Below are 57,671 nucleotides of genomic sequence, written 5' to 3' on the forward strand. Positions count from 1 at the left end.
AATTTTACCAGTGATATCACTGGTAAAATGTGTCCCAATAAATTGTCCCACTTTATAAAATTAAAGTTAACATCTTATTAATGAATATTTAAATAAATAGTTCATTACACTTAATTATCTAAATTTAGATAATGAAAAACCCCATTGACGCACAATGAGGTTTTTTTATTATTTTTGATTATTTTCTCTTTATTTAATGAAAAAATATAATAGATAAAATGGATATTGAAAAAACTATTCAAATAATTAAAGCATTTTTAAAATAAATTGTTTTTGTTTTTTTGTAGTTTTTAGATAAATTGGAATCAATACTAATAAGTGATTCAATATTTTTATATTTATCTACTCTTTTTTCTCCTAAATAAAGTGTTAATAACATTAATCCAGATAAAATATTAGGCACTAATCAGTAGAAAATTTTAAGTGAAAAACTAAATATTTTTAGATTGTTTTCTAAATCAATAACATTTTTGTCAACAAAAATATTTTTAAAAATTACTAATAATAATCAATCAGATGTACCTATTCCGCCAGGTGTTGGAGAAAGGTTATTGGCTGTATTTACAAGAGCACTTCCTGCTAAAAAATTTAAGAATCAATACATAAATTGACCTGGTGTATTATATACTTCAAGTATTTTAGGTTGAATTATTAAAGCAATAAAAATAGCACCATTTAATACGAAATTTAAAATTTTATATAAAAATATACACTCTAAAAATAATTTAATATCTTTAAAGACATTTTTAATATTGTTTTTAAATTCGGAGAATTTATTTTCTAAAACTATTTTTTTTCTATCTAAATTACTAAAATAATATAAAGGATGAAGTTTATGAAAGAAAATGATAACTCTTATAATAAAGTGTTGAACTGGTTTAACAACTGAAATTAGTAAAATAATAAAAAATAAAACAATATTTAATAATATTCCTAAAATTAAAGAAATAAAAGTTATTATTTTTTTAGCATCTATATCAACTAAAAGAGTATCTCTATATAAATAAAAACCTAATGGGATAAAAATAAAAGAAGTTATTAAAATGGATATTTGTTGAAATAGCGATGATAAAGCAAAAGCAGAAGCTAAATGTGATTTATTATACCCTTTTTTCTGTAAATATCAATATGAAGATAAATCACCACCAAAAGCAAATGGAGTAATATTTTGAACAATAGTTCCTATAAAAATTGCTAAATATAAATGTTTAAACTTAACTTTTGTTCCTTGTTTTTTAAGTATTCTATAGATCATAAACGTACTAAATAGATAATAAAATAAAAAGGATAAACCAATTGCAATACTAAAAAATCTATTTAAATAATTATTTAAAAATATGTTGTAAAAAATAACAAATATTCCTAAAACCCCTTCAGCATCGCTTTCTTTAGTTCTATAAATGGTTGAAAATAAAATTACAAAGATTACAAAGATTATTACTAAAAACGAAGCAAACTTAAAAATATTTTTAATCTTACTATTTATGTTTGTTTCTTTTAATGAAATAGAAAAATCTATGATTTCTTTTTTGATTTCATCTTCTTTTTTAATTATAGAATTAATTTCTTGTTTGTGCATAAAGGATGAAAAAGTAGAAAATTGTAGTAAATTTTGCACTTTATCAAAATAGAAATTAATAATGAATCCATTTTCGAAAGTTAATTTTATAGAAATTGTTCTTTTTGAAGAAAGATTTTCCTGCTTTTTAAGATCAAATTCTAAAATTTTATATTTAGAAATCATTTTTTCTCTTTTTATTTTTTTAACAAATTTTAAAAAGGAGTTAAAACTCATGACTATAGTTTGATTAAATCTTGAAACATTAATATCAATTTCTTTTTTTATATTTATAAGTGAATTGCAAATATCTTTTTTATTGTTTTTAAAATAATCAAAAACTTCTATATTAAATAAAATATCTGCTACATTTTCAAATCCAACTAAATCATTTTTATTGCTAAAATCTATTTTATAAATTTTAGTTCCATCATAAACAAAAACTAAGTTTTTAATCTTATTTTTGTTTTTAAACACAAAATCAGTTAAAGAAATTTCTTTTGGATTTTGTATAATATTAGTAATTCCTTTGTCTCTTAAAAGTCTTTGAAAAATAGATAATTTATCATCTAAAATATGAAATTCAACATTATTTAAACCGTTATTTTTATCACTGATATACTCAACAGTCAGTAAGTTAATATCATCTTGCGTTAATTCTATATATTTATTATTTAAATTTTTAACAAAGATATTTTTTGTTTGCTTTTGAATATTATTAAAAAACAGAATATCTCTTTTTTCTGTTTTTTCTTTTAATAATGTTTGTTTAATTTCTCTTTTTAAAGGAATTTCTTTACCGTTTAAAAAACCATTAAAATGTTTGATAGAAATATTTTTATATGGTAAAAATACAGATAAATCATCTTTTTTGTCAATAGAAATTAAATACTTATTATCAGAAAAAACGGTTTTGTTGCTTTTAATAATTCTTTTATCTAAAAAAACAATGCCTTCTTCTCTGTTTTGAACTTTATTAAAGGCTAAAGTATTAAATAGTTCTAGTTTATTTAAAAATTGTTCTTCTTTTTTTGTTAAGTTATCTCAAGTTCTTTTTTTGAAAACAATTTTATAAAAATCATTTTCTTTTAAAAATAAAATGGAGTAATCATAACTTTGCTTAAAGATTTCGTTTAATGCAAAATCTTTAGTTAAATTATTTTCTGCATTTAAAACTGTTATTTTATTGTTTTGATCGCTTGATAAGATTTTAATAAAAATTTCTGCAAAAGCATAATTGATATCATCGTGATCAAAATATATAAAAATTTTATGATTCTTATTTGGTAATTTTTGAAGCATATTTTTAAATAAAGTAGCTTTTAGAAAGACACTATTTTCATTAATTTCTTCTTCAGAATTACCTAATTTAGCTACGATTTCAGATGAAATTATATTTGCAGTTTTTAATTCATTTTCGGAAACAAAAAATTCTCCATCAGTTGCTAATGAATCCATTTTTTCTGTATTTTCTTCGTTTATATGATTAATTAAATGCTCGTTATTATTATCTATCGTCATTGTATCCTAAAATTATTTTTCTCTTTGTGAACCGAATAAATCAAAAGCTTCTTCTTCAACTTCTTCTATTTCATCGAATTCTCCAGATGATTCTACAAATTGATCAAATTCGTGAAATTTTGGTAAATCTTGAAGAGATTTTAATTTAAAATAATCGTAAAATCTATTTGTAATTCCATATAAAGTTGGTTGCCCAACAGTTGGTGAAACACCCACTTCTTCTATTATTCCTTTCATTAATAAGGAAGCAACAATTGCATCTGAAGCAACTCCACGAATGTCGCTAATCATTGATCTAGTTACTGGTTGTTTGTAAGCAACAATTGCTGCAGTTTCAATAGCTGCATTTGATAATTTGTGTCTTCTTGTAATTGTTACTAAATCAGAAATATATTCTTTAAATTCTTCTCTTGTAGCAAATTTAAAAACATCATTAAATTCAACTACAAAGATTCCACGTTCAAGTCTGTTAAAGTTATCTGCAAATCTTTTGAGCAAACTTCTTGCTTCATTAACTGTGTTTAACTTTAAAACTTGTTGTAATTGTTCAGAAGAAATCCCTTCTTCTCCTTGCATATAAATTAAAGCTTCAATTATTTTATTTTTCATAGTTTGGTCCTTTTTCTATTATTATTGTAGCAAATTGTTCTTCTTGTGTTAAGATAATTTCTTCTTTTCTACTCATATCTAATAATGCTATTAAAGTAATTACAAAGTGTTTTATGGAAGGTACTGAAAAGATCATTTCAAAAGTAACTTTTCCGTGTTTTGCAAATAACTCTCTTATCATTTTCATTTGATCGCCAGGAGTAACACTAACACTATCAATTTTAATTTGTCTTAATTTTTCAGCATGTAATCTTTCAAACATTAAAGTTAAAATTTGCGTTAATTTAGTTTTTGAAGAATTTCCATCCACTTGTGTTCTATCAATAGGTCTAACAAATTCTTCTAAATCATTTGCTTTTTTAATAAAAATATGAGATCTTTTTTCTTCTTGCTCTCTTAAAAGTTGGAAAATTGGTTTAAATTGTTGGTATTCAGCAAGTAATCTTAATAATTTTTCTTTATCTTCTTCTATTTCTTGTTTTATAACTTCATCTTTTTCTGCTAAAAGCATTTTCGCTTTTATTTGAATCAAAGTTGCTGCCATAACAAGATAATCAGTTGCTATTTCGAAGTGAGTATCCTTAATTCTATCAATAACTCTTAGATAGTCAGTAGCAAGTTCTGCTAAGTTTATTTCAAAAATATCTAAATTTTTCTCTTTTACTAAAGATAATAATAAATCTAATGGTCCACTAAAATTTTCAATATTTATATCAGCATCATTACTTTTTTCTGCTTCAATTTCTTTTTCAGGATTTTCTTCTATTTTCTCTATATTTTCTTTAGTTTTGTCTTTTAATTCATTCTCTAATTTTTCCATTATTTATCCTTTTTACTTCTTTTTTCTGGATCACTAACAATATATTTACTTTCTATTATATTTTTTACTCTTGCAGCTATTGCTTCATTTGATTGAGAACTAAAACTTAGTGGTTTTATTAAATTGTGGAATATAACTTCTACTTTTAATTTTCCTTTTCTTTTTGAATCAAACATTAGTCCACTATAATTAATAGTAATAGGTAAAATTGGTAAAAACATTTTTTTAGCTATTTTAAAAGCACCTGCTTTAAAATCTTGCATTTTACCATCCTTACTTCTGGTTCCTTCTGGAAAAATTATTCCTATAGTTTTATTGGTTTTAACAAAATTACCAAAATCATCTAAGGTTTTAAATGATTCTTTGATTTTAGAACGGTCAATAAAAAATGTATCAATTAAATTTAATATACTTCTAGAAACTCAATTTTTAGTAAGTTCTTTTTTAGCAAGAAAAGTTAATATTCTTCTTGGATCAGTTTTCAATTCAATATCTGATTGCAAAGCACTGAATAAAATAAAAGAATCCCCATTAGACAAGTGGTTAGCAACAGCAATAAAATTTTTATTAGTTAAATTTTCTTTGCCCTTTACCTCAATTTCAACATTGTATAATTTTAAAATTTTTTCTGCGTATTTTAAAATTAAATCGTTTCTAAATTGTGGTTTTAATTCAATTTTTCCTTTTTTATATTTTTTTGCCATTTTCCTAATTTTATTAAATCTATATAATCAAATAGGAGAAAACAGAATTTTTTTAAATTTTATATTCATAATAATATTCCTTTATTCTTTTTTAATTGCTACTGCAATAACTGTATCTTCATCATTTGAGGTTGATATTTCAAAATTTTGAAATTTATACTTTTTGTTTTCTTTATAAATATCAATTTGCTTAAAATTAAAATATTTATTATCTGCTTTAAAAATTGCTTCTTTAATTGCTCACCTTGTAGCTAAAAACTTTTCTTTATTTTCTGTTTTTACAAAAGAATTTCACTCATTTTCTGACAAAATTCTTTTTATAAAATTTTCTTTTTTTCCTTTAAATCTGGAAATTGAAATTATATCTACCCCAATCATATTTATAATTATACTTTTTTTTCGAAAAATAGGAAAAATATTGTATTTTTCTCATTTTTGTATTTTTTCTTACAAAAGTAGTAAAAAAAGGAAATAATAAGTATGCAAAACACTAAAAACAGAGGAATGATCTTAGAAAAAATAATTAATAATACTATTAAATTTTATTTAGAAAATAATATTGCTATTTTTCACAAAAAGAACTTGGATATTTCTTTTAAAAAAGTATCAAATAATAATGAGCTGGAAAATGCAATTATTTCTAAAAAAAGTACTGTTGATTATTATGGTATTTATAAAGGTTTTTTTATTTGTTTTGAAGCTAAAAGCACAAATGAAAATTACTTACCTAAACAAAACATAAAAGATCATCAATTAAAATATTTAAAAAACATTAATGCACATGGTGGTATTAGTTTCTTTATAATATTATTTAAACACTTAGAAAGATTTTTCCTTATTTCAGCAAATAAAATTGATTTAAATAGTGAACAATCAATAAATATTGATTTTTTATCAAAAGAAGGGATTGAAATAGAATTAATGTATCCAGGAATTATTGATTTTGCACCATTTATTGAATCTATTTAATATTATTTAATATAGATTCTTTAAAATGTTTTGCTGGTTTAAATTTTGGAATTTTTTTCGGTTCAACCATATATTTTTCTTTGGTTTTTCAATAAATTGTTTCTCTCGCCTTTTGAGTTGTTATACAAAAAGTTCCAAATTTTGGAATCAAAATTTCTTCTTCTTCATTTAATTTTTCCATAACTAAATTAATAAAGGAGTCTAAAAACAAATCACAATATCTTATATTTAATTTAGTTCTTTGTGAAAGTTCTACTAAAATTTCTTTTCTTTTCATTATTTATTCTCACCTTTGTTTTTTAAAATTAATTTAATTGGTGTTCCTTTAAAATTAAAATATTGTCTAAGTTGATTCTCGATATATCTTAAATAAGTAAAATGAGCATAATCTTTATTATTAACAAAAAGTAAAAAAGTTGGAATAGGTCCTTCTACTTGTTTTATAAAGGAAATTTCCAGTCTTTTTCCTTTTAACGATGGAGCAGGTTGACTTATTTGAATTTCCATTAACACTTCATTTAAAAGGTTTGCTGGAATTTTTCTTTGTAAATTTTCTTTTACATGAAGAATTTCTTCTTTTAATTTTTCTAATCTATTTTTGTATAAAGCAGAAATAAATACAACAGAAGCTCAATCTAAAAATTTATAATTTTTTCTAAGTTTTTTCTCAAAATTTACCATAGTATTTGTTTCTTTTACAACCAAATCTCATTTATTTACAACAATAATTATTGGTTTATTTTCTTCAAATGCATAACCAGCAAGTCTTGAATCAAAGTGACTTAATTCTTGCGTTGCATCAATTATAATTAAAGATAAATTACTTTCTGATAAGGAATTCATAGCTCTCATCAAGGCATAATGATCAACCGATTCAACTAATTTAGATTTTCTTGTTATTCCAGCTGTATCAATAATTTCAAATTCTTGATTATCAATAGTCAAAAAAGAAGATATAGAATCCCTTGTAGTACCAGCAATTGGAGAAACAATAGATCTGTTTTCATTAAGAAGGGAATTTAGCAATGATGATTTACCAGCATTTGGTTTACCTATTATTGAAAGTTTAAATTTATCCGATTTTTCTGTATTTTCGAAATTTAAATGAGCAATTACTTCATCTAATAAATCTCCTATACCTTCACTATGCATAGCTGAAAGTGGAAAATATTTTTCAAAACCGAGTTTGTAAATTGAATAATCAAATTCTTTGTTTCCTTCTAATTTATTACATGCAACAAGAATTTTTTTTCCACTTTTTCTAAGCAAATTTACTACAAAAAAATCATCTTTATCTACTTCATTTCTTCCATCGAGCATCAAAATAATTAAATCAGCTTCTTCTATAGCTATTTGTGCTTGAATTCTGATTTGCTCTTGAAAAATTCTTTCTTCAACTTCTATTCCACCTGTATCAATTATTTTAAATTTCTTTCCTGTTCATTCAGCTTCTTCATAAAGTCTATCTCTAGTTACACCGGGTTGATCATGAACTATTGATACACGTTTTCCTATTAATTTGTTAAAAAAAGTTGATTTACCAACATTAGGTTTTCCTACAATTGCAACTATGTTCTTACTCATTTTTCATCCTTTGCTCAACTAATTTTGAAATTTCTTCAACAACTTCTTCAAGAGTTAGTTCAGAAGAATCGATTAAAACAGCATCTTCAGTTTTGTGTAAAGGGTCATTTTCTCTATTCATATCTTGAAAATCACGATCTTCAATCTCTTTTTTAAGTTTTTCAAAATCTATTTCAAATCCCATTTCTTTATTTTGTTTCATTCTTCTTAATGCTCGAACTTCTGCAGAAGCTCATAAAAATATTTTTAACTCAGCATTAGGTAAAATAACAAATGTTGTATCTCTACCATCCATTATTACACCTTTTTCTTTACTTGAATAATCTTGTAAAAATTTTACAATTTGCTTTCTTATTTCTTTATATCTAGCAATATTACTTGCTCCTCATGAAATAATATCTTGTCTTAAATCATTAGAATTAATTAGTTTATTTTCTAAATATAAATTACCTTTCTGATCTAAATGTAATTTTTCTATATTTCAATTTTCTAATACAAATTTTTCATCTGATATTTGAGAAAAATTATTTTCTCCCAATTTATGTAAAAAATACAAAGAAATTGCTCTATAAAATGATCCAGAATTAATAAATTTTAAGTTATATTTTTTAGCAAGTAGTTCGGAAACACTGGATTTACCAACCCCCGAAGGTCCATCGATAGCTATATTTATTTTTTTCATTTCTATCCTTTCATTTTCAATATTAATTGACTCAACGTGTTGAATCTCTTCATCGAAAATATGTGAATCTATATTTATGTTTTCTAAAAATGTAATTCTTTCTTTTTTTTCATTTAAAAAAGCATTTAATTCATTTACCTTATTATTTAAAAAATTAAAATTTAAACTTATTTTTTTGTCATCTTCTAAATTATTATTTGCTTCTTTTTCTCTATCTAAATTTTCTAAAATTAAAAAATCATCTATTTTTAATGTGCTTTTTTTATTAAAATTTTCTACTATTTTTTTAATTTTATAATAATTTTTCTTAAGTTTTACATCTTTTTCTAAAAGAGCAAAATAAAAAAAAGAGTATCCATTAATAGAATCTCTATATTTTTTTCATTTTTGTCTTCTATTTTCTTTATTTTCATTCATAATTTTAATTAAATTATAAATGAAAATAAGAATATTTTTTTATTTATTTCTTAAATTTTTTCCAAAAATTTTATACTCTTCAGTAAGCCCTTTTATTCTTTCTATGAATCTTGTAACTTTAAATTCTTCGTCTTCTTTTTTGTTGTTATCTACAAAAGAGTCTAAATAAATTTTTTTAAGTTCCAATAAAGAATAATTAGAACTAAAAAAGGTTATTTTTAAATTTTCTAAACGATAATTTAAAATTTCATATAAAACTGAATCTCTAAACCACATTGATTTTTTTTCTAAACCAAAATCATCTAAAAATAATTTATCTACCTTTTTTAATTTTTCTAAAATTTCATTTAAATTTAATGTTTTAGAAGTTATTTTGTTATTTAAATAAGTTTGGAAAATAGGGATATTTAAAAAAATTATAGAATTGTTTTTTTTAGCAAAATGCACTGATGTAGCTTGTAAAAATTTTGTTTTTCCTACTCCCATATCCCCATAAAAATAAAATCCGTGCTCTAAATTTTTATATTTTTCTATCACTTTTAAAAATCTTGAATTAATTTTTGCATCTTTTTGTTGATTTTGTTTTAAAAGAGTTTTTAAGTCTAAATCAACATCAAAACTAAAAATTTCTGTTAATCAAAAATTTTGTTTATATTTTTCTTTTTTTCTTTTTTCAGATAAAATAAATACTTTTTTCAAAGTTCCTGTTTCAGTTCTTACAATTGAAACTTCAAAATTTTCATTTTTTTCTAAAACTTGAATAAATAAATCTAAATTTTTTTCAATTTCTTGATCTAAAATTGAATATTGTTCAATTATTTCAGATGTTTTACTATTTCTTTTTATTTCTTGAATTATTAGTTGTTTCTTTTTATCAATTATTTCTTTTTCTTGTTCACTAGAAAAGATGTCTAAATTTAATTTCATTTTATATCATTCTCTTTTCTATAAAAAATCTAATATTTTTTCTAATTCATTGTCTGAAACTTCTTTTTCTTTGTTTTTGAATGAATTACTAGAACCATTGATTTCTTCTTCATCTAAATCTAAAATATTAGTTTGGGAACTCTTTTTAAAAGAAAGAGCATCTTCTAATTCATTTTTAATATCCTTTGCTTCTGTTATTTCTTTTTTTAGTAAATCAGATATTATAGTAATAAAATACTTTCTATTTATTTTGCTATTAACTTCATAACAAAAACTTAATACTTCGTTAATAGATTCTTGACTCATATGAACTAAAAATTTATCAATTTCTTTCACCAAAGAAGGTTTTACAGATTTTTTAGTTAAAAAATTTAAATATCTTTCAGTATTAAAAGTTTCTTTAGCAGTTGAATTGTCATTAACCTTAGTTAATTCAATTTCTACAGTATTTGATATTTTTTGTTCGTCTATTTTGAAAACTTCTAAAAAACTTGTACTAATGTCTTCATAATCATCAGTATTAGTTAATTTAACTTCAAATTTATTTATTAATTTTTCTAATTTTTTTTGTCCTATTTTTTTCTCTATTTCATTTAAAAATAATTTATTCTTTAAAATAGTCTCAACTTCTAAAGGTTTTTTTAATAAAAAAATGTATTCATCTAAATTTTCTGAATAGTAGGTTCTAATTAAACCAACAGCTTCTAAAAATTGTTTACTTTTTTTGAACTTATCTTCTTTCATATTTAATTCAATAATAAATTCTTCAATTTCAAAAAATAGAGAACTTAAAGATAAGTTTGCTTTAACTTTATTATGTAAAAAACTAAACAAAAATACAGCTTTTGCCCCAATAATAGGTAAGTAAAAATTCTCTATGATTTCCATATCATAATCTGTTATTCTTTTTTCTAATTCTAATTTATATTTGCTTTTCATTTTACTCCCTAAAATTTTGTTTTTTTATTTAAGTGAAATTATTTTATTATAGTATTTTTAAAGTTGTAAAAAAATCTTCAAAAAAGTTTTCTTTTTCTATATCTTCTCACAAAATGTTAACAACTTTTTTACCTATTTTTCCATTATTTAGGAAATTATTTAATTCAGAATTTTTTTTATTCACACCTTTTTTTTCAATATTTTTTTGTCTTTTTTCTTCGGTTGTTTCAATATTTAAAATTTGTGAAAAAAAACGAAGAAAATTTGCATTTTTAGTAAATAAATTTGGTATTTCAACAAAATCATATTTATACTTACTTAAATGTTCTTCAAGCACTGGATAAACTAGTTGTTCTAATTTATTTATATTGTTTTTATTGGCAAGAATAAAATTTCTAATTTTCTCTTTATTTACTTCATCATTTTTAATAAAATCTTTTCCTAATTTTTCTTTAATTATAGAAACACAAATTCCGTTTTTTGCATAACATTCTTTATAAAAATCATCAGTGTATAAAACTTTATAACCATATTTTTCTATTTTTTTTAAAAAGGTTGTTTTTCCAGAACCATATTTTCCAATTACCGCTATCATTTTAAAAATTGTCTATTTTCTTTTCTAAATTTTTTAATTCTAAATATTCTAAAATGTTTACTAATTCTTTTGTTCTTTTAAATTTAAAAGTTGTACTTTCTATTGTGTGTTTAGTTGTTGCTTGGTCGTTTAATTTTACAATTTCTCTATATAAATAAACATTTTCTTTAGCTACAAGCAATTTTTCTTTTAAAGAATCTGAAACCTCTTCAATTCTTCTATAAATATTGTCAATATTACTAAATTTATTTAATAGTTTTTTAGCAGTTTTTTCTCCTATACCTTCAACACCTTTAATATTGTCAGATTGATCACCAGCAAGTGCTTTAAAATCAATAACTTGTCTTGGATCCATTTCTTCATAAATATAAAAGTTTTTTCTTGTTTTTAGTGTATATTCTTCTCTTCTTTTGTTCAATACTGATACATGATCATCTACCAATTGTAATAAATCTTTATCTTCTGAAAATACTATAATTTCATTTTCATTTTCTGAAAATCTTTTTGCTAATGTAGCGATTAAATCATCTGCTTCAAAAGTTGGAATGTTTTCAAAAACTATATTCATTTCAGTTAATATTTTTTTAATTCAATCAAATTGAATTCAAAGTTCTTCAGGTGCCTGTTTTCTTCCATCTTTATAATCAGCAAGCATGTGGTGTCTTTTTGTTTTTTGAGCAGAATCAAAAGCTAGATATAAACAATCTGGATCGATGTAGTCAATAACATTTAATAATGTGTAAAAGAAAGCGTTGATTGCCGATGTAGGAACACCATCTTTATTATTTAAATTGTTGTAAATTGTTCCGTAAAATGACTTAAAAAGTAGTAAATTAGCATCCACTAATAATATTTTTTTATTCATATAACTCCTTTATAATAGATGAAATTTTAAAATCATCATTTTCTTTTTTTAATATTTCAAATTCATAATAATGATTGATTTTTAGTTCTTTAATTTTTTCTCATTCTTTTCAAAAAATTAATATTTCAATTATTTTTGAACTATCTTTAAGAGTAATTTTTCCCATTTCATTCTTGTTTTTATCATAGAAAGTAGATTTAGAAACTACTTTTAAAGCTAAAATGTGTTTAGTTCCTTTGTGAATATCTGCAAGTTTGATTTTTCCTTCAAACTTACTAGCTTTTTCTTTTGTAAAAGTCATTCCAAGATAAGACAACTCTCTATTTTGAATTAATTCTATTTTAGCATTATCCAATTCTATTTTTATATCATTTTGTAAAAATTCATTTTTGGTTTTTTCATAAATTTCTTGGTTTAAAGAAAAATCATCACCTTTTTTTTCTACGATTATATCTATATATAAAGAAATTTGGTTATATTTTTCTTCAAGTTCAAAGATATTTCCAAATTCTCTCAAAGTATTTGAAAAAATTAAAGTTTTAATAATTGAATCGGTAATTTTGTTTATTTTCATTTTTAAACAAAAATCAAAAAATGAAGTAAATTGACCTTTTGATCTTATTTCGATAATTTTTTGTGTTGCGATAATGCCTAGACCTTTAATCATAATAAAAGGCAAAATTAATTTATTTTCCAATATAACACAACTATTTAAAGAACTGTTTATTTGGGGAGATTCAATTTCAAATTTTAAATTTTGAGCTTCTAAAACATATTTTTTAATTGTTTCATGGGAACCGCTTGCATTATTAATTAAAGCAGCATAAAAATATTGAGTATATTTACTTTTTAAATAAGCCATTTTATATGCTAAAACAGCATAAGCTACTGCGTGAGCTTTGTTAAATCCGTATTCTGCGAATTTTTCTATTTGAGAAAAAACTTTTTCAATAATTTCTAAAGAATAATTATTTGAAAGTGCTCCAGAATAAAATTTTTCTTTTAATTCTTCCATATAATGAATATCTTTTTTAGAAATTGCTCGTCTTAAAATGTCTGCATCAGCAAAATCCATTTTAGCAACAGTTTGAGCTATTTGCATAATTTGCTCTTGGTATATGATAATTCCATATGTGCTTTTTAAAATTTGGTCAAAATCATTAGAGATAATTGGAATTTCTTCTAAACCTTTTTTTCTTTTAGCATAAGTATCAATATTTTTTATTGGTCCTGGTCTAAAAAGAGAGATTATAGCAGCAACATCATCAATGGAAGTAACGGAAATTTTTTTCAAAGTTTCTTTCATTCCTGGCGATTCAAGTTGAAAAACACCGTTTGTTTGTGCTTTTGAAAGTAATAAATTAGTATTTAAGTCATATGTTGGAATATTTTCAATTTTGATTTGCAATCCTGTTTTTGCCTTTACAAGTTCAATCACATCTTGAATAACGCTTAAGTTTTTTAAACCTAATAAATCAATTTTTAATAATCCAAATTTTTCAAGATACTCCATAGGAAATTGAGTTTCTAAAAAATTATTATCTGTATATAAAGTTGGAACTACTGTTTCAATTTCTTTGTCACTAATAACAACTCCAGCAGCATGTGTTCCATGTTGTCGTGGAAGTCCTTCTATTTCTTTAGCTATTTCAAAAACTTCTAAATATAAAGGATTTGAGTTAATTTTTGCTTTGAATTTAGGTATTTTTTCATATGCTTGTTTTAATGAAAAATCATTTGGAATTAATTTGGAAATTTCATTAACTTCTGAAACAGAAATTTTTTTAACTCTCGCAACATCTCTAAATGCCATTTTAGCTCCAAGAGTTTGGAAAGTTGTAATTAGTGCTACATTTTTTTTGCCATATTTATTAATTAAATAATGAATTAATTCTTCTCTTCTTGTATCTTGAATATCTATATCTATATCTGGCATTGTTACTCTTTTTGGATTTAAAAATCTTTCAAAATATAAGTCATATTTCAGCGGATTTATTTCTGTTATGTCTAAAATATATGAAATAAGGGATCCTGATACTGAACCTCTTCCTGGTCCAATAAAAATATTCTCTTCTTTTGCTCACTTAATTAAATCTCAAATGATTAAAAAATAATCTGAAAAACCGAGTTCATTAATAATTTCTAACTCTTTTTTTATTCTTGGTAAACTATCAGCAAATTTTTTTAATTCATCACTTTTAGCATTAGCTTTTTCTTTAATAATATCCATTAAATATTCTTTAGAATCTAAATTTTTATCATTTTTAAATTTAGGTAAAGGATTTAGTTGTGTTGGAAAAATTATATTAATATCATCTATAATTTTTTCTATATTTTTATTGTTTTTTTCATTTATTTCATCCTGCTCACACAAAGCAAAGAAATCATTTTTTATTTCTTTATTATTAATTGAAAAAAGTGTAGATAAAACATCTCTATCTTTTTCTAAAAATAGGCGATTTTCCTTTATAAAAACAGTTTTTTCATCATTTATTTCCTTACTATTTTTGTAGAAGTTAACGATATTTGGAACTTCTTTATTTGTTGCATAAAAACCATAATCAAAATGGTCAATAACTATCAAATTTTCATCATCTAAATCAGAAATAAAAATCTCTTTTTTTGCAAAAAATTCAGAACTTAATTTACTTAATTTTAAGTAACCTTTATAATTTTTAGCAAAAATTAAAAATCTATATTTTTCTACATCTAAATCTATTCCAATTATGGGTTTTAAATTATTTTTTTGACACTCATCAATTAATTTTGCTACTCCAAACATATTATTTCTATCACAAATAGATGCATAAGAAAAATTATTTTCTTTAGCAAAATAAATAAGTTTATCTATTGTAATTGTTGATTCCAAAAAAGAATATTCAGTAATATTATGTAATTTATAATTATATTTTATTTTCATTTCCATAATTTAATTATATAGAAAAACAAATAAGAAAAAAGGAAACTTTTTTAAAAATTTCCTTTATGGTCAATAAGATGATTTGGCGCGCCCGAGAGGAGTCGAACCCCTAACCTTTTGGGCCGTAACCAAACACTCTGTCCAGTTGAGCTACGGGCGCAATTTGGAGGCACCAACCGGATTCGAACCGGTAATCAGGGTGTTGCAGACCCATGCCTTGGCCGTTTGGCTATGGTGCCTTGTATAATTACATATTTAATTATACAATAAATTTGTTTATTTAAATGATTTTAGTATTTTTGATACTCCGCCGTTCTGTTTTCTCGGTCCTACGACATCCGCAATTTCTTGCAACCTTTTAGAACCACTTTTCATTGCTACTAAAGTACCTACAATATTTTTTGTTGTAGAATCGTTCATAGAATCGCCAATGTGCATTGATTCTTTTAAATCAATATTTAAAAATTCTGCTATGGTTTTTGCTGCTTCTCCTTTTGAACAATCATGTCTTGTAATTTCAATTGCGTAATTTTTACCCACAATTCTTGCGTCTATTTGGTTATGAAATTTAGTTGTTAAATCATTAAATAAATTTTTAATTTTCTTTTTTGAATGTCCTATTACAAGAATTTTATTTGATTCTTTGATTTCAAACTCTTCATAGTCTTTATGACTAAAGTGAGAAAATAAAGAATATATTTTGTTTCAAAAACCACGTCCATAAACTATTGATCCAGGATTTGCAACAAAAGTAAGTTTTTGATTAATTACTTCATCCAAAATTTGTTTAATTACTTCTTGAGAAATTTTATAGTTTTGAATTTCCTTAAAATTTTTGTCAAGTATAATGGAACCGTTTTGACATACTATAAATTTAGCATTAACTGATTTAGCTATTTTTTCTACTTCATGATTAAAGGTTCTACCTGTTGAAATAACAACAGGATATTGTTTTGAATATTCTAAAACAGCATCTTTATTTTTTTCACTCATTTTAGCTCAAACACCTATACCTTTATCTAAAAGTGTTCCATCTAAATCTAAAAATAATAATTTTGGAAATTTCATAGGTTAATTATACTTGTTTAATTAAAAAATATGCTAAAATTTATAATTAATTTTAATGTAGAAAGGAAAATATGTTCCCATATAAAGCTGAGTCTTTTAATGGAAATATTGATTTAGCAATTTTTGTTAATCTATTAATATATATATCAATATTATTAATAGTACCAATTACAATGGTTTTACTAATTGCTAAATTAAAACCAACTATTAAAAGAAGTTCAAATATTTACTTATATGCCCTAAGTGCAGGAATGCTAATTATTATAGGAACAGTAGGATTTTTAAGAGAAGGTTTTGATACCATCGAACACAAAATTCATCATCAAGATGAATTGAAAGATTTTCTAAGTAAAAGTGTTTATAATGAACAATTATTGACTTTAGCAATAATTGGTTCAGGAGCAATTATTGGAATTGGTACTATTTTTATTGTTAGATATATTTTTGTGCGTTTTTTTGGTGTTTCTGATGTTCACAAAGACCATAATGAACATGGTCATAGCGACCACATTATAAACTTTAGTGATATCGATAATCCTAAATCTGCTTGATTAGCTATATTATTGCTTTTATCACATAGAACAATTGATGGATTTATTTTAGGAGCTACAGTTTCAAGAATAAGTGTAGGTGAAGATATTAATGTAGGTTTAATTGTTACATTTAACATTCACATTGTAATTGAGATTTTAATTGTTTATTATAGACAAGTACAATATGGTCAAACAATTAAAAAAGCAGTTATTTATAACTTATTAACTACTCTTTTATTAATTCCTATTATGACTATAGGAGCATTTATAAATAGACATTTACAAACAATTTGATGATTATTACCAATAATAAATGCTTCTGGTGGTTCTATTCTAACTTTTGTTGTTGTAATAGAACTTGTTCCGGAATTCATTCACTTGAGAAATGGTTCAAAAAAAGAATGATATTGATCATTAATATTCTTTGCTATTGGAATTATAGGAACTTTGATGATGCTTTCTTTCCACTCTCACGAAGCAACACATGTAGAAGAAGTGGTAGAAAATCATTCATTCATTAAGTTACTTTTAAAATAAGAAATATTTCAATCTATTAAGATTGATTTTTTTATTTTTATTAGTTTCTCAGTTTAGATAATTAAAAAACCGTTTATGCCTGTTTTATGGGGAAAAACGGTTTTTATTTATCTGATTTAATTACATTTTTATTTAATGATTCTTTTTAAAAAGAATAAAAAAAATCACCTTCAAAAGGTGAGGTCATTTTTTGAAATGGTGGCTCCGACAGGAATCGAACCAGTGACACACGGAGCTTCAATCCGTTGCTCTACCTACTGAGCTACAGAGCCATGGCGGTCCAGACGGGGATCGAACCCGCGATCTTCTCCGTGACAGGGAGACGTATTAAACCACTTTACCACTGAACCGTTGGTTGCGGAGATAGGACTCGAACCTATGGCCTTCGGGTTATGAGCCCGACGAGCTACCAACTGCTCCACTCCGCTATATAAATGTTGTAAATTGACAACATTGGAATTATTTTTAAGTTATTACCTTATTTAATAATAAATGGCGGGCAATGAGGGATTTGAACCCCCGCGGGCGGTGAAGCCCCTGCTAGTTTTCAAGACTAGTCCCTTCAGCCTCTTGGGTAATTGCCCATGGTGGACCCAACTGGACTCGAACCAGTGACCGACCGGTTATGAGCCGGTTGCTCTAACCAACTGAGCTATAGGTCCAAAATAAACCCGCTGGATTTCCATATGGTGGCTCCGAAGAGAGTCGAACTCTTGACCTTTCGGGTATGAACCGAACGCTCTAACCAACTGAGCTACAGAGCCATGGTGGAGAGGAAGGGAGTCGAACCCTCTACCTCCTGCGTGCAAGGCAGGCGCTCTAGCCAAGTGAGCTACCCCCCCATGGTGAAGAAGACAGGATTTGAACCTGCGACCACTACGACCCAAACGTAGCGCTCTGCCAAGCTGAGCTACTTCTCCGTTGAAAATTATAACATAAAATAAAAAAATCAAAATATTTTTTAATAATTTTTTTTAAATTTATTTTTAGAGATATATTTATTAAAAAAATAATAAGAAAAGAACACTTATTTTAGTGTTCTTGATTTTATTATATTTCATTTAAATTTATTATTTTATTAAATTTATTTAATTGTTTTGAATCTAAATGATGTGATACATAAATTAAAGTTTTATTGCTATCTAAAAATTTATTTAAAATTTGCTGTGCTAATTCTTTATTTAAATTAGATAATGATTCATCTAAAATAATAAAATCTTTATTAAAGTAAATTAATCTAGAAAGTGCAAGTCTTTGTTTTTGTCCTAAAGATAAAGATGTAAAACTATCAAAATCACTAGAAAATGCATTTGGCTCTAATTCTTTATTTAAACCCACAAATTCTAATGCTTCTTTTATTTTTTGCTCATCATTTTCAAGCAAGGAAACATTTTCAGAAACATTTTTGTCAAAAACAAAATTTTGATTATCCAAGTAAGAAATGGCATTTTTTATACTTTTGTCATTGAAATTTTTTATATCTTGGTTGTTAATAAGAACTTGTCCTTGGTAATTGTCTAAATCATTTAATAAAATGCTAAGAAGTGTTGATTTACCAGAACCAGAAGCACCAATTAATGCATATTTTTGCCCTTTAGAAAAGGTTTGATTGAAATCTTTAAAAATTACTTTATTATCAAAACTTAAATTTAAATTTTTAATTTCTATTTGCTCTATTGAATCGAGTTTTAATTGATTTTCTTCTTTTTCAAGATTTGTTTCTAAAAGTTTATAAATTTCTTTTGAAGCAACAAATTTTTTAAATTCAGAAATAAAATCTAAAAATTCAGTTTTAGAATTTTCAATAACTTTTTTAAAAATATAAATCATTCCTATACTTACAGAAGAATCATTTTTAAAATACATAAATACCAAAATAATTATTCCTATTATTTCACCTGCTTCAACAACAAATTGTGAAAGACTATTGTTAAAAATATTAAATCTTTCTCTTTTATAAGTTTTTAAATAATAATCTAAAATTTCTTTTTCTATAAAGGAATAAAGCATATTTTCTTTATTAGCATAATATAAAACAGTATATCTATCTATTCAATAAGTAAGTTTAGAAGATAGTTGATTAAAAGAAATTTGTTTTTGTTCTGTATACATTTTTGCTTTTTTAACTGAAATTAGATTTGGAATGGTGCTTAAAGTAAAAATTGCTAAAACTATTAATAAAATTACTCAATTAGTTATTCCAAAAAATAAGAAAATAAATAGTAAATTTACTAATATTGCAGTTAACTGTGCAAAAGGAATGATGGATTGATATGTAATTGCACTACCATTATTTATAATTGAATTAAAAGCTAAATCTGGACTATATTTTTTCATTCCTTTTGCATTAGTATTTAAAAAATCACTATAAAAGTTTTTAGAAATACTTTTTGCAACATAAAGCAATAGTTTATTGTGAAAAGTAAAGTAAAAATAATTACTTACTAATAAAACCACATTTGCTAAAATTAATATTATTATTAAGGTACCAAACGTTAAAAAAGGATCATTTTTAATAAATGATAAGGTTTTTAAAACACTATCAATTGCATAACCTTCAATAATTGAGAGAACCATTTCTATAACACTTATTAAAATAGAACAAATTAGAAAAACAAAAAAAGTAAATTTCATATTTTTTAATGTTTTATTCATTTTGATCTCCTTTTAGTTCAATAACGTGATCATAAAAGTCTGGATTTTTAAGATGATGTGTGCAATTTATAAATAGTAAATTAGGATTGTTTTTAAAAATATTTTCTAAAATTATTTTTGCATTTTTATCATCAATATTAGACATTGCTTCATCCAAAATTAATAAATCTGGGTTTTTAAAGAAATATCTTGCAATGTTAATTCTTTGTTTTTCTCCAACAGATAATTCGTCATCTTCTTTAAGTTCTCTATTTAAATCTAAATTTTCTAAATTTACTTTTAATAATGCTTGTTGAACTTTTTGCTCTTGATTCTCTTCTCAAAGAGAAATATTATTATAAACAGAATCAAAAAATAATTCTTCTCTATTAGATAAAAACATTAAATTTTCTTTTAAATTATTTATATTAATTTCTCTTAAATCTTTTCCATTTATACGGATATTTCCTTTATAATCATCAATTTGTTTTAATAAAATATTTAACAAGGTAGATTTTCCTGATCCGGATTTTCCTATAAGAGCATATTTTTTACCTTTTTTAAAAGTAAAATTAAAATTTTTGAAAATTTCTTTTTCTTCATAGTTAAAATCAAGAGATTCTACTTCGATTTTATCTATATTTTGTTTTACAATATTTTCTTTAGTAATTTCTTTTGCACCTGTAAATTCTTTAATATATTTTTTATAAGTTCCAAAATATTGAAGCAGCATAATTATTTCTCTAAAATTATGAGCAAATCCCATAAAGAAAGAAGGTATAACAAAAATGGTTCCCACAGGTTCATTTAAATAAAAAATAAAATAGCCTGTTATAAAAAGCAATAATATTGATGAAATAATTTGAAAAAAACTATTAATTAGTTCAAGTAAAATTACTTTAGATTTTTTAGTATTTATTTCTTTTATTCAATTATTCAAAATCGAATTAACCAATTTAATAATTTTTTCTTCTTTATTTAAATAATATAAAATTTTAAAACCATTGAAAACTGTCTGTAAAGAAGAAATAAGATTTTCTTGATTTACAACATATTTTTCATTAATTTTACCTGCTAAAATACTTAAAAATAAAGGAATTATAAACGCTAAAATTAAAACTGCAATTCCTATTAAAGCAAGTTTTCAACTTATAAAAAACATAATTATTAAAACTACAATATTAGTTAAAGTTTTTAAAAAACCTTCTAAGGAATGTTCAAAAACTAAACTAGTAATTTCAGGAATTCTTTCTTTAATTCAAATTAAATATTTTCCTTCTTTATTTTTCTCTATTTCATAATTAGAAATGGAAGAAATTTTTGTAATAGCATCTTTTGTTAATGTTTGATTTATTTTCATATTTAATTTATTTTTAAAAAATAAATAACAAAACGTTGAAATTACAAATAAAGATGATAAAATTGCATTTGCAATAATAAATTTATTATATTCTTCTCAATTTTTTTGTTCTATTGAATTTATTAAGTTTACCAAATATAAAACTAATAGAGATGAACTTAATATAGTAAATAAATAAAAAATTGTAAAAAATACGATTATTCATTTATTACTAAAATATTTTTTCATACAATAGTTTCCTTTCTTTTTTGACAAAAAATTACTTTTTCAAGTAATCATTTATTTTTAAATATAACATTATTAAAAAATTAATTTACTTGAAAAATGAAAAAATAATTACTAATATTTATAGTAATAATATTTTTAATTTTCTTAATAAAAATATTTCTTTTCATTTTTCCCTCTTTTTGTCTAATTTAATTTTAACACAAAAAGAAAAATTTTTGCCAGCTTAACCAATATGTGGTTTTTTTACATAAATTGGTTGAATTTCAAGTAAATTTTCTTCTAGTTTAAATAATTTTTGATAATCAAAAAAATTATTTATTACATCTAAATAATCAATTGCTCAGTTTTGATTTCTTTCAACCACTTCAATATCTGAAAGGATTTTCCCTTTTTGAACAAGTGCTTTATAAGAAGATTTACCACGAGCATCAATATATGCAATTTCTTTATTTTTTGTATGTAAAGACACTAAATTAAAACTAGAAGTTGTGTAAATATTAATGTTGCTTAATTGTGAAATGGTACGACAAAAAACTAAAGCTATCCTACTTCCTGTGAACGTTCCTGGACCTAAATTAATGTAAAAACTATTAATATTTTGTAAGCTAATATAATTTCTTTTTAAAAGGTTTTTAAAAACTAATGGCAATTTTTCTGATTTTTCTTTTAATTCAGTTTCTAATACATAATCAATAAGTTTGTATTGAGAATTAAAAAGAGCAACAACTAAATCATTTAATGTTGTATCTATAAAAATTTTCATTTTAATCCCCCGTATTTATAGTAATTTCATAAATTCTTTCATTGTTTGAAAATTTTATATCAATAGCAATAAAATTTTCATAATCTAAATTTAAATTTTTAGATCATTCAATTATAACTTTTTTATCTTCAAAATAATCTTCAAATTCTTCTAAATCACCTAACAGATTATAAGCATCGATATGTATTAAATTAGAATATACTTTCATTTTGTTAAAAGTAGGAGAAACCACGTTTTCTTTAATACCTAACTTTTTAGCAATTAATTTTGTCAATGTTGTTTTTCCTGCTCCTAAATCTCCATTTAAATATAAATATTTTCAATTAAATTGGAAAATATAATTTACTATATCTTCTAAATTTTCTTCTTTTTTTATAAAAATTATTTTATCTTTCATATTTATATAATTTTATTACATTTTAGTATAATACAATTATGAAAAACAAATTATTTTTTTTAAAAAGTGACTATTTTCTAACTATTTTAGATAATATAGTTGCTACTAGAGAAAATATGAAAGGTATTAAAGACGAACATCAACAAAAAGTTAAAATAACTAAAATAATATATTTTTCAGTAATTTTCTTCTTTTCTATTCTTTCTATTTTCAGTACCACAATTTTAGCACTTTACTTAAATAATAACGATTCTTCAGGAATTAAACATTTAGTAGGGTTTATGGAAGTGTTCACATTCTTTTTAATGATATTTGACTATCTTTTATGAGTGTGAAGCGCTCCTGTTAGAAATGTAAAAAAACATAAATATCCAAGAATTTTCTTTGTGTTTTCTGTCTTATCTTTTAATTTAATATTATCAATATTACCTTCATTATATTCTATTGATTTATTAACACCAACAGAACTAAATATTTCTTGAATAACATTATTAAAAAGTTTTAAATTTTTAAGAATGATTAGAATAATTTTATTATTAAATTTATTTTCATCATTTTCTTCATTATTTTCTGTTTTTAAAACACAAAAAACAATTTTAACCAATATTTTTGTTTTTATAATAATTGTTATTTTACTCTTCTCTTTAATTATTTTAGATGCAGAGTTAGATTATATTAAAAACAATAAAATACCAGAAGAAGATTTAGGCAGTTATGTAAATACGTTTCCTAAAGCTATTTATTTTACTACCATTACTTTAACCACTATTGGATATGGAGATATAACCCCTCATTCTGATATTGCTAGAAGTTTAGTAGTAATTATGTCAATTATAGGTATAGCTATCTTTGCAATCCCTTCCGGGGTTATTGCAGGAGCATTTTTATCAAAAGTGCAAACTAAAATTGAAAAAAAAGAAAAACATAAAAATACCAAAAATACAGAAAAACAAAACAAAAACGAATCAAATAACCAAAATAGTGATAAATAATTATTTGAACATAAACAAAGAAAAACACAAGTTTAGATAACTTGTGTTTTTAGTAAGCTTTTGCAAAAAGAACATATCTTTTTGAAGGTTTTTGTGAAAACATACATAATCCTTCATCAACTGGTTTTAAATATTTAAATGGAATACATCTAGAAGTAGCACCAGTTTCTTTTTGAATCATTTCTTCTTCTTTTTCATCGCCATTAAATGCAGTAATGACAAATTTATTTTTAGCAATTTCTTTTTTGAAATCTTCATAGTTATTTACAACTACTGTATTGTCTTCAAGTCTTTTTTTAGCTCTTTGATACATACTATCTTGAATTTCAATTAATTTGTCTTCAAGGTAATCTCTTAAAATAGAAATTTTTACTTTTTCTTTTTGTAATGTATCTCTTCTAACTACTGTAACTACACCTTCTTCAACATCTTTAGGTCCTACTTCCACTCTGATAGGAACTCCTTGAATTTCTGAATTAGCTGCTTTATACCCCGGTTGATTGTCACTTCTATCTACTCTAACTTTTAGTTTTTTAGCTAGTCATTTTTCTAATTGATTTATTGTTTTTGATACTTGTGGATTTTTATTTGCAAAAAGTTCAAGAATATCAACTTGAATTGGAGCTATTCTTGGTGGGATTACAATTCCAGAATCATCTCCATGAGTCATAATTAGAGCACCTAATAATCTCGTAGATAAACCCCAAGATGTTTGATAAGCAAATTCATCTTTATTATCTTTATTAGTAAAAATAATTTTGAAAGCACGTGAGAAATTTTGAGCTAAATAATGGGAAGTTCCTGATTGAAGTGCTTTTCCATCCTTCATCATAGCTTCAATTGTATAAGTAGAACAAGCTCCTGCAAATTTTTCTCTTGGTGTTTTTTTACCAACAACTGTAGGAATAGCTAAATATTTTTTTAAAAATCTTTCATAAAGTTTAATCATATCTCTTGTGAATTTTCTGGCTTCCATCGCATCAGAGTGAACTGTATGTCCTTCTTGTCATAAAAATTCACTAGTTCTTAAAAAAGGATTTGTTGTTTTTTCTCATCTCATAACTGAAGTTCATTGGTTATAAATTAAAGGCAAATCCTTATAAGATTCAATATTTTTTTTAAACAAATCAGCAAATAAAACTTCACTGGTAGGTCTAATATACAGATTATTGTGTAATTTTTTATCACCAATATGTGTTACGGTAACTAACTCAGGAGCAAAACCCGCAACATGTTCTTTTTCTGTATTAATAAAGAAATCAGGAATTAACATTGGTAAATAAACATTTTGAATTCCTTTTTCTTTAAATAATTTATTCATTTCTGTTTGAATATTTTCTCAAATAGCATAAGAATTAGGTTTAAAAATTATAGTTCCTTTTACAGGACCATATTCAATTAATTCTCCATTTTTTATAACATCTACATATCACTGTGCAAAGTTTTCTTTTCAAGGTGTAATTTTATCAAGCTTTTTCATATGTATAATTTTATATTTTTTTAGTAAAAAACAAAATAAAAAATTGTTTTTTTAATATTATTTTAACTTTTTGAAAAAAGGTACTTATTAAATAAAAAAATCAACCATTATGGTTTTGGTTGAATTTTTGTTTTTAAATTATTTATTTTTTGTTTGAGATTTAAAAATATAATTGTAAATTTCTTGATAATTAGAAACTGGATGGAAAGTAATGTTTTCTTTAATTTCTTCAGCTAAATCAACAATATTTTTTTCATTATCTTTAGGAATGAAAATAGTTTTAATACCAAATTTATATGCTGCAAGAGTTTTCTCTTTTAAACCACCAATTGCTAGTACTTTTCCTCTTAAAGTTATCTCTCCTGTCATTCCTATTGTTGGAGAAACAGGTTTTTTAGCTAAAGCAGAAATAATTGCAGTAGTAAAAGTTACACCAGCAGAAGGCCCATCTTTTGGGACTGCACCTTCAGGAACGTGGATATGAATTTGATTATTTTCAAAATCAAAATCAATACCAAATTCTTTAGCGTTTGCACGAACATAACTAATAGCTATTTCTGCTGATTCTCTCATAACATCTTTTAACTGACCAGTTAATTTTATTTCAGCTTTTGTAGAAGGAACGGTGTTAACTTCTATTGACAATGTGGAACCACCATAAGCAGTATAAGCTAGTCCATTAACTATCCCTATTTGTGGTTTAGTTTCGTTTATATCATCTGAGAATTTTTCAATTCCAAGCATATCTGTTACTACTTTTTTATCAACTATAAAATCTTTATCTTTGCTAATTTCATTTTTTAATAGTTTAACGATAATTTTTCTAGCAATTTTATCTAAATTTCTTTTTAAATCTCTTACTCCTGCTTCTCTTGTATAAGATTTAATAATATATTCAATTGTTTCTTGATCGATATTAAAGTATTTTTTGTCTAATTGAGTTTCACTTAAAACTTTATCTAATAAATGATTTTTAACAATTTCTTTTTTTTCTAATAAAGTATAGGAAGATAATTCAATAATTTCCATTCTATCTGCAAGAGCTTCAGGAATACCATCAAAGTAATTTGCAGTTGCAATAAAAATAACTTTAGATAAATCGTATTCTGTTTCTAAATAATGATCTTGGAAAAATTTGTTTTGTTCTGGATCTAAAACCTCTAACATTGCTGATGCAGGATCTCCTCTAAAATCTGAAGACATTTTATCAATTTCATCTAACAAGATAACCGGGTTAGAAACACCTGCTTTTTTAATTGCATTAATTATTTTTCCTGGCATAGCTCCAACATAAGTTCTTCTATGTCCTCTAATTTCTGATTCATCTCTAACTCCACCAAGAGAGATTTTTATCATTTTTCTTCCAATAGCATCAGAAATAGATTGAGCAATGGAAGTCTTTCCTGTTCCTGGAGGACCAACTAAAGTTAAAATAGGCATATTATTATTTAATTTATTTGAATGTTTATCAAATAAACTTAAATCTAAAGCAGCATTTTCTGTAGGCAATGGTTTAATAATGTTTAATTTTTTCTCATCATTTTTGTTTTTTATGTTAGTTAAAACAGCAAGAAATTCTAAAATTCTTTCTTTAACATCTTTTAAACCAAAGTGTTTTTTTGCTAATTCTTTGGATGCCTGTTCTATGTCTAAATGATCAATTTTTACTTTTCTTCAAGGTAAATTATAAATTAAATCTAAATAATTTTTAGTTACATTCGCTTCAGGAGAGCTAGACATCATTCCTTTTAATTTTCTTGTTTCATTTTTAATTATTTCTCTTACTCCTATAGGAAATTTATTTTCATCATCTTTTTTAAACAATTCTTTTTCATTTTTTTCTTCTTGAGAATCTTCATCGCCTAATGTTTGACGAATTGCTCTCATTTTTTCTCTTAAAATAAATTCTTTTTGTTGTTTATCAAGAGTTTTTTTCATTTTATTTTCTATTTCATTAACAATTGCTCTTTCTTGAATCAAACTATTAATAAAATCTGCCATTGCTGCTAATCTTTGTAAATTATCTGTTGCAAAAATTAAACGTTTTTTATATTCTTTTGGTAAATCTACTTCTTCAGCAATTGCTAAAAGTGGAAAAATGATTTCATTTTCATCCATTAAATTTTTTAATGAAAAAAGTGGTTCAAAAAATTCTTTAATTGGTTTTAAAAAGGAATGATTTGAAAATTCTTCTTCCATTTTTCTAATACCTGCTTTTACAGCACCAAGACTAGAAGAATTAAATTTTATAAATTCTGCATCAACATCTTGACCAATAATTCTACTAAAACTTTTATCTACTGGAGAAAAAGAATTAATTTTAACTTTTTGAGCTGTTGGTAACATATTTAATTCAACAAAAGTTTTCATTTCTCTTTTGATATCAATTATTCTCCAAACTATACCAACTTTTTCTTCATCAGGAATTACTTCCATATTCATTGTAGAGTCGATTCATAAATCAAAATGAGAAATAACTACAGGAAAACCTTCACTTAAATCATTATTTTTCCCGTATTTTTCCCTTTCTTTTCATAAAAATTTAAATTCTTGTTCATCAAGTCTAATTACTTTTTTAGTAAAAAGAAAGACTTCATCGAAATTTAATAATAACATTTTGTTTTTTGTTTTATTTTGCATATCTCCCCTTTGCTTAATTTAATTATTTAATTATACAATAAATAAAATTATATAATAAAAATTAGCACTCTATAATAAAAAGTGCTAATTTTTTTAAAATCTATTTTAATCTTTTCATTTTAATGAATTAAGTGCTGCTTTTAATGCTGCAACTTTTTTATCATCAGAAAGTCCGTAATATCCTTCTGCAAGTCCTTCTTCAAATCCGCCATATGAAGCATTACCACCAATTAGGACATATCCTTCTGCTCAAGTTTCATTTTCGTGAGTTACTTGACCATCGGTGCCTTTTGTGTATTTAATTCCTTTTGTATTAACATCAAAGTTACCAAATAATTTTTTTGTTGTTTCTAATACTGTTTTTCTATCTGTATTAGATTTTTTAGCTGATGCTAAATCATTGAAATCATCAAAGTTATCTCCAACTCTCATAACAACTTTAAAGGAAACAGCATTTGCTCCTGTTTGTTCTGTGCTTAAATCTAATTTTTTAGAACTTACTAAATTCATTCTTTCTTCTTTTGCAGATTTTACTCTTTTTCCATCAGAATCTTTTTTAATATGATTTCATGGTTTGTCTTGACTTAAATCAACCCCTTGCATTCATCAAATTCATTTTGGCATATATTTTGCTTCTAATCCTTCAGTTACTAAATTTGCTTTTGTGGGTTCTAGTTGATTTTCTTGTTCTCTATTTGAGTTGAACATAACAACTCCACCTTTTGATCATACATGTTTAATGAATTCAATAGCTCCTGCTATTTTTTTAGCTTTTTTATCTTGAACAAATTCATTTCATGAATCTGCATTAAATGTTTGTTTATGTAATACTAAGTAATTTTGGTAAGCATAGTTATTTAAAACTGTTTCATCTAAATCCATAAATACAACTGGAATAGATTTTCCTTCTGTTGTATTTGTAACAGTTACGTGGTCTCCGTTTGTTTGTACTTTATCAAGTTCAAAAACACTTTTTTGTCCTTCTACTAAAGTATCGAATTGTTTCATTGCTGATTGGTATAAAGTGTATGCCATAGCATCTTTTTCTGCTGAAACTGAATTTCAAACATTAGTTAATCATCTTTGATTATCTAAAATGTTTTTATCTTCAGAATTTTGGTTAGTTGAATTTTGATTTGTTGTTTTTTCACCACAAGAAACAACGGTTGCAAAAGCGATTGCTGGTGTTAACACTAGACTTGATTTAATTAAAATATTCTTTAATTTCATTTTTCTCCTTAAAAATTTTAATTTTTGATTACATATAAAATTATAGAAAAATATGAATATTTTTTATCAAATAAAATCAAAAAGTTGCATTTTTTATGAATTTTTATAGAAAAATTCATTTTATGCCCTTTTAGTTAATTAAATTTTGGATCCGCTTTAATAAAAAACATCATATTTTGTTTTTTAAATATGATGTTTTTGTCTTCTGTGATTTTTATAATAAGTTTCTAAAAATACAATAATTCCAAAGGTTAATATTGAAGAAAGAAGGTAATTAGCTAAATTAAATGGAATAAAGGTAATTAAAGAAACTGTAAAATATTTAGTTAAATATTCTTCATAACTCATTTTTATACCATATAAATAAAAATATGGTCAATTAAAAACAAAAATATTTAATGTGGTAATTACAATAGTTGTAACTATAATAGATAAAACTAAAGATAAAATAATAAACCAGTTTTTATTTTTAATTATTTTTTCAAAAAGTTTTTTAAACAAGAAAAAACTAAATATAAAGATTAAGTTTGCTACCAATAAAATAAAATGTCCCAAATAACCCGTTGCATCTATATTTAATTGAATTACTGGTCCTAAAAGAAATCTTATTAATAAAGCAATTAAAGTGTATCTATAATGCAAAAAGAATGCAATTGGAAATATAAAGATAATTGATAAGTCAATTTTTAAACCAAAATCCCCAAGTGGTCACGCTATATATTTACTTACAAAAAGAGCTATTAAAGATAAACAAAGAAAAATAGCTGTAAATACAATTGAAAACACAACTCTTTCTTTGGAGTAAGAAAAGTTTTTATGCATTTAATAAATAACTTAATCCAATAAGTGCTGAATTGTCCTTTAATTTATCAAATTTAAACTTAACTTGTTTAAATTGTTGTTTATCACAAAGTGTTTTTGCCATTTTAATAGCTTCTTTTACAAAGAAACTGTTTTTGTGAGTTACTGAACCTCCAAAAACAATTAAATTCGGAGCTAAAATCCCTATAAATGTAGCAATAGTTTTAGCTAAAGTTATAACAGATTCATTATAAACTCTTTCAAAAGTTTCATCTTTGTTGTAATTTTCTAAAACTTCTTTTGCATCTACTTTTTTATCTTTTAATTGACTAGCTCTTAGTGCAAAACCTGTTCCAGAAACAAATAGTTCTGCAGCATATTTAGATAAATGAAATGTGCTAAAAAGTGGTTCTCCAAGAGGAATTCTAGCAATTTCTTGTCCTAAATGATTTACTCCAGTGTAAATTTGGTTGTTAATAACTAATCCTGCACCAAATCCTGTAGAAATGGTAAAAAATTGAGTTATATTTTCTTTATTTTGATTATAAAAATGATGGTTAGCTAAAGCCATAGCATTAGCGTCATTTTCAAAAACAATTTTTTCTAATTTAGTGTTATTTAAAAGGTATTCTTTAACATTTAAATTTTTTCAACCTTTTAAATTAGGAGTGTTAAAGATGATACCATCTTTGTAGTTAGCAGGTCCTGGAATGCAAACTGCTAATTTATTAATTTCATATGTATTGATAAGTTTAACTATTTTATCAAGTGTTTCTTGTCAGTTAGTTGTGTTTGTTTGAAATTTAATTTTTTTTGTAATTTTGTGTTCTTTTATTAAAGCGAAACGAACATTAGTTCCGCCAATATCAACTGTTGCAAATTTATTCATTATTTTGTACCGAAAATCCTATCTCCTGCATCTCCAAGACCAGGTAATATATATTTTTTATCATTTAATTTTTCGTCTTTTGCTGCTAAAAAGATTTTAACATCTGGATGTTTAGAAGAAACATGATTAATTCCTTCTTGCACACCAACAAGACAAACTAAATTTATATTTTTAAATCCATCAGCTTTTAATCTACTAATAGAATCTACTGCTGATGTTCCAGTGGCAAGCATTGGATCTACCACTAAAATTAAAGAATCTTTAGAAACATTAGGTATTTTATAAAAGTATTCATGAACTTCAAAAGTTTTTTCATCTCTATAAACTCCAATATGTCCAACTCTTGATGTTGGAACAAGTGATAAAATTCCTTCTACCATCCCAAGACCAGCTCTTAAAATTGGTACTATGACAATTTCTTGTTCCATTTTTTGTCCAATAGTTTCCACTCCCACTGCTGTTTTAACTTTACAATCGACAGTTTTATAATCTCTTAAAATTTCATACACCATTAATGTTGAAATTTCTTTTAGTAATTCCCTAAATAAATGGTGTGTTGTGTTTTCGTCTCTCATTATTGTTAATTTTGTAGTAATTAGGGGGTGATTTAAAACTTTTACCATTTATATTTCTCCTTTATTTTTCTGTATATTTGGTTTTTTAATAGTTATTATTTTTATCTAAAGCTATTCCTTGCATAATTTGAACACCTGATGATGTTCCAAATCTTGTAGCACCAAGATCATACATTTTTTTCAAGTCTTCTAGACTTTTTACTCCACCGGCTGCTTTGATTTCAATTTTGTCTCCTACAACTTCTTTCATAATTTTAATATCTTCTTCTGAAGCACCTCTATATGAAAAACCTGTTGAAGTTTTAACAAATTCTGCTCCGGAAGCTAAAACTATTTCTGTTGCTTTTTTGATTTCGTCCTTAGTTAATAAAGCGGTTTCTACAATAACTTTTAAAATTTTAGAACCGATTTCTTTTTTAACTGCTTTAATATCGTTTAAAATAAATTCATATTGTTCGTCTTTTAATTTCCCGATATTAATAACCATATCAATTTCATCAGCTCCGTGGTTAACAGCGAGTTTTGCTTCTTGTGCTTTTGCTTGTGTAATCATTGCACCTAAAGGGAAACCAACCACTGCTGTGATTCCTACTTCAGAATTTTCTAATTTTTCTTTTACATATTTTACTCATGATGAGTTTACACAAACTGTTTTAAAACCGTATTCTTTTGCTTCAGCAACAAGTTTATTAATTTCTTTTGTTGTTCCTTCTGGTTTTAAATAAGTGTGATCAATTAATTTTGCTCAATTCATTTTTACTCCATTTTTTCTAAAATTATTTTATTTTCTACTGTTTGAGAATTTATTTTATATGAATCTTTTAATTCTTGAACTAATTCTTCATTTATTGGATTTGAAGAATATAGTGTGAATAAAAGATCGTTTTTATTAACTTTGTCATTTGTTTTTTTGTTAATTTGTATTCCTGCTTCAAAATCGATTGAATCTTCTTTTGTTTCCCTTCCTGCACCAAGTTTTGAAGCAACGATACCAAAATCTAATGCGGAAGTGATTTCCATATATCCATCTTTTTGGGCAAATACTTCTAATTTGTATTTTGGATTTCAAAAATCAGCAGCTTTCAATTTATCAACATCTCCGCCTTGGAATTTTACAAATTCATAAAATTTATCAAGTGCTTTACCGTTGTGAACTACTTCTTCAATCATTTTTAAAGCTTCTTGTTCATCATTTGTAACTTTTGCTTGTTTTAGAATTGTAGAACAAGCAGAATAACATAGCTCAACAAAATCTTTTGGTCCATTACCTTTTAAAGTTTCAATAGCTTCTAAAACTTCATTTTTATTTCCAATAGCTTTTCCCATTGGTCTAGACATATTGGTTATTTCTACTCTAACATCTCTATTAAGTTGTTTTCCTATAGTAATCATTTGTTCGGATAATTTTTTTGCTTCTTCTAAATTACTCATAAAAGCACCATTTCCACATTTTACATCTAAAAGAATTGCATCTGAACCAGTTGCTAGTTTTTTAGACATAATTGAAGATGCAATAAGTGGAATTGATGATACATTTCCCGTAACATCTCTTAAAGCATAAAGTTTTTTATCAGCAGGAACTAAGTCATTGCTCTGTCCTATAACTGCAATTTTGATTTTATTTACTTGATTGATAAATTGTTCTTCAGTTAACTCAACTCCAAAACCTGGAATTGATTCTAACTTATCAATAGTTCCGCCTGTATGTCCAAGTCCACGACCTGACATTTTAGCAACCGGAACACCTAAAGCTGCTATAATTGGACCTACTACTAAAGTTGTTTTATCACCAACACCACCAGTTGAATGCTTATCAACTTTTATTCCGTGAATTGAAGATAAATCAATTATTTTTCCTGATTTCATCATTTCTAAAGTAAATTTACCAATTTCTTTAGGTGTCATTCCTTTAAATAAAATTGTTGTTAGAAAGGAAGACATTTGATAATCTTTAATTTCTCCACTTACATAATTATGAATAATAAATTCAATTTCTTTATCTGTAAGTTCAAAACCTTCTCTTTTTTTTATTATTAAATCAACTATTCTCATTTTTTTCTCACTTTTCTTTTTTTAAAATAGACCAACCTAAAAGTTAGTCTATTTTTGTTTTATGCAAGTTCTAAAGCAATTTCCATCATTTGTAAAAATTTAGTTTCACGTTCTTCTGATGAAGTTTCTTCTTTTGTAATTAAATTATCTGAAATGGTTAATAAACAAGCAGCTTCTTTATTTAATTTTTTAGCATTTGCAAATAAAGCAAATGATTCCATTTCAACAGCAACTGCTTTTGTTAATTCAATTGTCTTATTTAATGGTCTAGAAGAGTAGAAAACATCAGATGAGTGAACTCTTCCTACATGTAAATTAATTCCTAATTTTAAAGCATTTTCTAATAATTGTGCATTTAATTTTTTAGATGGTTCTAATAAATGTGTATTTTCTCCAAGCACAAGTTGTGAAAATGCGTGTGAATCTGAATAAGCACTATCAGCTAATAAAACATCGTATAATTTTAAATCTGCTGTATAAGCTCCTGCAGAACCTATTCTTACAATTCTATCTACATCATAAAATTTAAATAATTCATATGAGTAAATTCCAATTGATGGGACTCCCATTCCTGATGCAGCGATTGTAATTGGTTTTCCTTTGTATAATCCAGTGTACATAAACATATTTCTAACTGTATTTACAAGTTCAACATTTGTTAAAAATTTTTCAGCAATAAATTTTGCTCTTAATGGATCTCCAGGCATTAAAACTGTTTTAGCAATTTTCCCTGGTTTTGCATTAATATGTGGGGTCATTTTTTCTCCTTAATTTAACTAATTTATTATTACTATTATACAATAAAGTTATCTAAAAGTTTTTAAATTTATCTAAAAAGAAATATAAAATAAATAAAAAACTTCTTGGGAAAAAGAAGTTTAATTTATATTATTTTTTTAGAATTTTTGTCATTTCTTTCACATATAAAAATCCAGAAAATAAAGAGAAAATAAGTGCTATAAAAAGCGGGATATTTACAACTCAGTAGATTCAAACTCAGTTTGTATTATTAATAAAAAATGGTGTTATTCAGAAAAGGAAAGGAATAGCAAAGCTTTGAATAAAGGTTTTTCATTTTCCTCAAATAGAAGCACTAATATTTAAATTATTTTTTGCTGCTAAATTTCTACATCCATCCACAACAATATCTCTAACAATGAAAACAATTACTACTCAAATTTCTGTAAAATTAAATAGTCCTAAAAATATTAATGCAGTTGTTGTGATAACTTTATCTGCAATTGGATCAAATAGTTTTCCAAAATTGCTAACTACATTTCATTTTCTTGCTAAATATCCGTCTAAAAAGTCTGTAAACATTGCAAGCAAGAAGATGATAACAGAAACTGCTAAAAGATGAAAATTAATAAAACTATCTTTAAAGGCATATTTATAATGTGCATTATTGTAATAAATGACTAAAAGAATAACAAAAGGAATTCATAAAATCATTCTAAAAATAGTTAAATAATTGGGAATATTTTTCTTTTTAGACATTTGATAAAACCTCTTGCTTAAATTGTTCTTTTTTAGATAAATATTCTTCTGAATTTTTTTCTAAAAAGATTTTTTCCATATCTTTAAAATATTTTATTTCTTCTTGATTTTTTTTAGATCATAAATTTGATTTATTTTCAATTAAATTTAAAATATTTTGATGAATTGTAGTATCTCTTTCCAATTTATTATGAATAAAAATTTTTTTATATTTTTTTTCATGAGTGATTTCTTTTAATTGTTTTTCTGCAAAACTACGAATGTCCTTCATTTTTTTATCACCAACAGAAACTACAAATTTTTTTAAAAAGTCATCGTTAATTTCCATTATTGCATTCACTTTATATACAGATGCTTCAATTACTTCTTGCTCTATTTTATTTAATTCTGCTTTTTCTTTTTTGATTTTTTTTCTTTTGATTCTTTCTGAAATTATTTGAAATAAAAGAACTCCGATAATTAAAGCTAGTAAAACCCCAGCAATAACTCATATTGTTACTTGATCCATATTATTTTCTCCTTATATAAATTATATTAAATTAAGACTAAATTAATAAGAATATTAAAATAGTTATACCAAAAAAGATAAAAGTTGAAGTTGCATCTGTTAAAGTTGCTAAAATAGGTGCAGACATAACAGCTGGATCTTTACCCATTCTTGCTGCTAATAAAGGTATTACAGAACCTAAAATTTTTGAAAAGATAATTACCAAAAACATTGATACAGAAGCTGCTGCTGAAATTATTAAAATATAGGCATATTTAGGTAATTTAGTAACAATTCCTTCACTGGATGTAATAAATTCTGTATTAAAAATATCTTTTGTTATCATAAAATAAATTACTAATCTTGAAAAATTGACTAGCATTAATATTAATCCAATAATTGCTCCAACATTAACTTCTTTGAAAAATACCTTTTTTAAATATCCTCTTTTTTCTATTTCCCCTAAAGAAAGGGCTCTTGTTATGGTAGTTGCTGATTGCGAACCAGCATTTCCAGCTGAACCCGAAATTACAGGAATTATCGAAACAATTGTTGAAATAAATATCCCTAGTCCTAAAGCTTTTAAACTTGAACTATTTTCAAGTGAATCGGTAAAAAGTTGAATAACAACTTGTGATAAAGTAGAACCTAACATCAAAATTATTAATCAAAATATTCTTGATTTTACAATGGTTAATACTTTAGTTTTTAAGTATTCTTCTTCAACTACCTTCGAACTAATTCCTGCCATTTTATAAATATCTTCTGTAGCTTCTTCTTGAAAAATATCAATAATATCATCTGAAGTCACCATTCCAACAAGCTTATTAGATGAATTCATTACCGGAATTACTGACATATCGTGTTCAGCAAAGATATTAGCAACTTCTTCTTTTGAGTCTGTTGTATAAACATTAGGAACTGCAAACATAATATCTTTAAGTTGGTAAGATACTTTTGAAAAAACGATATCTTCTAAAGTTAAAGCACCAACTAATTTTTTATTTTTATTAACAATGTAGTAATAATGAGTTAACTCTACTTCATCTTTTTTATTTCTAATATATTCTAAAGCTTGTCCTGCGGTTCAATTTTCTTTTAAAGTTATAATGTCTACAGACATCACCGAACCAATTTGATCTTCATTATATCTTAAGATTCTGTTTAATGCTTTTCTTGTTTCTGGATCGATGTTTTTTAATATTTTTTGTGCTAAATTTTGTGGAATTTCTTCAATTAAATCTGCAATTTCATCTGTATAAAGTTCATCAACAATTTGATTAAGCATATCTTGAGAAAAATTATGAATCAAATTTTCTTGTATTTCAATTGGCAAATAAGAAAAAACATCTCCTGCTACTTCTGTATTTAACATTCTAAAGAAAATTATTCTATGAATATCATTTAATTTTTCTACCTCATCGGCGATTGTTACAATAGGAGTATTTTTCGAATATTCCCTAATCCAAGAAATATCTTTTTTTTCAATAGCATTTTCAATAGGTGTCATATTCTGCCCTCCTTTGTTTCTTAATTTTTAAGTTTTGTTTCTAAAATTTTTCTAAAATCATCTATTAAAACGTATTCAAATTTACCATTTTTTGCAATGGTAATTCCTCCTGTTTCTTCTGAAACAACAATAGTTGTTGAATCTGATTGTTCACTAATTCCCATTGCCGCTCTATGTCTAGAACCAAATTTATTATTAATTGATTTAGATGTTATTTTGTAATAGGTGGAAGCATAAATCATTTTATTTCCACGAATTATCACTGCTCCATCATGAAGTGGAGAGTTTTTATTAAATATAGAAAGTAAAAGTGAAGAAGAAATATTGGAATCAATTTTTATTCCATCTGTTCTTAAATTTTCAATATTATCGTGATTTTCTATAGTTATTATTGCTCCTGTTTTAGTTCTTGAAAGTTCATCAACTGCGTTTTTTAATTCTATTATTACTCTATTTTTATTAGAATCAGCTAATTCTCTGAATTTTGATTTTTTACTTTTTATATCTTTAATTAAAATTAATATTTCTTTTATTCCTATTGATAGAAATATTATAAAGACAAGTATAAAAGTAAGTATAACTAATGCTAACATTATTATTCTTTTTAAAAAAACGTATCTTAATAAATTTGATACGTTTTAATTTTTATTATTAAACTGCCAAGAAGAAAATTAATAATGATACTAATAAAAGTAATAGTAATATTCAGAAAATAAATCATAGAACATAGTTTGTTCTAGTTCAGATACTTTCTTTAGTTTGTTGTACGTTTTGAGTACCTGTATTAATATCTAAACTAGAAATTTCAACAACTTCAACATCAATTGCTTCTTTTGTAGATTTTTTAACTAAAACATATTCTTCATCTACATTTATTTTTTCATTAGTGTGGTAAACTAAAACCTTACCTGAAACAACTAAAGATTCAGAATTTTCATTTATTATTAGTTGTGGATTTTCTTTATTAGATACAACAGATGAAGTTTTTGGAGAAGAAATAATTGTTTGTTCTTCTTTTTCAATAGTTGAATATTTATTTAATTCAGCATTTCATTTAGCGATTTCTTGTTCTATATTATAACATTCTTGACATCCTTCTTTTGATTCCAAGTTTGTTACATGGTGAATATCTGATTTTTTGAATAAGATTTCGCATCCTGAACATTTTTCTTCTAATTCTACTTGATTTGCTTTTGCACAAGCTTCACAATCTGAAGAAATTTCTACTTTATTTTTTTCTTCTAAAGTTACAAAATCTTTTGATTTTTCTTCATTTTCAGCTAAAACTTGAGTTGAAGGTGATACGTTTGATTTAACAAATGAATCACAAATATTACATCCATTTATTAAATTTTGATTTTCAATTTCAAGTAATCTTAAACATTCATCACAATCTATATGTGACAATTCAACTTCTTTGTTTGTAGATGAAATAATTTCTTTATTATCATTTGCACTATAGTCACATTCTGAACAAGTTTGTTCATTTTCTTGTAGTTGACAACCTTTGCATTCTTCTTTTTCAATTTCTACATTATTTTCACATACTTCACATGAATTAGAGTTTGGTAAATCAGATGATATTTCTACAGCAGAAACAACTTTAGATGTATTTTCCTCTAAATCACATTCTTTACATTCATAACAGTCAGAACCAACTTCTGCTTCTAATTTGCATTCTAAACATTCTTCTTCAACAACAATATTTTCTTTTGTTTCTAAAATTGGAGTTTTTTCTTCTTCCAATTCGCAATTACATTTATTGTCATCTTCTTCTTCAAATTCAGAGCATTCTTTACATTCTGAACAATCTAAAGTTTCATCTTTTAATTCAACCACTTTGTTTGAATCTTCGATAGAAGAGGCAATTGCACACATTTCGCAATTACAATTTCCTTCTGCAACATTTGAAGAAGAATGAGAAACAACTTTCACTTCTTCTTTTTTAACTTCTTCAACTTTATTTCAAGTCTCTACACTTGCATCTAGTTTTTTGCACTCTTCACAATCATCAGAAACGTTTCATTCAACTTCTACTTCTTTTTTCTTAGGTTCAAAATGAACAATTTCAACTTCAACTTCTGAATCTTCTTCTTCACCAATTCTTGTTTTTATTGAACTAACAAAAATTCCGTTTTCTCTTAGTCACATTGTTGCATTTAATTTTAATGATTTGAAATAATTAATAGTTTCTTCTAAACTGTTAAAAACTAAATGATCTGGTTGTTTAGCTGCTTTAAATTGAAATTCAACTGTTTTTGTATTATGGTTTTCTACTTTAGAACAATAAAATTTTCTAATCATATTTCCTCTTTTTTAAAATTTTGTTTTCTATATTACTTTTAAAATTTTTATTTTGAATAAAAACTTTTAAATTTATTTTTATTTTTTAATATATAAAAATTTTACATTATTTTTTGAAAAAAGAAAGAAAATAAACACATTTTATAAAGAAAAAAACACAAAAAATGGTCTTTCTTAGTAATTGAGAACAAATTTACTGTTCTCTTTTATTTTTTCTTTTGGTTTTTTAACTCTTATTCTATATTTTCCAGAATAAGGAATTTTCAGTGAAATTTTCTCAACATTAGCTTTTTTGCTTGTTGAACTACCTATTTCTATTCAACCACCATCGTAAAAATCTAAAAATAAATCTAAGTCATTTTTAGAATAAAAAGTTTTTTTGTACTCTTTTCTTAAATATTCACTAGTTATATCACCAAATACAGGATTAGGTTGTCAGCTTGCTGCCACTTGACTCATTTTAAGTTCTAAATATTTTTGATATTTTTCTTTATCTCGCACTCCTTCTTGATCATATCAAAAAATAGTTAAATTTAAGTCTTGTTCCTTTAAAAAAGAGAATTCCTGTAAATATGCTATTTCATTTTCTTTTGATGTGTTCTCAATTTTAATAAGTTTAGACCTTTGATAGTTTTTAATGGACTTTTCAAAATCAAAAACTCCACTACCTATTTTAAGTCAAAAATTATTAAAATATTTTTCATTAAAATTTAAATTATTTTTAGCAGAAGAAAGCAAAGAATTAATTGCTAAAAGAGTTTTTTCTTTTAAATTTTTTCTTGTATCTTCAATAATCATTCTTGAAAATGTAGCTATTATTATTGCTGTTGCTAAATAAGCATCTTCCATACTACCTTCTTCAGTATTTGAAATTCAAGCAGTTGTTGCTACAATGCTTGCAGAAATTTTGCCATTTTTTGTTTTTTTATTTTCATACTGATTTTCTTTTTTTAAAGAATTAAAATCAACAATATTTCCTTTTAAACGAGTTCCTATATTTCCTACCAAAATAGAATTAAAACTATCTAAAAAAATATTATTTTCTTTATAAATTGCAGGAAAAAAATTACCTATATAATTAATATCTGAAAATTTTTCAAGAAATTTTAAAGCTTCTTCATTTTTTTCATCATTTTTATCAACCTGATCATAAAAATGAAAAATTCCTTTATTTTTTTCTGTATTAATCTTATTAAGAATGGTTTTATAATCATCTTCATTATTAAAATAATAAATATTGACTTTTGTTTTAGGGCTAATTTCACTTATAACTTGAATTAAAAATTTGTTTTTTTGACTAAATTTTTCTTTTTCTTGATTCTTTATTAAAAATGCTATATTTTGTGAATCTAAGTCAAAGTCTTTTTTAAAAGTTTCAATATAATTAATGTTACTGAATAACTTTTCTTTGTTTAATATAGAAATTTTATCTTTATTTTCATATTTTTGCACACCTGCTGAAAAACTGAAAAAAGGTAATAAAAAACAAATAAGTAAAAACATAATAATTCTAACAATTCTTTTTTTCATTCTATTTAATATTTCTTTTTTTGTGAAAAAATTTTAAAAAAATAAAAAAATAGGAAATTTTCTTTATTTTTCCTATTAATTTAAATTATTTTTTTATAATCAGTGATTCTTCAGTCATATATTTGGATTTTTGTATACCCATATAATCTAAAACTGTTGGTGCGATATTTGCTAATTTTCCATCTTTTAATTTTAAAGTTTTATCTGTTGTAATTAACATTACAGGTTGAGAAGTATGTTTTGTTGCTGGTTTACCATTTTCATCTTCTGTAATTTCGGCATTTCCATGATCTGCTGTTATAAATTGAATTGCATTGTTTTCTTCAACTCATTTTTTAATTCTTCCAAGATGCTCATCTAAAATTTCGACTGCTTTTATTGCTGATTTTAAATTCCCTGTATGTCCAACCATATCTGGGTTAGCAAAATTCATAATCACAAGGTTAAATTCTTTTGCTCTTTCTAATAATTTATCAGTAATTTCTTTTGCAGACATTTGTGGAGCATCAGCATAAGATTCAACTTTTAAAGAAGGAACCATTATTCTTTCACTGTTTTTGTATTCTACATCATTACCACCATCCATAAAGAATGTTACATGAGCATATTTTTGAGTTTCTGCAAGTCTTAATTGTTTTAAACCTGCTTGTTCTATAACTTTTCCAATTGGTTCTTTTACTTCAGTTTCTTCAAATGCAATATTTGTTTCAATTCCTTCGTATTTCATCATTGAAACAAAATTATGTACATGAACTTGTTTTTCTGGCATAAAATCATAAAGATTAGTTCTTAAAATCAAATGACTTAATTGTCTTGCTCTATCTGGTCTAAAGTTAAAGAATATTACAGAGTTTTTATTTCTTAAAAAGTCATTTTTTTCAACTTCATAATTTACTGCTGGAACTAAAAATTCATCATAAATTCCTTTTTCATATTGTTGTTTTACATAATCAGTTACATCAGTAAATTTTTCATTAGAAAACCCTAAAATTGCATCATAAGCTTTCTCAACTCTTTCAAAAACTTTATCTCTATCCATTGCATAAAATCTTCCGGAAATAGAAGCTATTTTATAATCTGGATATTTAGAAAGTATTGCATTTAATTTTTCAAGTGATGTTAATATGGATTGTGGAGCAACGTCTCTTCCATCTCCAAATAAGTGAATAGAAACTTTTTTAACTCCATTTTCATGAGCTGCTTCCACTAATTCAAATAAATGATTTTCTAATGAATGCACTCCCCCTGGAGATAAAAGACCCATAATTTGTAAGGCTGTATTTGTTTTTTTTGAATTTTCAAAAGCACTTAAAAATTTTGGATTTTTCTTAAATTCTCCATCTTCTAAAGCTTTATTTATAAGGGATAATCCTGTATAAACAACAAAACCAGCCCCTATATTTAAATGTCCTACTTCACTATTACCCATTTGTCCTTTTGGCAATCCTACAAAATCTTCAGATGCTTGAATTATAGAATGAGGATAATTTTTAAAATATTCATCAAATGTAGGTGTTTTTGCTAATGCAAACGCATTTCCTTGTTTTTCTTCTCTTAAACCTAATCCATCAATAACTGTTAAAATAACTGGTTTTTTCATTTTTTCTCCTTATTTTTTAATTAAATTTTACCATTTTTATATTTTTTTAAATTCTTTTAAGTTTTATTTTATTTTACCACTGTTTGCAAGAGTAATTTGAGTTTAAAATTTAATACATTTTTTCGTTTCACTCATTATTAAACTTTTTAACCAAATATATTCATTTGTCTAAATTATTTTTTTTGATTTTAAAATATTTAATAATTAATTTTTTACTTATATTAACGTATAAATATAAAGAAGCTAAATCAAACATTAAATAATTTAGTCTAGTTCATTCAAAATCAATAAAATAAATATCGTTTTTTTTGTCTATTATAATATTTTTCTTCCTTAAATCTCCGTGAGAAAGTGTCATTTTTTCATTTTTGTATCCATTTAATAATTTAGTAATTTTCTTATCATTATGATTTCAAGTTTCCCAATTAAAAACTTCTATATCTTTTGCTTTTAAAGACGAAAAATAATACAAATGTTCTAGAATTTTTCTTTGTTTTTTCTTTGTTAAAAAAATTTTTTCTAAATTTTCTCCTGAAATTCAAAATTTTATATAGTTACCTTCTTTGTAATAAACAAAATTATTTTTTTGTGTTTGTAAAAAGAAATTTTCTTCATTTTTTGAATTAACAATATTGTTTTTTTTAACTCTTATTTGTACTTTTTTATTTTCAAAATATCCAATATAAGTTTTATTATGATTTCCTTCATAAAAAAAAGAAATTTTTTTTAATTTTTTATTAATTTCTAATGGAAACTCTTTTAATTTCATATAAAAATTATATAATTAAAAAATGAAAATAAAGATAAATAATGGGTATACAAATATTTCATATAAAGAAAATGACACTTTTCTTCAAGAAAAAAAATATAACGAATTTAATCACAAAATAAATTATGAAAACTTAAGTGTTTTTGATTTTGTTCCTAAACTTTTAGAAAATTCAGATTCTTTATTAAAATATGAGTGAATTGATGGAAAAAATATAGAAATTACAAATGAAAATTTAATAAACATTGCTAATTTAATGAAAAAAATACATACTTCCAAAGTAGAAATGCCTAATTCAAATCATGCAGCAAGAATTAAAAAATATAGAGAAATATTGAAAAATAAAAACATTAATATTCCAATAATTAATGAATATTATAAAAAAATCAATTTAATTTTGAGAAATATGAAAAAAGATACACCTCTTCATAATGATTTATGAGCAAATAATATTATTATTGATCAAAATAATAAAATTTGAATCATAGATTGAGAATATGCTTCAAAAGGTGATAAACATTTTGATTTAGCTTATTTCATTGAATCATCAAGATTAAGCGATGAACAGGAAACTATTTTTTTAAACGCTTATGATTCTTATGACTACGAATTTGTTTTACAACACAGAATTTTGGTTCTTTATTTAATCATTTTATGAGTAAATGCTCAAGAAACAAAACCTTTTGATGACAAAGAATTTATAGACAAAATTAAAGTTGTATCCAAAACTTTAGAAGAAAGACAAAGAGAATGAAAAAGAACAAAATAACAACTTGTTCTTTTTATTTTTCTTTTAAAATTTTATCTCACTTTCTTGGAAAACCAATTGGAGTAGAGTGTAATTTGTAAAAATTAATAATAAAATTTTGTTTTTCTTCAAAAATTTTTAATTCATTTACATTAATTTCTTCATTGAATTTTTGAGTTAAATTCACAGAACTTTGAACTTCTTCTTGTGCTTTAGGACCTTTTAAAAAACTAAAAAATGCACCTTTTTTACCTAAATGATGAGTTATTTCAAATAATCTTTTAAAGTCCATAACTGCTCTTGCACAAACAAAATCAAAAACTTCTTTTTCTTTAGATTCTTCTGCTCTTAATGGAAAAATTTCCATATTTAAATCTAATTCTTCTTTTACTATATTTAAAAAATTTACTCTCTTTTTTAAAGGTTCATAAATAGTTAATTTAATATTAGGTTTAGTTATTAAAAAGGGAACTGAAGGAAATCCTGCACCTGCACCAACATCCAGAAAATGATTTTTTTCTGTAGTTATTTTATTAGCAAAACTTTCTTCCATGAAAAGGAGCGATTCATAAATCCCTTCTTTTCAAAGAACGTCTCCGCTAAATCCTGTTAAATTCATAACCTTATTTTTTTCTTCTATTAAATTTACATATTTTTCTAGTGTTTTAAAATTGTCTTCATTATTTACAAAAATACGGGTTTTTTCTTTATAGAAGTTCATTTTTGAAACCTTTATAAATATCTGAAACAGATGATTTATTAATTGTTGCTATAATAACTTCTGATATAAAATCACAAAGTGAAACTATTTCTATTTTTGAAAATTTACTTAATTCTGGTTTTTCAATAGAATCAGTTATTATAACTTTATCTACAAACGGACTTTCTTCAAACATTTCAAATCCACGGGAAAAAATTCCATGAGTAGCTACTATTGTAACACTTTTTGCTCCGTGTTCTTTTACTGTTTGAGCTGCTTTTAAAATGGTTCCACCTGTATCAATAATATCATCAACTATAATTGCATGCTCTTCATCGACAGTTCCAATTATACCAAGAACTTCTGTTTGATTTGTTCCTACTCTTCTTTTATCGATAATAGCGATTTTAACTGAATTTGATAGCAATTCAGATAAAATTCTTGCTCTAACAGCTCCACCATGATCTGGTGAAACAACTGTAAAAGAGTGTTTTTTCTGTTTAATTCTTTTTGCAAGAACATATTGCCCTCTTAAATCATCTAAAGGTATATTGAAAAAACCTTGAATTGATGGATTATGTAAGTCGACAGTGATTATTTTTGTAGCACCAGCAGTTTCTAATAAATTTGCAACTAATTTTGCAGCAATTGGTTGTCTTCCTTTTGCTTTTCTATCTTGTCTTGCATAACCATAATATGATAAAATTACAGTTATTTCTTTTGCACTTGCTCTTTTTAATGAATCAATAAAAATTAAAAGTTCCATAATATTGTCATTTACTGGTGTATGGGTACTTGCAACTATGAAAACATTTGAATTTCTTACAGTTTCAGCTGAATTAAGCATAACTTCTCCATCAGCAAAAACCTCTTTTTTAATTGGTGTTAATGGTAAATTTACCTTTTGTGAAATTTTTTTAGCTAGATTTAAGGAATTTTCCATTCCAAATAGAACATTTCGTTCGTTTATTAGCATTTTTTCTCCTTTGTTGTAAAATTGAATTATTATTTAAATTATAAACTTAAAAGAAAGAAAAAAAAGAATTAAGGAATAAAAATGGCTAATTTTAGATTTAGTGAATTAAAAACCAAGCATAAAGACGTTTTTTTAAATACAAATTTTGAAAATAATCCAATAAGTTTTTCAAAAATTGAAATTTCTGAAGAAAATTTTCCTAAAATTATAAACTTCTTAAAAGAACTAACTAAAAAAGAAGCAGATGATGAGTTTTTAAAAGGTAAAATTTTATTTTTAATAGATGAAGATGGTGAATTTGATGAAATAGCAGCTTGATTTAATATAAGAAAAAGTAACGATTCAAATAATGAAATTATTAATAATTTTGGTAACATTGGTTATTGAGTTAATCCAAAATTAAGACAAAGAGGAATTGGAACCTTATGTTTAGAAAAAGCACTTGAATTGATAAAAAATGAATATAATCTAGATACTTGTTTTATAACAGCAGATAAAACTAACTTATTTTCACAAAAAATAATTGAAAAATTTAATCCTTTTTTTAAAAAAGAAATTAAAAGAGAAAAAGAATCTACTTTCTTTTATAAATTAAGTACCAATATTATGGAAAATAATCTAATTGACTTACATGCTCATCCATTTAAAGAATATTATCAAAATCCTTCACAAGAAATTCAAGAAAATTTTAAAAATGGCATTTATAAAATGTTTTTCGTTTCAACTAATTGAAACGAAAATACAGAAATTATGCAGGAATTTGGAAAACATAAAAATGTTTTTCCAGTTCTTGGGATACATCCTAATACTGTTTCTATTAATGATGATTATGAAAATTTAGATAAATTAATAACAAAAGACATTGTAGCAATAGGTGAAGTTGGTTTGGATTTTTATTATGAAGATAATCCATCTAAAGATATTCAAATTAATTCTTTAATTAAACAAATTGAGATTGCAAAAAAACATGATTTACCTGTAATTTTACATATTAGGGATGCTTTTGAAGATATATATGAAATTATTAAAAAATATAAAAATGTTCCCTTCGTTTTTCACACTTATTCAGGCAACAGATTATGAACTGAAAAATTTCTTGAATTTAAAAATGTTTACTTTTCTTTTTCAGGTGTTATAACTTTTAAAAAAAATGTTGAGTCAAGAAAAGTGATAGAAATGATTCCTTTAGAAAGAATTTTTACAGAAACAGATGCTCCTTATTTAACTCCAGAACCTTTTCGTTCTGAAACTAATCATTCTTACTATGTAAAATATACACTCGAAACAATAAGTTTAATAAAAGGAATTTCAAAAGAAAAAATGAAACAAATTATTTTAAATAATGTTAAAAGAGTCTTTGGGGTATAAAATAATGAATAAAGAAATTAGAGCTAAAAAACAATTGGGACAAAATTTTTTAATTGACAAAAATATTATCAATAAAATTATAGAAATAGCAAATGTAGAAAATAAAGAAATCATAGAAATAGGACCAGGACAAGGTGCTTTAACTGAAATCCTTGTTTCAAAAGCAAAACATTTAACTGCTTTTGAAATTGATAATGATATGATAGAAATTTTAAAAAACAAAATAACAAACAAAAATTTTAATTTAATTCATAATGATTTTTTAAAAGAAGAAATTTCTTTTGATTCAAAAAAAGAAGTTGTTGCAAATTTACCTTACTATATTACAAGCAAAATTTTATTTAAAATATTTGAAAATATAAATAGTTTTTCAAAATTAACAATAATGGTTCAAGATGAAGTTGCACAAAGAATTGTTTCAATAAATAATAAAAGTGAATATGGAAAATTGTCAGTTAGTTGTCAGTTTATAGCAGATGTTACAAAAGAATTTATTGTGCCTCCTACTTGTTTTTTTCCAAAACCAAAAGTAAATTCCGCTATTATAACATTAAAAATTAAAGAAAATTTAGATCAAAATTATGTTAATGAATTTTTAGAATTTGTAAAACTTTGTTTTTCTATGAAAAGAAAAACTCTTTACAATAATTTAAAAAATAAATTCCCAAGTCAAGACATTTTAAATATTTTTAAAGAAAATAATATTATTGAAAACACAAGACCACAAGAATTAAATTGACAAACTTTTGAAAACCTTTTCAAAAGTTTTTACAGAAAGGGATAAATGCTTTATTTAGATTTAGGAAATTCGCTTTTAAAAATTGGATTTTTAAACACAAACAAAGAGTTAGAAATAGAAAAAATTCCAGTTGATAAAATGGATGAAAATATTTTAAATTCCAAATTGAAAGAAATAAAAAATAAAGGTTTTTTCTTTATAAATGCTTATTTTTCTTCAGTTAAACCTGAAAAAAATATAATAATAGAAAATGTTTTAAAAGAAAATAATATTAAAATTCACCAAATAAAAAACCACGTATTTAAGTTAACAGATTTAATTATTAGTAATCAAATTAATCTTTCTGAGATTGGAACAGATATTTTACTAAATGCTTTTTATACAGCAAAACAATTTAAATCAGCAATAATTGTGTCTCTTGGAACAGCAACTGTTATTTCAAAAATATATAAAAAAGAAATCGAAGGGGTTGTAATTTTTCCAGGAATAGAAAAGGGACTAAATTCTCTTTTTAATTCAACTTCACAAATAAATAAAATCAATTTAAATAATAAAATTGATAAAGCGATTGGAACCAACACAGTTGATGCTTTATCGATAGGTATAATAAACGGAAATTATTTTGCAATAAAAGGATTGATTGAACAAATGAATAAAGAAAATCTTCCAGTATTTTTTACAGGAGGAAATATAAAATATCTAAAAAATAAAATAAAAGAAAAACAAAATATAATTGAAGAAATGGTTATTAAATCCTTAAAACTACTAGCAGAAAGTTGTATAATTGAATAATGTTTAAATATTTGAATAAAGAAAAAATGCTTACTTTTTTTATTGCAATTATTGAAATGCTCATAGCTACAAAAATAACTTTTTCTTTATACATTCCTGGATTGATTAATCAATACATTCAAGAAAACAACAGTAAAGAATTTTATTTTTGAATTACAATAGAAGGGTGTTTATTGTTTTTTGCAACAATTCTAGCATTTATACGATTATTTTTAAAAAATAAAATTTTTAATAAAATTCAGTTTCATCTTAGAGAAGATATTTTAAGATCAACTGTTAATGAAAATCCAATGAATTTTGAAATAAAAACAAAAGGTAAATTTATTTCACAAATTCAGGATCAAATTCCAATAATTATTGAAAGGTTGTATTCTGCTTTTTTTAACTTATTTTTCAATATCGGAAGTATTATTTGTGCCATTATTTTAGCATTAATTTCAAGTTGAAAACTAAGTATATTTATTCTTCTTTTTTCTTTTATTACAACAGTTATTCCTTTAATTATTTCTTCGTTTAATTCAAAAAAATGAAAATTATTAATGAAAACTTTTGAAGAAGGAAATGTAAAATTATCCGCTTTTTTATCTACATATAAAATGTTTTATTTTCTAGATGTTAGACATATTTTTCAAGAACAATTAAATAATTTAAACACAAAATTTAGAATGAAATTATTGAAAATATTTTCTATATTATTTTTAGTTGATGTTGTAACTTGATATGTAATAACAATAACCGATATTGCTCTATTAATAGTAACTGCTTATTTTATTCTTTTTGAAAACGAAATGGTTGCAAACATTATAATAATTCCTGCACTTAGTTTTAAAATTAGTTTATCCTTTAGAATTTCTTCTTGATTCTTTGTACATTATAAAAGTTTAAAAGAAAAATTAGAAGAATTCAAAAGTACACCAAAAAATGAAAAATTATTTTTCAAAGGAGAAAATCCTAAATTTGAAGAATTAGTAATAGAAAATTTAAGCTATTCTTATAATGAAAAAAATGTAATTTTTAAAAATTTTAACTTAAAAATCGAAAAAGGGAAAAAGTATTTAATCAAAGGACCTTCTGGTTCGGGGAAATCTACTTTTTTAAATATAATTACTAAACAAATTAACGAATATAAAGGAAAAATCCTTTTAAATGGTTATGATTTAAAAGAAATTTCTCAATCTGAAGTTAATAACTTCTTTAGTTATTTAGACTCAAAAGAATTTGTTTTCTTTGATACTGTTTATAATAATTTAACACTTTGAGAAAAAGAAATGAATATTGAAGCACAAGAAGCACTAGAAAAAGTTAACTTAACAGAAGTTTCTTTAGATTATGAAATCAATTTAAATAATAGTTTATCAACAGGACAAAAGCAAAGGATTAATTTTGCAAGAACTTTTTTAAGAAACAAAAATCTTCTAATTTTAGATGAAGCACTTGCTAATATAGATAAAGAAAATATTGAATTAATTGAAAATTTCTTATTTCAAAATAAAGAATTAACAATTTTAAATATCAGTCACCATGCTGAAAATTATGAAATGTATGATTATATTATAGATATGGAGAAAATTAAAAATGAAATGATCGCTAAGAGCATCTAAAAAATATACAATTTTGTATATTATTGCTGAAATTATTAATGTTATTTCAACACTTCTTTTTGGAATTTTAATGTCTTATGCTTCTTCTTTAATTTATGATGCAATTGTTCCTACAAATGATAAGTATGCTTTTTTTAAAAGTTTTTTAATTGTTATTATATTTATTTTAGCGACTGATTTTTTTACTAAATTTTCCATTTGATGAAGAGTTAGACTTGAAATTTATTTCAGAATGAAATTAATTAATAAATTAATAGAAAACGTATTTAATAAATTTATAAATTCAACTGCTAAAAACAGTTATGAATTTGATAGTGCTAAAATTTTTAGTATTATTTTCAATGATAGTAATCTTGTTTTTGATCAAGTTATTTTAACAATGGTTAGAACAATCGGTTCCACAATTGGACTAATAGCTAGTTTAATTTCAGCAGGATTGATTGGTTTTTATTTAATTCCCATTATTTTAATTATTGTGTTTTTTTCAGTTCTGCTTTCTTTATTTTTCAATAAAAAACAAACAAAAAAACAAAAAGATTATTCCAATGCAAGAACTGAATTTTTACAAGTTATTGATAATTATTTAAATGGATTTAAAATTCTATTTTATAACAACAAAACTCATTTAATTTATCAAAACTCAAGAGAAAAAAATTGACAACTTTATAAAGCATCTTTAAAAGTTAACAACGCTCAAGCTTTAAATGAAATGATTCCTGAAAGAATTTTAAGAATACTACAATTTGTTTCAATAATCACTATGGCTATTTTATTATTTTTAAAAGTTCCACATATTACTATTTTTACTCTTACTTTTATTAATTTTCTATTTCCTAAACTAATTACCACTGTTCCTTCATATATTTCAGGAATCAAAAAAATAAAAACATCTAAAAAAATAATAGAAAAAATTGAATTTAATATTGAAAAAGATTTAGGAAATACTTTAGAAAAAGAAATAGAGAAAATTGAACTAAAAAATATTAATTTTAGTTACAAAAATGGAAAAAATTTAATTTTCAATAACTTTAATTTTAGTTTTGAACAAGGAAAAAAATACTTCATCAAAGGCGCTTCAGGAACAGGAAAATCTACATTATTAAAACTAATTCTTGGTATTGAGCAAGATTATGAAGGGCAAATCTTAGTTAACAAAGCAGATTTAAAAACTATTTCAGATAGTTCCTATAAAAATAAAATAACTTATTTAAATAGTGAAAATATCATTTTTGATGAAGAGATTTACAAAAATGTTTCTTTATGAGAACAAAACAATGATGAAAAAGTAATAGAAGCACTTAAAAAAGCTAATTTATGAAATGAAGTTCAGCAAAAAATTGAACACAAAGAGTCTGCCATTGCTTTATCTGAAGGACAAAAACAAAGATTATCACTTGCTAGAGTATTTTATTTAAATAGAAAATTCCTAGTTTTTGATGAAGTTTTTTCAAATTTAGATAAAAAAAATATTGAAATAATTTTAGATAGATTAATTGAAGATAAAGAAATAACCCTTATTTTAGTTAATCACAATTTAGATCTTAAGCATTATGATAAATTTGAAAAAATAATAGATTTAAACAATTTATAAGGTTACAATGAAAAGAATAGAAAAAATAATTTCGGATAATTGCAATCTCTCTAGAACAGAAATTAAAAAGTTAATTTTAAAAGGTCAAATTCTTGTAAATAATTCTAAAATTAAAGTAGGTCAATTATTTCAAGAAAGCGATTTACAAATCACAATTAATGGGAATTATCTTTATTTAAGAGAAAAATTTATTTATATTTTATTAAATAAACCTGCCGGATATGTTTGTGCAAATAAAGATAATTTACATAAAACAGTTTTCAATTTACTTCCTGAATCTATTACTAATATAAAAAATCTACATACAATCGGAAGATTAGATTTAGATACAGAAGGACTACTGATAATTACAAATGACGGCGAAAGCACTCATAATCTTTTAGCACCTAAAAAACACATAATTAAAAAATATTATGTAGAGTTAGATAAAGAAATCAATTTTGATTTTTTAAAAGAAAAATTTACACAAGGTTTTTACATTTCCCAAACCGAAAAAGTTAAACCTTCCTTTTTAGAATTAATAGAAAAAAATAAATGTTTTTTAAGCATTAGTGAGGGGAAATTTCATCAAGTAAAAAGAATGTTTCTTTCTTTTGATTATAAAGTTGCATATTTAAAAAGAGTTAAATTTAACAATTTAAATCTTCCTGATGATTTGGAGTTAGGTCAATATAAAATTATTAAAAAAGAAGATTTATTTTAATTATGATATATATATATATATATATATATACTCTTTGTTATTCTAAAACAATAACAAATTTTAAATATTATTATTTCTTTTATAAAAAATTCTATATTTTAAAAAATATTAAAAAAAGATATTTTAATCAAAATTTACGCATAATTTCTTTTGAAATCCCTATTTGTAAGACAATTTATAAGTATTTTTATATAATTAAAATATAAGGATTAATTATGCAAAAAAAGAAATTTAAAAAATATATAATTCCTACTTTTTTAGGTATATCTCCTATTTTAGCAGTTGCTTGTAATGAAAAAGTAGAAGTAGAAAAATTTGATAATAATGATAAAGAAATAGAAATTAAAAAAATAGATAATAAAACTACAGAAAATTCAGCTAATATTAAAGTTTTTTTAGAAAAACCCGTTTTTCAAAATGGTAATTTTTCTTTAACTTATGATAATCAAAATATTAATGGATACTTATCAAGCGATAAAAAAACTATAACATTTTTCATAAATAATTTATCATCAAATAAAATATATACTTTTGACATTAAATATAATGGAAAATCACTAAAAACTAAACAACAAGAAAAACAATTCTTCTTTAAAACTAAACAACAAGAAAAACAAGAAAATCCTAACTCCGGTATAAATAAACCACCTACAAAACCTAAGCCAGTAGAAAAACCAAAACTTCCAGAAACCCCAATTACGCCAACAAATCCAAAAAATAAAGATAATGAACCGAGTCAAGAGAAAAAAGATAATTTTACAATATCAAGCGTTTTTTGAAAAGATATCAATACAAACAACGTTACTTTAACTTTAAACTTTTCTAACTACACACTTTCTGTTGCAAACAAAAATAATCTTTTAGTAACTATTTCAGATGGACAAAATCATAATCAAAATCTTTCAATAACTGAATCACCTACATTTTCTATAACTTTTAATTCTCTTCAAGCAAATACAACTTATACTTTAACTTCCGTGTTGTTAAATGGAAATTCTTTATCTTTACCAAATGATAATTTAAGCGTTACAACAGCAATGAAACAAAAAGAAATAGAACCTGAAACACCACCAAAAAAAGAGAAAAAAACTTATAATTTACAAAATACCACTATTTCTAATATTCAAACTAATAAAGCACAACTTACTATTTCTTTAGATACACCATTAGATTCATCTGATGCTGCTACTTTATCTCTTCAAGACACAAATGGACAAACTTTTGATTTTAGTAGTCCAAAATCAAACAATACAAATTTAACTTTTGATTTATATAATCTTAAAGCTAATACAACATATTATCTTACTAATCTAGAAATAGGAACTCAAAATATTTCTTTAAATAATAAGTCTTTTACAACAACTAATAACAATGTAGAATTTAATGAAATAGACTATTCTCTTTTAGATTCATTTATAAAATATGATGAACAAGTAAGTAAATTTAATGAAAAAGATAATTTACACATTAAAGATATTTCTTTAATTGATAATAAAACTTTATGATTTGCTTTTGATCATTTACCTACTTTAAAAAATAACGATTTTACCTTTACATTTAACGGACACACTTATACAACCAAATATAATGGAACTTCCCAAAATATTTTAGTTAATGTAAATAATGCTAATTCAAATAATAGCATTTCTAATATAACTTATGGCGGAAATTCCATAGAATTTAGTAAAAATATCGTAAATATAAGCAAAACCGGAACAAGTGCTACATACTCTGTTGATTCTTTTAACATCAGCAATAATAAAGTTAATATCAATTTAAATTATTTACCTAATGTTACAAATAATAAATATCTCATTACAATAAAACCTGATGTAAATGCCTATGATGGAGACATAACAGTTGTAGGAACTTATAAAAATGGTCACATCGAATCTGAAAATATTATTAAATTTAATCAAGGATACAATAAATATATTCTAAGTGATGTGGTATCTCTAAATAATAATTATTCATTTAATGTTCCTGAAGAACTTTCATGACAATCTAATCAAACATTTAATCCAACCATTTCCAAAATACAGTTTGCTGTTGCAAATACTACAAGCAATACCTTTGTAGGAGCAATTAACATCAATGCAACTGATTCAGAAATGGAACAATTTAGAACTAAATATTTAAAACTCACTTTTGTAGATTTAGTGCAAAAAAATATTCCAACCGATAGTGAAAGTGACAAAAGAAGTTATGGATATACAGGTGATGGTGGTGATTGATTTGAAAGACAATTTCGTCAAGAAAATACCAAATCAATATTTTTAAATTTTGATGAACTTAAAAAATTCTCTTTTACTGGTTTAACTGAAGGAATTACTTGAAAACTAAATCAAGTACAAATTGTTAATAAATATGACTTATCATCAGTTATAGACTATGATGACAAAGGACAAGAAGGAAAACTAAAACATCGCAAATTAAGTCTAATTCAACAAAGTGGAATAACTGAATTAAAACCAACTTTAGATGTTTCACAAAATACATACAATGATGCACTTGGAGTTAATTTTATAGCAAATAATTTAAATACAATCAATAGTTATCAATACCAAGAATCACAGTTAACTAACAACATTAATGGAGATGTTCCAGAATCAATACCATTTAATTGACATAACTATACAACTTTAAACAATGCTTATTTAAAAAATACCTTATTTTTAACACATTATAGTGGAGATGTTAATTCATATCTAGCTGGTTCATATTCACAATATAACAATCCTTTACCTGTTGTACTATTTGATAATAATCAAGAATATAACTATGGAGCAATCAAAGAACATGCTCTTGATAAAGAAATGCACGAAAACTCCGATAGAACCGAATTTTATGTAGAAAAAGATCTTAGAAACTTTAAAAATTTAGACACTAGTAAAGAAGCAATTCTTAACTTTAGTTTTGTAGCAAGTCCAAAAAAAGTTAACTTTAGACAATTTTCTTTTGGTAGTTTTGATTGAGCTGTTTCTTTTAGTTGAAATAAACTTAATGCAAGTAATAACAAAACTCTTTCAAACATAAAGATTAAACTTTTAGGAAAAACTGAAGATTTATTAAAAAAAATTGGAAGAAAAATCGATTCAAATAGTAACTATCATTTAACATTAAATGACCAACAACTTGAAGACTTAATGAATAAACATCTTAAAGCACAAGTTTCAATAAATGGAGATAAATTAAAAATCTCATTAATTGCTCGGGAAGGGCACATTAATAAAGATATGTACATTCACAATCTTTCTTCAAGTTATTCAACTTTTGTTGATAAAACTTGAAATTATCTATCTATTATGTATTTAAAAAATGGAGAACCTTTTTCATATAAAAATGAGCACACTAAAGCAAAAAATCAATTAAAAATAGATGGATTTGAGTTTGATAAAGATACTAAGTTTAAAAGTGTTGGGTATAATGATGCTGATAATCCTATAAATATTGAAGTTACAACCTGATATACAAAATCTTCAGTTCAAAATACAATTCAAGAAGAAGTAATAGCTAGATCATTTGGAACTTTGTATGGAACTGCTTGAATGATAGGTAAAGTTGATCCTAGCAATCCAAATGATAATAGATATTATTTTGGAACTAATATTCACGTTCCAGTACAAACTACAGATTTTATTTCAGCACCAAAGCAACATACTTCAAAAGAAGATGTAAGTCTATTTTTAGGAGATTACTGAAATACAAATAATTCTGTTTTTTGAACTTCTCAAAATAATAACAATAAAAGTTTAGATGGAAGTTTATCAAATGTTAAAGGTAAAAATAGAACAGATTTTAAAATTCATATAATAGACATAAGCGAACTAATTAACTACTATAACCAGCATAAAAATGATGTAAATAAAGAAAATAATCCAAGATTTAAAGTTGCTGAACATATTGCTAATTGAAAAAATATAAGACACAATAAAGTATCTAAAATGGGTCGTTATATTCACCCTTATATGTACTATACAATGTATATGTCTTCCTTTCCTGGTTCAACAAAAAAACATACTAAAAAGAATATTCAAGTTCGTCAAAACTTTGTTGGTGATATCTTATTTTATCCAGGAAATTTAGTGCAAGATGCTACAACTGAAAAATCAAGTTTTATCAAAAAATTCCAAAATTCAAATGGTGAAATTATAAGAGGTAATGCAGAATACCAACTTGCCGGCGGTTCTTCAGGAACTGGTCTATATGATCATGAAGGAAACTTTTTAGGAATCCATGCTAACGAAGAAAATGGTGAAGCTTCTTCCTATTTATTATCTTCACAAAGAATTAATTTCTTTGGTGAATTAAATGATTATAATAATGGTTCATTTGCTTATAAAATACAGAGATTAAGTCGTTTATATCCTAAAAAATATAAAATGCTTGATATTTTCAATGAGTTTGAAAATCCAATTAAAAAATAAGGAGTGAGAATGAAAAAAATAAAAAAATTACTAATTCCGAGTGTTTCTATTACTATTGCTGCTTCTTTACTAACAATAGCATGTGGCAATAACGAAATAACAAAAGAACAAACTTTTGATGCTAAAGTAGAATCTATTCATGTTGACAATAATTCTGCAATTATTAAAATAAAATTAACTAAAACTTACAAAACTTCTGAAATTTCTTTATATTTAAGTAAACCTACACAATATGATAAACCACATATTAGCATTTCTTCTAATATTTTAACTATTACTTTTAAAAATATGAAAGAAAATACTGAATATCAAGTTGATAGTATTTTTGCTAATAAAACTGAATTAAAATTTTCTCAATTTGATAAAGAAAAATTGAGATTCAAAACATTAAAAAATCAAGAAGTTAAAACAGATGCAGAGATTTTGAGTGTTAATTCAGATTCAAATAGTGCTACATTTACTTTAAAATTGACTAATAAAAATTTAGATGTAAGCAAATTATCAGCAACTTTAAACCCAAACTCAAATGCTTCAATTACTTCTAAAAACGATGTAGTTACTATTAGTTTTAAAAACCTTACTCCAGATACAGATTATCATTTATCACAACTCAAAGTTGGAAACACTATTTTAAAATTATCAAATAGTGACAACAATAAATTATTCTTTCATACAGCAAATATAAGCAAAAAACCACAAATTACTCAATTATCTCTTTCTGAAGATAATAGCAAATTATATGTAAAACTTGCTAATGCAAATAAAACAATGTTTGCAAATACAGCAAAAATAAAATTTGAAAATATTGATTCCGTTTTTACTTCTTCTTTATATGATGCAAATACACAAATATTAACCTTTGATATTTCAAACATAACAAAACCAGATAATAATAAATTGGCAATTTCATATTTAGAAATTGCAAATAATCAATATCACAGTAATTTAACAATTACTTTTAACAAAACAAATAATCCTGAAATTGATTCTCCAGAACCTGAGACACCACCTAAAACTAATCCAGGAACAGGTGATAATCT

49 protein-coding genes and 10 tRNA genes (1 of these 59 running past the window's edge) are annotated in these 57,671 nt (G+C 24.1%); 12 read left to right on the plus strand and 47 right to left on the minus strand.

Going from position 1 to position 57,671, the window contains the following annotated elements:
- Positions 1–193: 193 nt before the first annotated feature.
- From ACXX89_RS00005 to ACXX89_RS00025, 5 genes are all read right to left on the minus strand, one after another.
- Entirely contained in the window at positions 194–3,079 is a 2,886-nt protein-coding gene (locus ACXX89_RS00005; RefSeq protein WP_458557202.1) for a lysylphosphatidylglycerol synthase domain-containing protein, read from the minus strand.
- A 12-nt stretch (positions 3,080–3,091) separates the two neighbouring features.
- Positions 3,092–3,688 (minus strand): SMC-Scp complex subunit ScpB, encoded by a 597-nt coding sequence (gene scpB, locus ACXX89_RS00010; RefSeq protein ID WP_458557203.1) that lies wholly within the window; start codon positions 3,686–3,688, stop codon positions 3,092–3,094.
- Positions 3,678–4,508 carry a segregation/condensation protein A gene (locus ACXX89_RS00015; RefSeq protein WP_458557204.1) on the minus strand — a complete coding sequence of 277 codons (831 nt, stop codon included), beginning with the start codon at positions 4,506–4,508 and terminating at the stop codon, positions 3,678–3,680. The genes scpB and ACXX89_RS00015 overlap by 11 nt, the downstream gene beginning before the upstream one ends.
- Positions 4,508–5,212, minus strand: a complete 705-nt coding sequence (locus ACXX89_RS00020; protein WP_436358476.1) for a lysophospholipid acyltransferase family protein — start codon at positions 5,210–5,212, stop codon at positions 4,508–4,510. Before ACXX89_RS00020 ends, ACXX89_RS00015 begins: the two co-directional genes overlap by 1 nt.
- Before the next feature lie 81 nt (positions 5,213–5,293).
- Positions 5,294–5,590 (minus strand): 4'-phosphopantetheinyl transferase superfamily protein, encoded by a 297-nt coding sequence (locus ACXX89_RS00025; protein WP_458557205.1) that lies wholly within the window; start codon positions 5,588–5,590, stop codon positions 5,294–5,296.
- 102 nt (positions 5,591–5,692) lie between these two features.
- On the opposite strand from ACXX89_RS00025, the gene recU reads away from it, so the two are divergent.
- Positions 5,693–6,181, plus strand: coding sequence for a Holliday junction resolvase RecU (recU, locus tag ACXX89_RS00030; protein WP_458557206.1), 489 nt, complete (start codon positions 5,693–5,695; stop codon positions 6,179–6,181).
- Here recU and ACXX89_RS00035 read toward each other — a convergent pair.
- The 11 genes from ACXX89_RS00035 to ACXX89_RS00085 all read right to left on the minus strand — a co-directional run bounded on the left by ACXX89_RS00035 (position 6,174) and on the right by ACXX89_RS00085 (position 16,178).
- Entirely contained in the window at positions 6,174–6,458 is a 285-nt protein-coding gene (locus ACXX89_RS00035; protein WP_458557207.1) for an HU family DNA-binding protein, read from the minus strand. The two genes, recU and ACXX89_RS00035, sit on opposite strands and share 8 nt — an antisense overlap.
- Entirely contained in the window at positions 6,458–7,765 is a 1,308-nt protein-coding gene (der, locus tag ACXX89_RS00040) for a ribosome biogenesis GTPase Der (RefSeq protein ID WP_458557208.1), read from the minus strand. Before der ends, ACXX89_RS00035 begins: the two co-directional genes overlap by 1 nt.
- Complete coding sequence (cmk, locus tag ACXX89_RS00045) at positions 7,758–8,864, minus strand: (d)CMP kinase (RefSeq protein ID WP_458557209.1); 1,107 nt, start codon at positions 8,862–8,864, stop codon at positions 7,758–7,760. Before cmk ends, der begins: the two co-directional genes overlap by 8 nt.
- Before the next feature lie 39 nt (positions 8,865–8,903).
- Positions 8,904–9,791, minus strand: a complete 888-nt coding sequence (locus ACXX89_RS00050; RefSeq protein WP_458557210.1) for a DnaA ATPase domain-containing protein — start codon at positions 9,789–9,791, stop codon at positions 8,904–8,906.
- Positions 9,792–9,809: 18 nt separating this feature from the next.
- Positions 9,810–10,730 carry a DnaD domain protein gene (locus tag ACXX89_RS00055; RefSeq protein ID WP_458557211.1) on the minus strand — a complete coding sequence of 307 codons (921 nt, stop codon included), beginning with the start codon at positions 10,728–10,730 and terminating at the stop codon, positions 9,810–9,812.
- Positions 10,731–10,776: 46 nt separating this feature from the next.
- Positions 10,777–11,325: a dephospho-CoA kinase gene (coaE, locus tag ACXX89_RS00060; protein ID WP_458557212.1), complete on the minus strand. Its 549-nt coding sequence runs from the start codon at positions 11,323–11,325 to the stop codon at positions 10,777–10,779.
- A 1-nt stretch (position 11,326) separates the two neighbouring features.
- Positions 11,327–12,190, minus strand: coding sequence for a 5'-3' exonuclease (locus ACXX89_RS00065; protein ID WP_458557213.1), 864 nt, complete (start codon positions 12,188–12,190; stop codon positions 11,327–11,329).
- The gene (gene dnaE, locus ACXX89_RS00070) at positions 12,183–15,110 is read right to left on the minus strand and encodes a DNA polymerase III subunit alpha (RefSeq protein ID WP_458557214.1); all 2,928 of its coding nucleotides are present in this window, start codon (positions 15,108–15,110) and stop codon (positions 12,183–12,185) included. The genes ACXX89_RS00065 and dnaE overlap by 8 nt, the downstream gene beginning before the upstream one ends.
- Positions 15,111–15,193: 83 nt before the next feature.
- Positions 15,194–15,270: transfer RNA gene (locus ACXX89_RS00075), tRNA-Arg, on the minus strand.
- 4 nt (positions 15,271–15,274) lie between these two features.
- Positions 15,275–15,349 (minus strand) — tRNA-Cys (locus ACXX89_RS00080).
- 37 nt (positions 15,350–15,386) lie between these two features.
- Entirely contained in the window at positions 15,387–16,178 is a 792-nt protein-coding gene (locus tag ACXX89_RS00085; RefSeq protein ID WP_458557215.1) for an HAD-IIB family hydrolase, read from the minus strand.
- Positions 16,179–16,249: 71 nt separating this feature from the next.
- On the opposite strand from ACXX89_RS00085, the gene ACXX89_RS00090 reads away from it, so the two are divergent.
- Positions 16,250–17,248 (plus strand): hypothetical protein, encoded by a 999-nt coding sequence (locus ACXX89_RS00090; RefSeq protein WP_458557216.1) that lies wholly within the window; start codon positions 16,250–16,252, stop codon positions 17,246–17,248.
- Between the two features lie 196 nt (positions 17,249–17,444).
- Here ACXX89_RS00090 and ACXX89_RS00095 read toward each other — a convergent pair.
- From ACXX89_RS00095 to tsaE, 12 genes are all read right to left on the minus strand, one after another.
- Positions 17,445–17,520: transfer RNA gene (locus ACXX89_RS00095), tRNA-Phe, on the minus strand.
- Position 17,521: 1 nt separating this feature from the next.
- Positions 17,522–17,598, minus strand: a tRNA-Asp gene (locus ACXX89_RS00100).
- 2 nt (positions 17,599–17,600) lie between these two features.
- Positions 17,601–17,676, minus strand: a tRNA-Met gene (locus ACXX89_RS00105).
- Positions 17,677–17,741: 65 nt separating this feature from the next.
- Positions 17,742–17,832, minus strand: a tRNA-Ser gene (locus tag ACXX89_RS00110).
- Between the two features lies 1 nt (position 17,833).
- Positions 17,834–17,910, minus strand: a tRNA-Ile gene (locus ACXX89_RS00115).
- 25 nt (positions 17,911–17,935) lie between these two features.
- A tRNA-Met gene (locus ACXX89_RS00120) sits at positions 17,936–18,012 on the minus strand.
- Between the two features lies 1 nt (position 18,013).
- Positions 18,014–18,090, minus strand: a tRNA-Ala gene (locus ACXX89_RS00125).
- A 1-nt stretch (position 18,091) separates the two neighbouring features.
- Positions 18,092–18,168, minus strand: a tRNA-Pro gene (locus ACXX89_RS00130).
- A 130-nt stretch (positions 18,169–18,298) separates the two neighbouring features.
- Positions 18,299–19,903 (minus strand): ATP-binding cassette domain-containing protein, encoded by a 1,605-nt coding sequence (locus ACXX89_RS00135; protein ID WP_458557217.1) that lies wholly within the window; start codon positions 19,901–19,903, stop codon positions 18,299–18,301.
- Positions 19,896–21,470 carry an ATP-binding cassette domain-containing protein gene (locus ACXX89_RS00140; protein WP_458557218.1) on the minus strand — a complete coding sequence of 525 codons (1,575 nt, stop codon included), beginning with the start codon at positions 21,468–21,470 and terminating at the stop codon, positions 19,896–19,898. The genes ACXX89_RS00135 and ACXX89_RS00140 overlap by 8 nt, the downstream gene beginning before the upstream one ends.
- 223 nt (positions 21,471–21,693) lie before the next feature.
- Positions 21,694–22,233, minus strand: coding sequence for a tRNA (adenosine(37)-N6)-threonylcarbamoyltransferase complex dimerization subunit type 1 TsaB (tsaB, locus tag ACXX89_RS00145; RefSeq protein ID WP_458557219.1), 540 nt, complete (start codon positions 22,231–22,233; stop codon positions 21,694–21,696).
- A 1-nt stretch (position 22,234) separates the two neighbouring features.
- Positions 22,235–22,630: a tRNA (adenosine(37)-N6)-threonylcarbamoyltransferase complex ATPase subunit type 1 TsaE gene (tsaE, locus tag ACXX89_RS00150; protein WP_458557220.1), complete on the minus strand. Its 396-nt coding sequence runs from the start codon at positions 22,628–22,630 to the stop codon at positions 22,235–22,237.
- Positions 22,631–22,668: 38 nt separating this feature from the next.
- On the opposite strand from tsaE, the gene ACXX89_RS00155 reads away from it, so the two are divergent.
- A complete protein-coding gene (locus ACXX89_RS00155) occupies positions 22,669–23,622 on the plus strand; it encodes a potassium channel family protein (RefSeq protein ID WP_458557221.1) in 954 nt (317 codons plus the stop codon).
- A gap of 49 nt (positions 23,623–23,671) precedes the next feature.
- Here the strand turns inward: ACXX89_RS00155 and proS are convergent, their stop codons facing one another.
- The 17 genes from proS to ACXX89_RS00240 all read right to left on the minus strand — a co-directional run bounded on the left by proS (position 23,672) and on the right by ACXX89_RS00240 (position 42,986).
- Positions 23,672–25,102 carry a proline--tRNA ligase gene (gene proS, locus ACXX89_RS00160; protein ID WP_458557222.1) on the minus strand — a complete coding sequence of 477 codons (1,431 nt, stop codon included), beginning with the start codon at positions 25,100–25,102 and terminating at the stop codon, positions 23,672–23,674.
- A 138-nt stretch (positions 25,103–25,240) separates the two neighbouring features.
- Entirely contained in the window at positions 25,241–27,742 is a 2,502-nt protein-coding gene (lon, locus tag ACXX89_RS00165) for an endopeptidase La (protein ID WP_458557223.1), read from the minus strand.
- A 105-nt stretch (positions 27,743–27,847) separates the two neighbouring features.
- A complete protein-coding gene (locus tag ACXX89_RS00170; RefSeq protein WP_458557224.1) occupies positions 27,848–28,972 on the minus strand; it encodes an HAD family acid phosphatase in 1,125 nt (374 codons plus the stop codon).
- Between the two features lie 183 nt (positions 28,973–29,155).
- A complete protein-coding gene (locus ACXX89_RS00175; RefSeq protein ID WP_458557225.1) occupies positions 29,156–29,794 on the minus strand; it encodes an MPN527 family putative ECF transporter permease subunit in 639 nt (212 codons plus the stop codon).
- The gene (locus tag ACXX89_RS00180) at positions 29,787–30,662 is read right to left on the minus strand and encodes an ROK family protein (RefSeq protein WP_458557226.1); all 876 of its coding nucleotides are present in this window, start codon (positions 30,660–30,662) and stop codon (positions 29,787–29,789) included. The genes ACXX89_RS00175 and ACXX89_RS00180 overlap by 8 nt, the downstream gene beginning before the upstream one ends.
- Positions 30,662–31,285: a uracil phosphoribosyltransferase gene (upp, locus tag ACXX89_RS00185; RefSeq protein ID WP_436358499.1), complete on the minus strand. Its 624-nt coding sequence runs from the start codon at positions 31,283–31,285 to the stop codon at positions 30,662–30,664. The genes ACXX89_RS00180 and upp overlap by 1 nt, the downstream gene beginning before the upstream one ends.
- A gap of 37 nt (positions 31,286–31,322) precedes the next feature.
- The gene (gene deoC / locus ACXX89_RS00190; protein WP_436358500.1) at positions 31,323–31,991 is read right to left on the minus strand and encodes a deoxyribose-phosphate aldolase; all 669 of its coding nucleotides are present in this window, start codon (positions 31,989–31,991) and stop codon (positions 31,323–31,325) included.
- A 2-nt stretch (positions 31,992–31,993) separates the two neighbouring features.
- Positions 31,994–33,289, minus strand: a complete 1,296-nt coding sequence (locus tag ACXX89_RS00195; protein ID WP_436358502.1) for a pyrimidine-nucleoside phosphorylase — start codon at positions 33,287–33,289, stop codon at positions 31,994–31,996.
- A 59-nt stretch (positions 33,290–33,348) separates the two neighbouring features.
- A complete protein-coding gene (gene deoD / locus ACXX89_RS00200) occupies positions 33,349–34,047 on the minus strand; it encodes a purine-nucleoside phosphorylase (RefSeq protein WP_436358503.1) in 699 nt (232 codons plus the stop codon).
- A gap of 130 nt (positions 34,048–34,177) precedes the next feature.
- Positions 34,178–34,786, minus strand: a complete 609-nt coding sequence (pgsA, locus tag ACXX89_RS00205; RefSeq protein ID WP_436358504.1) for a CDP-diacylglycerol--glycerol-3-phosphate 3-phosphatidyltransferase — start codon at positions 34,784–34,786, stop codon at positions 34,178–34,180.
- Positions 34,779–35,294: an MHJ_0274 family protein gene (locus ACXX89_RS00210; RefSeq protein WP_436358505.1), complete on the minus strand. Its 516-nt coding sequence runs from the start codon at positions 35,292–35,294 to the stop codon at positions 34,779–34,781. Before ACXX89_RS00210 ends, pgsA begins: the two co-directional genes overlap by 8 nt.
- Positions 35,295–35,331: 37 nt before the next feature.
- Complete coding sequence (gene mgtE, locus ACXX89_RS00215) at positions 35,332–36,783, minus strand: magnesium transporter (RefSeq protein ID WP_436358506.1); 1,452 nt, start codon at positions 36,781–36,783, stop codon at positions 35,332–35,334.
- Positions 36,784–36,803: 20 nt separating this feature from the next.
- Complete coding sequence (locus ACXX89_RS00220; RefSeq protein WP_436358508.1) at positions 36,804–37,376, minus strand: diadenylate cyclase; 573 nt, start codon at positions 37,374–37,376, stop codon at positions 36,804–36,806.
- A 58-nt stretch (positions 37,377–37,434) separates the two neighbouring features.
- Positions 37,435–39,087 carry a hypothetical protein gene (locus ACXX89_RS00225; protein WP_458557227.1) on the minus strand — a complete coding sequence of 551 codons (1,653 nt, stop codon included), beginning with the start codon at positions 39,085–39,087 and terminating at the stop codon, positions 37,435–37,437.
- A gap of 174 nt (positions 39,088–39,261) precedes the next feature.
- Positions 39,262–40,617 carry a hypothetical protein gene (locus tag ACXX89_RS00230; protein ID WP_436358510.1) on the minus strand — a complete coding sequence of 452 codons (1,356 nt, stop codon included), beginning with the start codon at positions 40,615–40,617 and terminating at the stop codon, positions 39,262–39,264.
- Positions 40,618–40,702: 85 nt separating this feature from the next.
- Positions 40,703–42,217, minus strand: a complete 1,515-nt coding sequence (gpmI, locus tag ACXX89_RS00235; protein ID WP_458557228.1) for a 2,3-bisphosphoglycerate-independent phosphoglycerate mutase — start codon at positions 42,215–42,217, stop codon at positions 40,703–40,705.
- Between the two features lie 109 nt (positions 42,218–42,326).
- Entirely contained in the window at positions 42,327–42,986 is a 660-nt protein-coding gene (locus tag ACXX89_RS00240; RefSeq protein ID WP_436358513.1) for a phosphotransferase, read from the minus strand.
- 22 nt (positions 42,987–43,008) lie between these two features.
- Here ACXX89_RS00240 and ACXX89_RS00245 point away from each other — a divergent pair, with 22 nt between their 5' ends.
- Positions 43,009–43,755, plus strand: coding sequence for a phosphotransferase (locus tag ACXX89_RS00245; RefSeq protein ID WP_436358515.1), 747 nt, complete (start codon positions 43,009–43,011; stop codon positions 43,753–43,755).
- Positions 43,756–43,768: 13 nt separating this feature from the next.
- Here the strand turns inward: ACXX89_RS00245 and rsmG are convergent, their stop codons facing one another.
- Positions 43,769–44,455: a 16S rRNA (guanine(527)-N(7))-methyltransferase RsmG gene (rsmG, locus tag ACXX89_RS00250; protein ID WP_436358516.1), complete on the minus strand. Its 687-nt coding sequence runs from the start codon at positions 44,453–44,455 to the stop codon at positions 43,769–43,771.
- Entirely contained in the window at positions 44,442–45,410 is a 969-nt protein-coding gene (locus tag ACXX89_RS00255) for a ribose-phosphate pyrophosphokinase (protein WP_458557229.1), read from the minus strand. Before ACXX89_RS00255 ends, rsmG begins: the two co-directional genes overlap by 14 nt.
- 81 nt (positions 45,411–45,491) lie before the next feature.
- Here ACXX89_RS00255 and ACXX89_RS00260 point away from each other — a divergent pair, with 81 nt between their 5' ends.
- From ACXX89_RS00260 to ACXX89_RS00295, 8 genes are all read left to right on the plus strand, one after another.
- Positions 45,492–46,778 (plus strand): TatD family hydrolase, encoded by a 1,287-nt coding sequence (locus tag ACXX89_RS00260; RefSeq protein ID WP_458557230.1) that lies wholly within the window; start codon positions 45,492–45,494, stop codon positions 46,776–46,778.
- Between the two features lie 4 nt (positions 46,779–46,782).
- On the plus strand, positions 46,783–47,562 hold the full coding sequence (rsmA, locus tag ACXX89_RS00265; RefSeq protein WP_458557231.1) for a 16S rRNA (adenine(1518)-N(6)/adenine(1519)-N(6))-dimethyltransferase RsmA: 780 nt from the start codon (positions 46,783–46,785) through the stop codon (positions 47,560–47,562).
- Positions 47,563–48,309: a type III pantothenate kinase gene (locus ACXX89_RS00270; protein ID WP_458557232.1), complete on the plus strand. Its 747-nt coding sequence runs from the start codon at positions 47,563–47,565 to the stop codon at positions 48,307–48,309. It begins immediately after the preceding gene.
- Positions 48,309–49,910 carry an ATP-binding cassette domain-containing protein gene (locus tag ACXX89_RS00275; protein WP_458557233.1) on the plus strand — a complete coding sequence of 534 codons (1,602 nt, stop codon included), beginning with the start codon at positions 48,309–48,311 and terminating at the stop codon, positions 49,908–49,910. Before ACXX89_RS00270 ends, ACXX89_RS00275 begins: the two co-directional genes overlap by 1 nt.
- Positions 49,885–51,501, plus strand: a complete 1,617-nt coding sequence (locus ACXX89_RS00280) for an ATP-binding cassette domain-containing protein (RefSeq protein ID WP_458557234.1) — start codon at positions 49,885–49,887, stop codon at positions 51,499–51,501. Before ACXX89_RS00275 ends, ACXX89_RS00280 begins: the two co-directional genes overlap by 26 nt.
- 7 nt (positions 51,502–51,508) lie before the next feature.
- Positions 51,509–52,204 carry a pseudouridine synthase gene (locus ACXX89_RS00285; RefSeq protein ID WP_458557235.1) on the plus strand — a complete coding sequence of 232 codons (696 nt, stop codon included), beginning with the start codon at positions 51,509–51,511 and terminating at the stop codon, positions 52,202–52,204.
- A gap of 215 nt (positions 52,205–52,419) precedes the next feature.
- The gene (locus ACXX89_RS00290; protein ID WP_458557236.1) at positions 52,420–56,631 is read left to right on the plus strand and encodes a hypothetical protein; all 4,212 of its coding nucleotides are present in this window, start codon (positions 52,420–52,422) and stop codon (positions 56,629–56,631) included.
- 9 nt (positions 56,632–56,640) lie between these two features.
- Positions 56,641–57,671, plus strand: the start of a protein-coding gene (locus tag ACXX89_RS00295; RefSeq protein ID WP_458557237.1) for a hypothetical protein. 4,099 nt of this gene lie beyond the right edge of the window; 1,031 of the gene's 5,130 nt are visible here — the first part of the coding sequence; the start codon lies at positions 56,641–56,643; the stop codon falls past the right edge of the window.

The organism is Mycoplasma sp. 1012, from assembly GCF_054343455.1.